Origin of the sequence: Nitratidesulfovibrio termitidis HI1 (genome assembly GCF_000504305.1) — a bacterium.
Classification (GTDB): Bacteria; Desulfobacterota; Desulfovibrionia; order Desulfovibrionales; family Desulfovibrionaceae; genus Cupidesulfovibrio; species Cupidesulfovibrio termitidis.
In genome coordinates, this window is sequence record NZ_KI632512.1 from 1,592,934 (window position 1) to 1,650,134 (window position 57,201).

The window sequence follows — 57,201 nt, forward strand, 5'->3', positions numbered from 1 at the left end:
CATCAACACCCTGCGTTCGTTCGGCCGCAAGTCCGACGCGGTCATAGAGCCGCTGGACATCAACCGGCCCACCCGCGCCGTGCTGCCGCTGGTGGAGCGCCAGTTCCTGCTCCAGAACGTGGAGGTGAAGCTGGACCTGGCCGAGGGCCTGCCCCCGGTGCGCGCCCACGAGAACCGCCTGCAGCAGGTGTTCTTCAACCTGGTGACCAACGCCCGCGACGCCATTCTGGATCGCGCCCGCAAGGATGGCGGCCTGCGCGGGGTGATCACCATCGCCACGCGGGCCGAGGCCGACGGCGACGCCGTGGTGGCCACCGTGTCCGACAACGGCGCGGGTATTCCCGAGGCGCTGCGCGAGCAGATATTCCAGCCGTTCTTCACCACCAAGGTCACGGGCCAGGGCATGGGCCTTGGGCTGTCCATCGTGTACGGCATCGTGCGCGATTACGGCGGCGACATCCGCATCGAAAGCACAGAGGGCAAGGGCGCCGCATTCCACGTGCGCCTGCCCGCCCACCGCGATACCCCGCCCCACGGCGGCAAAAAGGACGACAGCCATGCGCATCCTGGTGATTGACGACGAGGCGCCCACCCTGAAGATGTTCGGCCTGCTGCTGGAAGCGCTGGGGCACGAGCCGCTGGCCGCGGAATCGGGCGAGGAGGGGCTGATCCGCTTCGACCGCGAACGCCCCGACGTGGTGCTGACCGACATCAAGATGCCGGGCATCGACGGCATGGACGTGCTGCGCGCCCTGAAGGAAGCCGACCCGCGCAGCGAGGTCATCGTCATCACCGGACACGGCGACACGGAACTGGCCATAGAGGCGCTGCACCTGGACGCCACCGACTTCATCAACAAGCCGGTGCGGCGCGAGGCCCTGGAACACGCCCTGGCGCGGGCCGAGGAACGCATCCGCCTGAAACGCGTCAAGGAAGAGGAAATCCGGCTGGTGGCCGGACCGGGGGTGGCGGAAACTGGCGACGCGGACACGGGCGCGGCGCAGGACGGCGTCGCAGTGGTGCGCATACGCGGCACGGTGAACAGCCCGGCGGAACCGGTACTGCGCCACGTGTTCGAAGAGGCGCTGCTGACCGGCGCACCAACGGTGGTGCTGGACTTCGAGCCGTCCGTTTCGGTGAACGGCGCGGGCATCGCCGTGCTGGCGGAACTGGTGCGCCACGCCCGCACCCTGGGCCGCGCGGTGCGCATCAGCGGGGTGTCGCCCAATCTTTCCACCGTGTTCGACGTGGTGGGCATTGCCCGCAACGCCACGGTGCAGGTGGGCACGGCGGCGGAATAGGCGAATGGATGCGCCACCCGCGCGACCGGACAGGAAGCGACGGGCGCAAGAAAGGGCCGCATGCACAGGGCATGCGACCCTTTCGGCATACCTTTCAGGCCAGATTATGATCGTGCGGCACAGCGAGGGAATTCCTTCAACGCCGCCTCGACCACATCTCCTTCGATATCACCCGCGACGATGGTCAGGGAAAGCTTGACCAGCCCTTCCACAAGCCCCGGTGCAGGGCGCTCGATGTTCTTGATCCACAACACGGTGCCATGCTGCGCGTCGATCAGGCGCGCGGCCACGGACCGCACGTCGAAATATTCCTTGCCCTGATTGTAGCTGCGGTAAATGGACGTGGCCTCGATGACGAACATGGCCTGCACGTTCAGCAATTCCGCCAGCTTGACCCGGAAGTCCTTTTCCATGAGCTGGTTGTATTGCAGCTTTTGCTCCCGCAGGATCATGTCGATATCCGACCTGCTGGCCAGCAGGTAGCCCTTGTGCGTGAGATCCTCCAGCGCCATGTTTTCCGCGCGCACCGAATTGAACCCCTTGTCGGGGATGACGATCACCGCCACCCGCTGCAGGGGAGCCCCGGCGGAGGTCACGATGGGTGGGGGTGGCGGCGGCGGAGTCCCTGTCGTCCCCTGCGCGGCTCCGGTCGACCTGGGCGTACATGCCGCCGCCAGCAGCATGCACGCCATGGCCAGCGCCATCGCCCCGCCGACCACCACACTACGGAATCTGTTTGAACGCGGATTCAAGTGCATCAGAAAGCGCCTCCTTCTTCATCGTGTCCACGGGTTTTGCCTGCCCCTGAAAATAGACCGGGGAAGCGCCTTCGCTCCGCACGGAATGCAGGGTTTCACCCGAATCCGTGGCATATGCGACAAGCCTCACGACCGCATATGCCTTTGTCGAACCGAAATCTCTCCCCACGGGGCCCTGCTGGTCGCTCATGTACAGATCACTCACCTCGACCTTCACGTACCTGCCTCGCAATGCCTGCACCGCGCCCACCCTGTCCGTGACGATGCTACGCACGTCTTCGGCAAGCAGACTGTCCACGCCCCTTGCGCGCACGTTCACCGTCACCCCTTTGCGATAGACATCCCGCGGGACGGGGGAGGCAGGTGGCGACTTGACGGATGCCGTCGATGGACCGCGTGCTTCGGCCCCGGCGCCTGTGCCATCGGAAGCCGAACGCCTCGATGGGTCTGGTCCTGGCTGCGGGTTGGGCTTTGGCTCAGGCAGAGGCTCTCGCTGCGTTTTTTGCGCGAACGCACTCTTGTGGGGCTCCGTGTAGAACGCCTTGAGAGCACTGGAATGTTTGTTCCACCAGAAGGCAAGAACGAACAGCAGTACCATAATGGACAACACTGCCCGAAACGGCCCCCCCCAACGGAGCTGCCACACGGCGGCCAACACAAAGTAAGCGCCCCCGACCATGCCCACCAATTCGAACATCGGGGCTCTCAAGGGGCCGGACGAGAGCGCCGCAGCACATGCCGCGCTGAACGCTGCCGCGAATAGCGCGATTATCGCCGCTGGCGAAAACAATATGTCGCCCAGACTGCCCGATGCTCCGTTACCGTTGTCCACGCAGCCCCCTTGCCTAGACCGCCCGCACGCGTTTTGCCCCGCCCCGTCGGCACCCGGAGCGGACTTCTCGAACCAAAGGATACAGGATATACAAAAGACGCCGCCCCGAAACCGGACCGGCCTTCCTGCCGCAATAGACGAACACAACCCACAGGGCTGGATGCGACATCAAAACCATTAAATGATGTTTATTTACCTATACAAAAATCAGAAAAATGTAAATACGCCAAAAGGCAATGAACTTCCCTTCTGAAGGGGCTCACCATGACCATCCGCGCCCTCATCGTCGATGACGAACGCCCCGCCAGGGACGAACTGGCCTACCTGCTCTCGGCCTACCCGGACGTGGAGGCCGCCGAGGCGGCATCGGCCAGCGAGGCGTTGCGCAAGCTGGCGGACGAAAAGTTCGACCTGGTCTTCCAGGACATCCAGATGCCGGGGCACGACGGCTTCCACGTCCTGCGCGAGGCGCAGGCCCAGTCGCAGCCGGGCGAGGCCCCGCCGCTGTTCGTCTTCGTCACCGCCTTCGACGAGCACGCCATCCGCGCCTTCGAGGAAAACGCCCTCGACTACCTGCTGAAGCCCGTGGCCCCGGCCCGGCTGGCCCGCTGCCTGGACCGGGTGCGCGGACGACTGGCCACCGACGGCGCACAGCCGTTGCAGAACGCCGTGGCCACCCTGCTGGGCGCGTTGGGTCATTCCAAGCCCGTGGACCGTCTCGCCGTCGAGCACGGCGGGCGCATCAGCCTCATCCCCACGCGCGACGTGGTGATGATAGAGGCCGAAGAAAAGCGCATCGTGGCCGTCACCGACGAGGGCCGCCTGCCCTGCCACAACATGAACACCCTGGCCCGGGCGGAAGAACGCCTGGCCGGGCTGCCGTTCTTTCGGGTGAACCGCGCCGTGCTGGTAAACCTGGAGCGCATTGCCGAATTTTCGCCGTGGATCAACGGCAAGTACCATCTGGTCATGAACGACCCGGAGCGCACCGAGGTCACCGTCAGCCGCAACCGCGCGCGCGACTTCCGTTCCCGGCTCGGCGTCTAGGCGCTGCCGCCGGATTGCCCTTTCGCCCGTTGGCTGGCGCCTCGAAAGACAGATCACGTGTACGTCAGGTGAGCTTGCGAATCAGACGGGCATCGTACAACGCGGTCAGGCTCCACCTGTCAACGAACACAACTCCTGATTGAAAAACAGCCCCTAGCGAGGGCACCGCATGGACCCGATACTTTCCCCCCATGTTCCCGAACTGTTCATCACCCTGACCCAGCGCTTCGGCCTGCTGCTGGCCGGGGGCTTCGCCATCATGACCTTTGCCCCGCTGGACAAGGTGGGGCCCGGGCGCTCGCGCCCGTTGTGGGCCACGGCGCTGCTGGTGGTCATGTTCGGGCTGTTCGGCATTCTGGGCACCTACACCGGCAACTTCGTGTTCCAGTCCTTCGCCAACCTGCGGGCCATGGGCGTGATCACCGCCGGTTTGTTCGGCGGGCCGGTGGTGGGCGCGGGGGCGGGCATCATCGCCGCCGGGCACCGCTATCTCATCGACGTGGGCGGATTCAGCGCGCTGCCGTGCGGCCTTGCCACCCTGAGCGAAGGGGTGCTGGCCGGGCTGGTGGCATGGCGCTTTCCGGAACGGCGGCTGGACTGGGCCACGGCCCTGACCCTGGGGCTGATCGGCGAAACCTACCACATGGGCCTCGTGCTGTGGCTGGCCGAACCCTTCACCGAGGCCGTGGAACTGGTGCGGGTGATCAGCCTGCCCATGATCCTCATCAACGCCATGGGCGCGGCGCTGTTCGTGCAGGCCCTGCGCCTGCAACTGCATTTCCGCGACCTGCGCGACTCCACCCAGGCCCGTCAGATCCTGTCCATCGCCAACCGGACACTGTCGCACCTGCGTTCCGGCCTGACGCGCGCCTCTGCCCAGGCCACGGCGGACATCATCCTGGACGAGACGCACGTGGCCGCCGTGGCCCTGACCGGGGGCGACATGGTGCTGGCCCACGTGGGCGCGGGCGACGACCACCACATGCCCGGCTTTCAGGTGCGCACCCTGGCCACCCGCCGGGTGGCGGAAACGGGCGAGCCGCTGTTCGTGCGTGACCGCGATTCCATCGGCTGCCGCCAGCCCGGCTGCCCGCTGACCGACGCCATCATCGTGCCGCTGCGCAAGGGCGGCCAGATTCTGGGGTGCCTGAAGCTGTACGGCACCAAGAACCGCCCGCTGGACCAGACCCGCTTCGAACTGGCCAAGGGGTTGGCCGACCTGTTCTCCACCCAGATCGAACTGGAAGAGATCGGCATCAAGAACCAGCTCATCGCCCGCGCCGAAATCCGACGCCTGCAGGCCCAGATCAACCCGCACTTCCTGTTCAACTCGCTGAACACGGTGGCCTCGTTCTGCCGCACCGCGCCCGGCCAGGCCCGCGACCTGATCCTGGACCTGGCCCGGTACATGCGCCGCAACCTCGACTCCAGCCGGGGGGCCATCCGCCTGTCCGAGGAACTGGAGCAGGTGCGCTCGTACCTTGTCATCGAGCAGGCCCGCTTTGGCGACCGCATCCGCGCCGACATCGACCTGGCCCCAGGCACCGCCGACTGGCTGATACCGCCGCTGCTCATCCAGCCGCTGGTGGAAAACAGCGTGCGCCACGGCATCCTGGCCCGCGAGGAAGGCGGTCTGGTGCGCCTGTCGGCCCATGCCGACGGCGACCACCTGCTGGTGACCGTGGAAGACGACGGCGCGGGCATGGACGACGACACCCGCAACGCCATTCTGGCCCCGGACGCCAGCGACCTTTCGCCCCGCATCCTCCCCGTCCCCCCGAGCGAGGCGCAGAACGACGCCCAGTCCGGCCCCCAATTCGGCACATCCTGCACCGACATCCCGGGCGAAAGCCTGCGTGACGGCATTGGCGCCCGCAACTGCAACCAGCGGCTGCTGCAGATGTACGGCCCCTCGTACGCCATGCGCATAGACAGCGAACCCGGCAGGGGCACGCGCGTCTCGTTCCGCATTCCGCGCCAGCAGTTGCAGTAGCGCCGGGCGGGACGGCCCATTGCGCGAGCCCCCGTGGCCGCGCGCTCCCCGCCGCGCAGGCCGCGTTGCCATGCGCGGCGGTTGCGGGTATTTTCCCCCCGTCGCCGGTCGCCATCCGCCCTGACCTCAGTCATGCCATCCTCATGACGACCCCGCCATCACTCCCCAAGGAGCACCCATGCCGCCCGGGGCATACCTTGCCATAAGCCTTGCCGCACTCATCTGCGGCTACCTTCTCTACGGCCGACTGATGGCGCGCCTGATGCGCCCGGACAACGCCCGTCCCACCCCCGCCTGCACCATGGCCGACGGGGTGGACTACGTGAAACTGCCCGCAAAGACCGTCTTTCTCATCCAGTTGCTGAACATCGCGGGCATCGGACCGGTGTACGGCCCCATCCTGGGGGCGCTGTACGGCCCGTGGGCGCTGCTGTGGATCGTGCTGGGGTCTATCTTTGCCGGGGGCGTGCACGACTACTTTTCCGGCATGCTTTCGGTGCGGCGGGGCGGCCTTTCACTGCCGGACGTGGTGGGCGACCACCTGGGCATTCCCATGCGCCGCTTCATGCAGGTCTTCTCGCTGGTGGTGGTGGTGCTGGTGGGGGTGGTGTTCGTCACGGGTCCGGCGCGCCTGCTGTCGGACATGACCGCCATTCCGGTAATGACCTGGGTGGTGATCATCTTCGCCTACTACTTCCTGGCCACCATCCTGCCCATAGACGTGGTCATCGGGCGGGTCTACCCCATCTTCGCGGGCTCGCTGCTGGTCATGGCCGTGGGCCTTACCGCCGCGTTCTTCGTGGAGGGCTACGCCACCCGCGCACCCCTGAACTGGACAGCCCCCCCCGCCGATCTGCCCATGTGGCCGCTGCTGTTCATCACCATTGCCTGCGGGGCCATTTCCGGCTTCCACGCCACCCAGTCGCCCCTGATGGCCCGCTGCCTGCCCGACGAACGCAGCGGGCTGCCCGTGTTCTACGGGGCCATGATCGCCGAAGGCGCGCTGGCGTTGATCTGGGCCACCCTGGGCATGGCCCTGTACCCCAACCCGCAGGCGCTGCACGCCGCCATCGCCGCCGGAGGGCCGGGAAAAGTGGTCAACGACGTGTCCATGGAACTGATGGGGCCGGTGGGGGGCATTCTGGCCATTCTGGGGGTCATCGTGCTGCCCATCACCTCCGGCGACACGGCCTTCCGCTCCGCCCGCCTGACCATCGCCGACGTGCTCGGCGTGGCGCAGCGGGAACGCCGCCGCCGACTGCTCATCGCGGTGCCGCTGTTCGCGCTGGGCGCCGCCCTGTCGCAGGTCAACTTCGAAGTGATCTGGCGCTACTTCGGCTGGGCCAACCAGGTGCTGGCAACGCTGGTATTGTGGACCGTCGCGGCTTTCCTGGCGCGCGGGAGCAAATTCCACTGGCCCGCCAGCCTGCCCGCCAGCTTCATGACCGCAGTGTGCGCCACCTACATCTGCCATGCCCGCATCGGCCTGAACCTGCCGCTGACCGTATCCTCGTGGATGGGGGGTGCCGCCGCCGTGCTGACGCTGGCCCTGTTCCTGTCCCGCTGCCGCCGCAAGGCCTGACATCTCTCGCATGCACACCAGGCGCGCGGGCTGACCAACGTAGCGCCACACTGCCCCGGCCTTGCCCCCGCAAGGCCGGGGCAACGTTTTCCGGCCCGCCCCTGCGCCTGCCCCCTTCACGCCCCCCCGCGTCCACACCCCAAAAGATATGCGGAGAAACATTCCCTCCGCACTCCTCCTTGCGCCGTCCGGCATTCCGCCGTGCGGCGCCTTGATCTTTTCGCATGTGCACGGAGTGTGCTCCAAACATTCCCCCAGTCTTCCCACACCTGCAAACAGGCACTTCACCGACAAAATACTACTTCTCGGAATATGCACATTGTCTTGCCTTTCAAAACGTGTAGTAGGTGCATCATGAACGTCCTGGTGCGCCATCAATACGTTTTCATCACCCATTTTCTCACATGTGAATACAAAAATACAAAAAAATATTCATATTACGAAACAATAACACCATTTTATGACCATAAAATTATTTGCATGAATATATTATGAACAATAAAGCTTCATAAAATGACAATATTCTAACATCATGCACCAATATGCACATGAAAATAATCACCATCACATCCAAAACCACAATGTATCAACTGTGTTTATCCCTCATGATATTCGCGCACAATAAGCAGTTCGCATAAAATTTTCAGGAACGTTCAGCAAAAGGAGGACTGAAATGCCACCTGTCATGTATTTTCTGCTCAGCCTCGCGGCACTCATAGTCGGATACTTCGTCTATGGGCGCATTGTGGAACGCATGTTCGGCGCCGACAACTGCAAGGCGACTCCCGCCTGCACCATGGCGGACGGCGTGGACTACGTGAAGATGAACCCCAAGAACATCTTCCTCATCCAGCTGCTGAACATCGCGGGCCTGGGCCCCGTGTTTGGCCCCATTCTGGGCGCGCTGTACGGTCCGTGGGCGCTGGTGTGGATCGTGCTTGGCTCCATCTTTGCCGGGGCCGTGCACGACTACTTTTCCGGCATGCTTTCGGTGCGCTACGCGGGCAAGTCCGTGCCCGACGTGGTGGGCTACAACCTTGGCAACGGCTTCAAGCAGTTCATGCGCTTCTTCTCGGTGGTGCTGTTGCTGCTGGTGGGCGTGGTCTTCGTCACCGGCCCGGCCAAGCTGCTCGACAACCTGACCGGCTGGGGCCTGATGGTGTGGGTGGCGATCATCTTCGCCTACTACTTCCTGGCCACCATCCTGCCCATCGACAAGATCATCGGGCGCATCTACCCCGTTTTCGCGGCCATCCTGCTGATCATGGCCGTGGGCCTCACCGCCATGCTGTTCATCAAGGGCTACGCCTTCTTCCCCGCCGCGCAGTGGACCAACCAGCACCCCACCGGGCTGCCGCTGTGGCCGCTGATGTTCATCACCATCGCCTGTGGCGCCATCTCGGGCTTCCACGCCACCCAGTCCCCCATGATGGCCCGGTGCATCCCCGATGAAAACTGCGGGCGGCCCATCTTCTACGGCGCCATGATCGCCGAAGGCGTCATCGCCCTGATCTGGGCCACCCTTGGCATGACCTTCTACCAGACCCCCGAGGCGCTCAACGCCGCCTTGACGGCGGGCGGCCCCGGCAAGGTGGTCAACGACGTCTCCCTGACCCTCATGGGCCCCATCGGCGGCGTGCTGGCCATCCTGGGCGTGGTGGTGCTGCCCATCACCTCGGGCGACACGGCCTTCCGCTCCGCCCGGCTGACCATCGCCGACTTCCTGAACTTCTCGCAGGTGGAAAACGGCAAGCGCCTGATGATCGCCGTGCCGCTGTTCGTCATCGGCGCCGCCCTGTCGCAGGTGAACTTCGACATCATCTGGCGCTACTTCGGCTGGGCCAACCAGACCCTGGCCACCATCGTGCTGTGGGCGGCTGCCGCCTACCTGGTGCGGCGCGGCATGCTGCACTGGATGGCCAGCGTGCCCGCCACCTTCATGACCGCGGTGTGCACCACGTACATCTGCTACGCCAAGATCGGCCTGAACATCCCGCTGAACATCTCGACATGGATCGGCATTGCCGTTGCCGTGGTGTCGTTCGGGCTGTTCCTGTCCAAGCGCAAGGCCTTCGAGGCGTCACCAGCCTAGCCGGCCCCGCTCCGACACGGTGACGGGCATGCGGCACGACGCCGCACCCCGTCCGACAACCAGCCAGCGCCCCGCCTGCATACGCAGACGGGGCGCTTCCCTTTGGCGCGGCCAGAAAGGCGAAGCCAAGAACACCACCCAGGACAGCGCCGAAACGACAACGGCATGACCCGCCCCGCCCCCTCTCGCCCGTGCTTCGCCTCGAATGCCACCCGCCAGCCATGCACCCGGCGTCCGTTTGGCCCCCAAAAAACACCTCTCAGAAACGAAAAACGACAAACAGGCAAACGTCGGTTGAAAAAACAAACCGCAACACACTACTAATGCCCACAAAAGCATCACTGAAAGGCCACGGCATCAAAAAATTTCAGAACTTGTAGCACTCCACCATCCAGCACAAAAATACAACAATAGACACATGCACCACTACAAAATCAACACCAACACAAATACATCTATGATGATTTTCAAAATCCACTCAACATAAAAGTTCATGAAATCACAAATTTATCACGCAAAAACAGACAATACTCATGCATAATTCTGCTCATAAACCAGAAAAGTCACACAAAATATCAATATAACACGCACAGGAAACACTCCGTCAACGTCAAATCACGATACGGCGGGGCAACGAAAGGAGAAGAGTATGCCTTCTGTAATGTATTTCATCATAAGCGTGGCTTCGCTTATCATCGGCTACATGGTGTATAGCCGTGTCGTCGAGCGGTTCTTTGGGGCAGATAACTGCAAGTCAACCCCTGCCTGCACCATGGCCGACGGCGTTGACTACGTGAAAATGTCCCCGGGCAAGATATTTCTCATCCAGCTGCTGAACATCGCGGGGCTTGGCCCGGTGTTCGGCCCCATTCTGGGCGCGCTGTACGGCCCGTGGGCGCTGGTGTGGATCGTGCTGGGCTCCATCTTTGCCGGGGGTGTGCACGACTACTTCTCGGGCATGCTTTCGGTGCGCTACGCGGGCAAGTCCGTGCCCGACGTGGTGGGCTACAACCTGGGTTACGGCTTCAAGCAGTTCATGCGCTTCTTCTCGGTGGTGCTGTTGCTGCTGGTGGGCGTGGTCTTCGTCACCGGCCCGGCTGCGCTGCTGGCCAGCATGACCGACTGGACCCTGCTGGTGTGGGTGGTGATCATCTTCGCCTACTACTTCCTGGCCACCATCCTGCCGGTGGACAAGATCATCGGGCGCATCTATCCGCTGTTCGCCGTCATCCTGCTGATCATGGCCGTGGGCCTTACCGCCATGCTGTTCATCAAGGGCTTCGACTTCTACCCCGCCGCCCAGTGGACCAACCAGCACCCCAAGGGCCTGCCCCTGTGGCCGCTGATGTTCATCACCATCGCCTGTGGGGCCATTTCGGGCTTCCATGCCACCCAGTCGCCCATGATGGCCCGTTGCGTGCCCGATGAAAACTGCGGTCGCCCCATCTTCTACGGCGCCATGATCGCCGAGGGCGTCATCGCCCTGATCTGGGCCACCCTGGGCATGACCTTCTACCAGACCCCCGATGCGCTCAACGCCACCCTGGCCGCTGGCGGCCCGGGCAAGGTGGTCAAGGACGTGTCCATCGCGCTGATGGGCCCCGTGGGCGGCATCCTGGCCATTCTGGGCGTGGTGGTACTGCCCATCACCTCTGGCGACACGGCCTTCCGCTCCGCGCGTTTGACCATTGCCGACTTCCTGAACTTCTCGCAGGTGGAAAAGGCCAAGCGCCTGCTCATCGCGGTGCCCCTGTTCGTGGTGGGCGCCATCCTGTCGCAGATGAACTTCGACCTGATCTGGCGCTACTTCGGCTGGGCCAACCAGACCCTTGCCACCATCGTGTTGTGGGCGGCCGCCGCCTACCTGGTGCGGCGGGGCATGTTCCACTGGATCGCCAGCGTGCCCGCCACCTTCATGACCTCGGTGTGCACCACCTACCTGTGCTACGCCAAGATCGGCCTGGGCCTGCCGCTGGATGTCTCCACGTGGATCGGCGTTGCCACGGCTGCCGGTTCGCTGATCCTGTTCCTGTTCAAGCGCAAGGCGTTCGAGGCGTCCCCGGCGTAACCGCGGGATCGGCCAACGACGCACAGGCATGGCCGGATTTCCCCGGCATGCACGAAACGAAGGCGGGGTCCACGTGGACCCCGCCTTTTCGTTGGCTGCAACTATCTGTTCCGTCTGGCGCCGTCCGGAACCTGCCGGACGGAGGATGGCAAAATGGCGTTCCCTCTACCCGCCGATGGCGCTCATGCGGCGATTGGCCACGGCGGTGCCGCCCTCGCACGGGGCATTGGGCAGTTCCTGCCCCGCCCCCCGCAGTTCGGCCAGCTGGCCCGCGCGCACCCTGGCCAGCAGCTGGTAGCCCAGGGGTTTGCGGCGGTTGGCCAGGCGCAGCACCTTGCGCACCGCGTCCATGCCCAGTTTCGGATGGCGCAGCAGCGGGCGCAGCCGGTATTCGCGGTCGGAGAACAGGCAGGTGCGCAGCCGCCCGTCGGGGGTTACGCGCAGGCGGTTACAGTCGCCGCAGAAGTGGTCGGACAGGGGCGTGATGAGGCCGAAGCGGCCCAGCCCCCCGGCAATGCCCCACAGCTTGGCCGGTCCCTTGCGCCGTTCGCCGGGGGCCAGGGGCACGAGGTCCGCCAGACGCTGCGCCGCCGACAGGATGTCCGGCGCGCCCCAGAACTGGTCTTCTGTCCAACTGGTGCCGCCGCCCATGGGCATGAATTCGATGAACCGCACGTCAACGGGATTCCGGCGCGCAAAATCGATGAAGGCGGCCAGTTCGTCGTCGTTGACGCCCTTCAGGGCCACGGCGTTGATCTTCACGGCCAGGCCCGCATCCAGCGCGGCGTGGATGCCGTCCAGCACCTGGGGCAGCATGTCGCGCCCGGTGGTGGCGGCAAAACGGTCGCGCCGGAAGGTGTCCAGCGAGATGTTCACCGTGCTGACGCCAAGGCCGCGCAGTGCGGCGGCGTGCGGGGCCAGCAGGGTGCCGTTGGTGGTAATGCGGATGTCCAGGGCCGGGTGGCGCTGGTGCAGCATGTCCAGAAAGCCGGTCAGCCCCTTGCGCACGAAGGGCTCGCCCCCGGTCAGGCGCACCTTTTCCACGCCCTCTTCCACGGCCACGTCCACGATGCGCGCCATTTCCTCGTAGCGCAGCACGTCGTCATGTGGGATGAAGCGCATTTCCGTGCAGCCCCAGCAGTACGAGCAGCGCAGGTTGCAGCGGTCGGTGATGGACAGGCGCAGATAGCGCACCTTGCGACCGTGGGCGTCGGTCAGGGTGGCGCGGTCTGCCGCGGCGTCCTGATCGGAGCCGGGTCTGGAGCCGGGCGCTGCGGATGCGCTGGTGGTGGGTGCGTCGGCATTCCTGGCCATCACGGTGGTACTGGTCATGACATTCCAACTCCCGGCATTCCGGTTTCCGGCGTTCCCGCTCCCGGTGTTCCGGAAGAGGGGCATGCGCGCGGCCCGTGCGGCCTGCCCGCTACAGCCCGCCGATGATCCGCCGGGCCATCTCGAGGTCGGCGGGATAGTTGATGTTGAAGAACGGCAAGGCTTCGCGCACCGTGTAAGGAATATGCTCGCGCAGATCCGGCGGCACCACCCGGCTCAGTTTACGTTCCCCGTCCTCCAGCGCCTGCCGGAACAGCGGCAGGGCCTCGAATTCGTACACGGCCACCAGCGATTCGATGAAGCCGGTCTCCACCTGCTGGAAGGTGGTCATCACCGCGCCCGGCCTGCGCGCGGCCCGGTGGGCCAGCAGCCGTTCCAGCACGGCGCGCTCCATGAACGGCAGATCGCACGACAACACCAGCACCGGTCCCTGGGCCACGCGCAGGGCGGTGATCACCCCGCCGAACGGTCCCATGCCTTCCACCTCGTCGTTCAGGCGGTAGTAGGGGCCGTCAACGCCCGTTTCGGACACCGGGCAGGGGCGGTTGCCCCGGCAGGATATCCAGACCTCGCCGGTGACCGCGTGCAGCAGCGCCGCCGTACGGGCCAGCATGCCTGGCGCGGCATCACCGTGCAGGTGCAGCCGGGTCTTGTCCTGCCCCAGCCGGGTGGACAGCCCACCCGCCAGCACCACGCCGACGATGCCGTGCGCGTCGTCGCGGCCAGACATGTTATCACGGCCAGACATGTCGTCACGGCCAGACGGGTCATCACGAACCGGCGAACCGTCAGGCGCGGGGGCCACGGCCACGTCGACACCAGCGCCGGGGGTGGCGTCCCCCCCTTCCTCCGGCATGTCCGCCGCGTGTTCCGTGCCCCGTCGGCTCATTCCAGCACCCTGCCCCCGGCATCGGCAAACACGGTAAAGCGTTCCTCGCGGTCCCGCGCAAAACCCACCAGGGTCACCCCCTGTTCCGTGGCCATGTCCACCGAACCGGTGGTCACGGCGGAACGGCTGACGATGAACGAAAAGCCCGCCCTGCGCGCCTTGGCGAACAGGCTGGCCGTCACCCGCGCGGAAACCAGCAGCAGCCGGGGGCCCAGGTCCACGCCTTCACGCGTGGCCCATCCGGCCAGCCGGTCGATGCAGTTGTGGCGACCGATGTCCTCGGCCCGGCGCAGCAGGCGACCCTGCACGGGGTCGTACACGCCCGCGCGGTGAAAGCAGCCGGTGCCGTCCCACAAGCCTTCCTCGCCCATGAAGGCGCGCATGGCGTCCAGCAGGACGGCGGCCCGCATGGGCATGGGCGGTTGCGGCGCCGTGACGCGCGGTGTGGCACGCAGGCTTACGGCAAAGCCAAGGCTGCCGCCCTCGCTCACTTCGGTCACCGTGCCCGCATGGCGGATGCCCCACGCCCCCGGCTCCTGCCCGGTCACGGCGGGATGCACCCGGTCCAGCAGCACATGGCCAAGGGCCAGGTCGGCCAGGCCGTGCGGCCAGGCCCACAGCCGGGTGGCCCCGGCGGCAATGCCCAGTGTGCCCGCTGTGCCCGCGTCTCCGGGTTCCGGCCCCCACTCCACGCGCACCGGCACTTCGCGGCTCAGAACGTCGTCCACGTCGCCCCAGGCCGCGTCCTTGTAGCGGCGCACGGAAACGTGGCGCGGAATGGCCCCTGTCGGCAATCCGGTCGCGTCTCGCCCGGCCATCAGAACCCCCAGGCCGACGGAGTGGGCCGCGCATAGCCCTGCTGGCGGGCCACGATGTCCAGCGCCAGCGATTCCAGGTCGTCCAGCACCGGGATGGAGATGCGGTCGAACTCGCGGAAATCCGCCACCTTGATGTACCCCTTGCACGACTTGCAGACGTGCACCTGAAAGCCGGGTTCGCCGTCGGCGGTGAAGTATTCGAGGTTCTTCGATTCACCTTCCAGGCAGAACGGGCACTGCAACCGCTTGGCGCGGTATTCGTGACGGCAGAACGAGCAGGTATGGTGCAGCGCCCCTTCCTTGCCCACCAGACGCCCCACCAGCGGCGCGCTGCCGCATACCGGACAGTGGCCGTGCTGCCACACCACCGGGGTGGCGCCCGGCTGGTCCGCGCCCGTGCGGCGGGCGTGTTCCGCCGCCACCGCCTGGGCCAGCACTTCCACCGATGGCACCACGCTGCCCATGGCCAGAAACCGCACCAGGCTGGGGGCGTCGTTCAGGCGCAGGGCCCAGGCGTCGAACCAGGCCGCATCGTCGCGCAGGGCCGCGTCACAGGCGTCCTCCACGGCAAGCTCGCCCTTTTCCATGGCCTCGCGCACCACCTCGGCGGCGGGGCCAAGGCTGCCCCCTGCGGCGCGCATCATGGCCAGCAGCCGACCGAAGGTGGCCGCCGTGCGCGCCCGGTCGTAGGTAAAGGCATCGCGCGGGAGCAGCGGCGCGCCCTGGGCGTGGGCCTCGGGCGTGGCCAGTTCCGGCAGCGGGACAGCGGGTTCGGCGGCGCGCGCCTCCAGCTGGATGGCGGCGGTGCGCGCCACGATTTCCAGCAGGGCGTCGGGGATGTATTCCTTGCTGCGCAGGGCTTTCAGTTTGCCTTCAAGGCGTTGCAGCTCGCGTTCGGAATCGAAGGTCATGCGTTCTCCTGAGTGGAACGTGGATGGGATGTGGCCTTGGCAGGCGAATTTGCCGGTCACGGATTTCCGCCAGACCGTGTCTTGCGAAGACACACCCCTGACAGGCACCCTACAGCCCTTGGCGGGCCCGTTCAATGGCGGGGGCTCCTGCGCAAGGTCTTGCACCGGACCGGCTCCGCATCGGGCGGTCCGTCTCCGGTCCGGGATGTTACGGTAACCATGTTCCGGGCCTCTGTGAACCATGCGGGCGCATTTCACCCCCGGCCCGCCGCGTGCGTGGCCTGTCTGGCCTGTCCGGCATGTCCTGCTTGTCTGGTCTGTCCGGCATGGCCGGTATGCTCCTTATGCCCTTGTGGTTGCCCACTGCGTCTCACCGCCAGTCCTCCCCCTGCCTTGACACAGCCCCCGCAGGCTCTACCTGTACAAGAGAGGCCCGCCCTACCCGGAAATGCCCCGGCAAGACGCAGGGGACCGGAGCAGGGCCCCGGGCCGGGCGGCGCACAGGCACCGCCGGGAGGCAACCATGCACGCTCCACGCGCCACCACGCGCCCCCTCCGCCGTTCACCGAACGCCATGCCACGCCTGTTCTCGCGGGTTGCCGCCCGCCTGCCGCGCGTTCCGCGCCATCGGCCCGGCAAGGAAGCGGCGGAAGCCACCCCGCCCCGCACCGTTCACGGCCGCTTCCGCGCACGCGACGGCCTGCCCGACCTGCTCTGGCTGATGCTGGCCGTATTGCTGTTCGCCCTGCTGGCCGGGCAGCCGGGCATGGCGGCGCAACAATCCGCATCGGCACCCGTTGCGGCAGCGACGGACATGGCCGCAACCGATGCCGCCCCCCTTCCGACACACTCCCCGGACGTCGTGCCCAACGGCACACATGACGCACCCGGGATCAAGGGAGACAATCCCATGACCACACCCGCACCATGGCAGCGCTTTTCCAAGCCCGCAGACAAGGAACTGCGCGCCCGCCTCACCCCGCTGCAATACGAGGTCACCCAGAAGGAAGGCACGGAACGCGCCTTCCACAACGAATACTGGGATGAAAAACGCCAGGGCATTTACGTGGACGTGGTGTCGGGCGAGCCGCTGTTCCTTTCGTCCGACAAGTACGATTCGGGTACCGGCTGGCCCAGCTTCACCCGGCCCGTGGCATCCGACGTGGTGACCGAACACATGGACCGCACCTTGTGGATGGTGCGTACCGAGGTGCGCAGCCGCATTGCCGGGTCGCACCTGGGGCATGTGTTTTCCGATGGCCCGGCGCCCACGGGGCTGCGCTATTGCATGAACTCGGCCGCGTTGCGCTTCGTCCCGCGCGAGGCCATGCAGGCCGAGGGATACGGGGAATTCCTCAAGATGCTTCCGTAACACACCGGCAAAATACGCACTTGCCGCACCGTTCCGGCTCTGCTACACGGGCCGGATGAAGCACACCATCCGCCCGCTCGTCCGCCCGTTCATCCGCCTGTTCGCCTTGGCCGCGTTGCTGTCCCTGACCCTGCCCTGCGCCGCCATGGCGTGGGACGGCTTTGACACCGAAACGGGCCATCTCGTGGAAGTCGACGTGGATGCCGTGCCCATGCGCGGCGAGATCGTCGATGTGTTCGACTGCGACACCAAGGAGACGGCCACGCTGATGGTGGACGCCGTAAAGAACAATGCCCGCACCGTGGAGATTACCGTGCGCGAGTCCGACACCGGGCGCACGCGCATTCTGGTGATGGAAGCCCGCTAGGACACGCCAGTCCGCCCGCCGGGGTCATCGCCAATTGCACAGCCGGACACCAGAAAGAAGGGCCGGGCATTTTCATGCCTGGCCCTTTATGTCGTCTCTTTTCCACAGGTTGCGGCTACTGCCCCGGCAGTTTCATTCCCGGCGGCATGCCCATGCCTTCCAGCGCCTTCATATCCGGCATGCCTTTCATATCCGGCATATCCTTCATATCCGGCATCCCCGCCATGCCGGGCATGCCCTTGCTCCGGGCATACCCCTTGGGCACCTCGAACAGCGCGGCAGGCTGCGTCCCCACCTTGATATTGCGGAACTCCTCGGTTTCGCCGGTTTCATCACGCTCCCGCAGGGGTACGTCGAACTCGTCGGCCGTCCACACCGTGGACACGGTGGTCTGGGCGTGGCCCATGATCCTGGAGGTTGTGGTAACCCGCTTCTTGTGCGTGACGTAGCCATTCACCGTTTCGGCGCCCAACGGCTCTTCCTTCACGGTGCTGTCGCCCATGGGCATGTGCATGGAGGGATTCAGGGGCGCCGCGTCGTCCAGGGGCTGCTCGAAGTATGTCTTGGCCGCCTCGTCGATGATCCACTGCACCTTGCGGTCTGGCCGCAGGATGAGCACCATGGGCCCCATGCCCTCTTGCGCGGGCACTTCCACGCGCACCTTGCCGCCGGAAAAGAACAGACGGCTGGTGTTCTCCACCTTGCCCGCCTCGTCCAGCGACACCATGTCCCCGGCATAGTCGCTGACGCTGCCCGCCCGCGCCGCCACGGCCCACCCGAAAATCGCCGCGGCAAGGCACGTCGCGATCACGATCTTTCTGGATGCGGCCAGCATCCCGTACATGTTCTGCATCCGGCTACCTCCGAGCCCGTGCGCGCGGCATAGGGCGTGGTTCGGCCATCCCCGCCTCGTAACATAACGCACCTGCCGCGATTCGGGCAAACCCCTGATAACCGGAGCCTGATAACCGGAGCCTAAGAGCCGGAGCCCAAGAGCCGGAGTGGGACAGCCAGCCCCTGGCAGCACGAAGGCCCGCCGCGATCGCGACGGGCCTTGCTGTCAGGCCGGGCAAAAAGCCGGTACGGGGAAACCGGAAATCGCCATGAAGGACGTACCGTGTCCCCTACGGGCGCACCGGTACCGTGGATACGGAGTTGTACGGCGAACCTTCGATGACCCGGCGGCTTACCGCCAGATAGACCAGGGTGTTGCGTTCCTTGTCCCACAGCCGGGTAACCCGGGTGGCCTTGAAGAACACCGAGGTCGATTCCTTGAACACGTTTTCCTTGGCGGGCAGCTTGTCGGGAATGGTGATGGGGCCGGTCTGGCTGCACGAGACGGAGAAGTTGGACGGGTCTTCAGCCAGGCCCAGGCTGCCGCTGATGCCGCCGGTCTTGGCCTGGCTGATGAAACACGACACGCCGGGCAGGCGCGGGTCCTGGAAGGCGAAGACGCACACCTGATGGTTGGCGCCCAGCAGCTTCCATTCGGTGGTCACGCAGCCCACTTCGCTGTCGTCGGCGCGCGCCGGGGCAGCCAGCGCCAGCATGCCGAGCAGCAGAAGCAGGACGACGGAGGCCAGCAGGACGACGGACAAGGTATCGTCGCGGGTGGCGGCAAGGGCCACGGCGCGGGGGCGGGCGGTGCGGGTACGGGGATGCATGGCGATGCTCCTTGGGCTTCGTGACGTCGGATGAACGCAACCAGCTTTCAGGATAACGCATCGCGCGGATGATGCAAGGCCGGGATGGCGGCGGAGGGGACATCACCCCCCTCCCACGTTATCGCGGAGCGACGCGCAAACCTGCCCGTCGGGCGCGCTTCGTGACCTTCGGGGCCGATGCCAACGGGCGACCGGGCCCGTGGAAGCAGCCCCTACCGCCAGCGCACCAACCCCAGCGCATACCGCTCCACGGGGGCGTAGTCGTCGGTCAGCGGGGGCACGTCGTCACGCGCAGCGCCCGACCCCACCGGGGGCAATTCCAGACGGCGGGCCAGCATCTCGCGCACGTCCGGCGTCAGGGCGGCGGCGGGCGTTTCCGGCAGCCCCGTCACGGGGCGGGCCACCAGCATCAGGTTCTGCACGTAGTCCGTCGAATCGGCTGTGGCCACGGCATACACCCGCACGTCCGCGAACGAGGCGGCGAACGCCGCGCGGATGGCCCGGAACAGCCGCCCGTCCTCGCCCCCGGCGGCGGAGATGATGTTCATGACCACGGCCCCGTCGTCGGCCAGCAGCGCGCGCATGCGGCGGGCCGCCTCCACCGTGCCCACGTGGAACGGCACGGAATAGTACGAATTGAAGATGTCGGTGAAGATCAGATCGTAGCGAGTCGCGCCGTCCCCTCTTCCTGTGGCGTCGCCGCCGGAAAGGACGTCAGGCCCGGCCTCCGCCTGCCGCGCCCGCCGGTTCAGGAAGGCCCGCGCGTCCTCGTGAAAGATGCGCAGCCGCGCGTCGTCGATCAGGCCGAAGTGCTGACGGGCCACCCCGGTCATGCCGGGGTCCAGTTCCACCACGTCCACCCGCAAGTTCTCCGCGTCCAGCCCCGCCCGCCCGGAAAGCAGCCACTTGGGCACGGAATACCCGCCGCCGCCCAGCATGAGCACCCGGCGCGCGCCGGGCGCCAGCGCCGGGCCCAGGGCATAGAAGCGGGTGTACGGCAGGGCCAGTTCGGCCATGTCGTCGGGATAGGCGGCGGACTGGTAGCGGCCCGGATCGGTGGCCAGCAGGCGCAGGGGCCGCCCGGCCAGGGTGGCGTCGTAGACACGGATGTGGTTGTACGGCGTCTCGGTCACCCGCACGCCGTAGTAGCGTTCCGCAAAGGCGGCATAGGCGTGCGAGGCCCAGGCCAGCGCGCCCACCCCGGCCAGCAGGGCCAGCCGGGCCAGCGGCGCGCGGGGGTGCGCCAGCAGCGAGGCCGCCAGCAGGCAGGCCGCCACCCCGTGCAGGATCAGCGTGCTGCCGAACCACGAAACCAGCACCATGCCCCCCAGAAAGGTGCCCAGGATGCTGCCCGCCGTGGACACGGCGTACAGCCGCCCCACCACCGCGCCGGAGGTGTCCATGTCCGACAGGGCCAGGCGCACCACATAGGGCGATACCATGCCGCACAGCATGCCCGGCACGGCGAACAGCAGCACGGCGGCCACCACGGCGGCGAGGTACAGCGAATCCAGCCCTCCGGCCACCCAGCCCACCACCCGGCCATGCGTCAGGGCCACGGCCAGCACGGACAGCGCGGCCCCGGCCAGGATGCGCGACAGGGTGCGACGCGACAGGGTGCGACGCGACAGGGTGCGGTCGGCCAGACGCCCGCCCAGCCAGTAGCCCGCGCTCAGGCTGGCCAGCACCACCCCGATAAGGCTGGTCCAGACGATGACCGAGGTGCCCAGGTGCGGCGCCAGCAGGCGCGCCCCCACCATTTCGAGCACCATGACCATGGCGCCGGACAGGAACATGATCGCGTCGAGCATGGGGCCTCCAGCGGGGAAGGAAATGGGGGATGGAGAAAAAGCGGAGGGATGTCCTGTTTTTGCTGTAACAGGGGGCGGGGCGGAGAGGCAACGGGGACGGCGGGGAAAAAGGCAGGGAACGGACGTGGCTGGCGGGCCCGGAAGGCCGGGCGAAACGGGGAGACGGGCGAGACGGGGAGTTCCGGGCATGCAAAAGGGGCCCCGCCAATGCGGAGCCCCCCTGTCAGAACACCATGGGCCGGGCCTGCACCCCGCGCTCTTCGCGCGCGGACATGCAGTGCACGCAGCGGTTGGTGGTGGGCACGGCCAGCAGCCGCGCGGCGGGAATCTCGTTGCCGCAGTCGTCGCAGTAGCCGAAGTCCTCGTCGTCCAGCCGTTCCAGCGTGGCGCGCAGCACCTGCAAGCGGGCCTCGGTGCGCTGCTTCCACGAACGGTAGGTCATGCCTTCCACATCGGGCAGCCGTTCGGGGTCGTTCGCATCCTCCACGCCCTGCAGGCCGCGCCAGCGGTCCAGGGCCTCGCGCAGGTCGCGGATTTCCTGCTTCAGTCTGCGCCGTACCACGGCAATGGTTTCTTCGCGCATGTCGTTCCTCCTTCGGCGCGGCCTTGGCCCTGCCCGTGCAGTGCGCGGGGGGCGGCCAGACGCCGGGTGCCCCTTGGGGCAAGTTTGTCGGGTGGGGAAAAAGAAAAGGCCCCGTCTACCAGGCTGGTGGACGGGGCCGCGTGTTGCGTGTGCGTGCGGAATGCCGCTATGCGCCCCCTCCCGTCCCGGTGGCGCGTTCACCACGGGCATAGGACCGGTCGGAACCGGTGAATGCGGTGGCGCGGACGGAAAGGGAAATGAAACGCATGGGAGATTCCTTGTTCAGCTTCTGAGGGTAAATGCCGTGTGCTTCACGAAAGAACTGTTTCGGACGCAACGGCCCTACTATACATCTTCCTGCGGGCAATGCAAGCCCTGCTGCGCAACCTGTTCCGTGCTTCGCACCATGCTGCACCCGCAGTGCACAACGCCATGAATTATCTTGCGTTCGACGCTGGCAGCATATCACCCGCAGTGAACTCACGACGAGGGGTGACAAACCGCGGCTTACGCAACGCGCCAGCCCGGCCCGGACCTTCCACAGGGCGCAAGGCATACGGACGCACCCCGGACACCGAAAAAACGGAACGCGCCGACCGGCCCGAAGGCTGGTCGGCGCGCTCGCCGGCGTGGAACGCCGCTTGGCTCAGCGGTCCTGCGTTGCTTCAAAGGGCGCGGATGCCGCAGCATCGCGCGTTACCTCGTTCTGCGCATGGACGAACGTGAACAGGGCCGAGGTGAGAATGATGATGGCCAGCAACAAGTACCTCATCGAACGGACATCCTTCTGCGACGGTTGAAGGTGGCGAGGTGCGGCGCCCTGGGCGCCTTCCTGCGCAATGCGGTCCCCGTTGCATGCGCTATAGTCCGGGATGGTCTGTCGCGCAAGCCAAAATGCGTTTCTTTTCCGCACGGTGCAAAACATTGCGCAACGGCGTGACGGCCACGTGGCAAGCCGTTACCGGATGCCCCGCCCCTTCTGGCGCACCGGCACACCGTACGGCAATGCGGCAACGCCCCGCCCGACCGCCGCGTTGCGTCCATGCCGCCATCCTGCTAGATTGCGAGCATCGAAAAGCGTCCCCGCAGGCCAGCACCCCCAACGCGTGGCCCGGCGCGCGGTTTCGCACCGCTTCACCCCATGCGACACCATCCGACCTAACCTGGCAGGGAGAACATACATGTCCGGCTACATGCTCTGGGGCGGCTTCAATCTTTTCGTGCTCGTCCTGCTGGCCTTCGACCTTGGCGTGCTGCACCGCAAGGACAAGGAGATGTCCCTGTCCGGCGCGCTGTGGATGAGCCTTGCCTACTTCGTGCTGGCACTGGCCTTCGGCGGCGGCGTGTTCGTGTTCATGGGCGAGCAGAAGGGGCTGGAATACATCACCGGCTACCTCATCGAAAAAAGCCTCAGCGTGGACAACATCTTCGTGTTCGTGCTGGTGTTCACCCATTTCGCGGTGCCCGCCGCCTTGCAGTACCGGGTGCTGTTCTGGGGCATTCTGGGCGCGCTGGCCATGCGCGCCGGGCTTATCCTGGCCGGGGCGGCCATCCTGAATGCCTTCCACTGGGTGATCTACCTGTTCGGCGGGTTTCTGGTGGTTACCGGCATCAAGATGCTGCTGGCCGCCGACAGCGAGCCCGACCTTTCCGGCAACCGGGTGGTGCGGCTGTTCCGCCGCCACCTCCGGCTGACGGAAGGCTACGAGGGCGGGCATTTCGTGGTACGCAAGAACGGCCTGCTGCACGCCACTCCGCTGCTGGTGGTGCTGGTGATCATCGAGGTGTCCGACCTGATCTTTGCGCTGGATTCCATCCCCGCCATCTTCGCGGTGTCCACCGACCCGTTCATCGTCTACACCTCCAACGTGTTCGCCATTCTGGGCCTGCGGGCGCTGTACTTCGCGCTGGCGGGGGTCATCCACCGCTTCCGCTACCTCAAGTACGGCCTGTCGCTGGTACTGGTGTTCATCGGCGCCAAGATGATCGTCAACGCCGCCTTCGACGCCAAGATCATTTCCACCGGCGTGGCCCTGCTGGTGACCTTCGGCATCATCGCCGGGTCCATGCTGATTTCGGTGCTGAAGACGCGGGGGGCGCCCGACGGGGGGGACGAAGAAAAGGCAGCCCCGCCCCTGGGCTGGGTGCCGGGCACCCCGAGCAAGGACGAAGAGGCCACCGGCGGCACCGGCAAGCCCCCGCGTTGACACCCTACCCACCCCGGAATATCTTTTATCCACGATCAACCGATCTTCAGGCTGCTCCGCCTCCGGCCCGCAAGGGACGAAGGCGGGCATCCACGATCGGCTGCGACTGGTCGCAGCTGATCGAACTGGACGCACAGGCCCCACGACAACCGCCCCGGCTCCGGAACGCACCGGCTTTCATGAATACCCGCACCCGCCTCGCCACCCTGCTGGACCGTCTGCGCGACAACGGGCACCGGCTTACCCCGCAGCGGGCAGCCATCATCCGCGCCCTGGTCGAACACGATGGGCACCCCACGGTGGAACAACTGCACCAGGCCATCCTGCCGGACTTTCCCACCACCAGTCTGGCCACGGTGTACAAGACCATCGCCCTGCTGAAGGAAGACGGCGAGGTGCTGGAACTGGGCTTTGGCGAACTGGGCAGCCGTTATGACGGCAGGCACCCGGAACCGCACCCCCACCTTATCTGCACACGCTGCGGGGCCATCGCCGACTACTCGTTGCAGGGGCTGGACGAAATGGTGGCGCGCATGGCGGCGGAAACAGGCTTTACCGTGGACAGCCACCGCTTCGACATGTTCGGGCTGTGCCCAACCTGTCGGAATACGGATCAAAAAACCCAGGATTGCGCGGTGACCAAGACGAAAGCCGCCCGCACCCGAGACACAGAACATCCTTCAGACTGAAGCGGCCCGACCACGCTGTCTATCCACATTTCACTACATTTACAGGACATCACCAGCACATCAGGCCCGGCCACGCCGGGCCTTTTCATTTTTATTGACAGGGTTTCCGGCTTATGGATAATAATTATTACGAAAGTATTTTTATCATCTTCTATAACGCCAGTCTCTCCGGACTGCTACCCGCTGGCCCCCCCTTAACAGCCACCCCCAACAGGAGGAATCCATGACCAAGCACAAGCTCACCACCAACGCAGGCGCCCCCGTACCCGACAACCAGAACGCCATGACCGCCGGGCCGCGCGGCCCCATGCTGCTGCAGGACGTGTGGTTTCTGGAAAAGCTGGCCCACTTCGACCGGGAGGTAATCCCCGAGCGGCGCATGCACGCCAAGGGGTCCGGCGCGTACGGCACCTTCACCGTCACCCACGACATCACCAGGTACACCAAGGCCGCCCTGTTCTCGAAAATCGGCAAGAAGACCGACCTGTTCGTGCGCTTTTCCACCGTGGCGGGCGAACGCGGCGCGGCCGACGCGGAACGCGACATCCGGGGCTTCGCCATCAAGTTCTACACGGAACAGGGCAACTGGGACCTGGTGGGCAACAACACCCCGGTCTTCTTCCTGCGCGACCCGCTGAAATTCCCCGACCTGAACCACGCCGTGAAGCGCGACCCGCGCACCAACATGCGCAGCGCCAAAAACAACTGGGATTTCTGGTCCTCGTTGCCCGAGGCGCTGCACCAGGTCACCGTGGTCATGAGCGACCGGGGCATCCCCGCCAGCTACCGGCACATGCACGGTTTCGGCAGCCACACCTTCAGCTTCATCAGCCCGGACAACCAGCGCTACTGGGTAAAGTTCCACCTGCGCACCCAGCAGGGCATCAAGAACCTGACCGACGCCGAGGCCGAGGCCATCGTGGCCAGGGACCGCGAAAGCCACCAGCGCGACCTGTACGACAGCATCGAGCGCGGCGACTTCCCCCGCTGGACCCTGTACGTGCAGGTCATGCCCGAAAAGGACGCGGACACCTGCCCCTACCACCCCTTCGACCTGACCAAGGTATGGTTTCACAAGGACTACCCGCTCATCGAGGTGGGCGTGCTGGAACTGAACCGCAACCCCGAAAACTACTTCGCCGAGGTGGAGCAGGCCGCGTTCAACCCCGCCAGCGTGGTGCCGGGCATCGGCTTTTCGCCCGACAAGATGTTGCAGGGCCGCCTGTTCTCCTACGGTGATGCGCACCGCTACCGGCTGGGCGTGAACCATCACCTGATCCCGGTAAACGCCGCGCGCTGCCCCATGCACAGCTACCACCGCGACGGAATGATGCGCGTGGACGGCAACCACGGCAGCACCCTGGCCTACGAGCCCAACAGCTACGGTGAATGGCAGCAGCAGCCCGACTTCGCCGAGCCCCCGCTGGCCCTCAGCGGCGAGGCGGGGCACTGGGAATACACCTGCGACGACGTGGACTACTTCGACCAGCCGGGACGCCTGTTCCGCCTGATGACCCCGCAACAGCAGGAAGTACTGTTCCAGAACACCGCCCGGGCCATGGGCGATGCACCGGAAGCAATCAAGCGCCGCCATGTGGGCAATTGCGCCAAGGCCGATCCCGCATACGGCGCGGGCGTGGCCAAGGCCCTGGGCCTGAAGATGTAGTGCGGCAGGCGGCGGGCACTCCCTTGCGGGCAGGCCCGCCGCCTTCCCCCATCGCCCCGCTTTTCCGATCCGGAGTTCCGACGGCGCGGGCTGCACCCCGCAACCGGCGGAATGCCCGGCGGAATACCGTGATGCATCCGTTCCTTGGTGCATCCTCCTGTCCGCGGGCCACCCCTGCACGGCCACGCGGAAAGGCCCCCGGCGTCACGTGTGGACGTGCCGGGGGCCTTGTGCGTCGTGCCATTGAACCTGAGAACGGGGAACGGGACCGCCTTGTCAGGCCGGTGTACCTTCCGGTGGGCATCCCCGCCATCTGCACGCCGGAGATGCGCGAAATCCGGGGACGGCCCGCCCACGGGCAGGTCAACGCGGAACACGCTCCCCACACCATTGACGCACGACCCGGCGCGGGGCCACGGGCCAGTCGTTTTCGCCTGCCGCCGCCACGCGAAAAACCCCGGCGCGGGGCCGGGGCTTCAGACTATTAACAAACGACAACTTTCCCAGAGAGGCCCCCGTTACGGCAGCCGTAACCGCGCCCCTGAACAGTATAAATAGTGTACACAACGCGTGGGGAAGGCTCCTCCGTCCCCCTTTGGCACCTGGCATTGCCATTCCAAAAGCTGCAAATAAATTTATTGACTTTGACTTTCAATATCGACAATGTGCCTGTATAGCTTCCCGCCTAAACCGAAAATAGGAGCAGAAATGAAAACCTTGATCCAATTTCTGGCTGCTGCCTCTGTGGTTTCAAATCCACTTCTCACGAACGCAAAGGATATAAATTACGCGAGACGCGTTCTGGACATATGGAATCATGACATAAAACAACTCAACAGTAACGAGGTCGTAAGCACTGCCCGAAATTATTCAACAGGAGACACTCACAAACTTTATGTAAACAACGAGGACTGCGTGTATGTTTACGTAGTTAGGCATAATGGAAAATTAAAAATAGCATCTAACGACTACAGAATAACTCAAGAATTCATGGACTATATAAATTCAGACAGCCGAATTTTTGAAAAATTTATCGAAAAACCAAATATAATAATGAAAAAATCCCACGGCCCAACTTCGTTTGAAATAATACCAATCCATCCAGACGCGGATAACAATAACTTAATAATTCCAAAGAACCCTGTAAACATGTTACAGGCGTATGAAATCGAGCTACATACAAAATCAATAACGTCCGTCGCAGACTCTACAACATGTTGCGCAACAGGAACATGCGACAACGTAATCATTCCCGGGGGAAGCAGCGGAAGCGCAGCCTGCCAATCTTGCCACTCTTAGACGAGGAGAAAATGCAAATGGAGTTTTCTATAGTTGACAAAGCAGACCTCACCGAACAGACATGCACACACATTGGGCATATCTATGTATCATGCGGATGGGGAACCGCATACGATTGGAAAAAAATCAAAGAAGCGTTCACAAACACAGACTACTATCGCATTGCAATCAACAAATCCAAAGAACCTATTGGTTTTATTCGAGCTTTCACCGACAACGTATTCGCCACATGGCTTGCCGAATTGGTTGTCGGAAAAGACATGCAAAGGCAAGGCATCGGAACCGCACTGTTAAGCAAATTTGTTCAAGACTTTGAACATACAGCTATATACCTGCTCCCTCTAAAAGGCACAGAAATTTTCTTTACACGCGCAGGCTTGACCCAAAGAGACAAGTTGTCCGCCCATGCTCGCCGGGCTCTGCGGTGAACCTCCACTCCCAAAGCATCGAACAAGCCCTGACTGATTCTGTAAAAGAGCTTGTTCGATGCTACTTCAAAGAATTTCCAGTGCGTACACCTTTCGAGTGTGATCTAAAAACACTTGAACAGCGGCTCGTTAAAATAGGCATCGAACTATACGCGCCATCGATCACCTTGATGGCTGGCATTAACAACAATTTCGACACAAGACTCGCAGAACTTATCTCGCTTAGCTACATTGACGAGACATTTCAGCGCATAGTTAAAAACAAAACAAAATACATCACCGTTGCCCTCAACGAAATACATGCCTTCATCAGAACAAAATTTCCCACACAGCCTTACTCTCTTGAAATACAATTCCCTGGAAGCGACTCACACAACCTTGGAAGAGAGACGCTGTTTTTTAACGTCATCCTTGCATATTCAAAAGAAAAATACGTATTCAAACCGTCATGCTGCGCAACCCAAAGGGTCATAAACAGCTTCATCACCGAAGCATTTCACGATAAAATATGCAACAATCCTCCAATCCAAAAAATTGAAGCACACGAAAATGGAAATTATTGCATCAAAAAATTTATTAAAGTAGAAGGAATAAACAACGGAAACGACATATCTGGGTTTATGTTTGCACTTGGAATGGTAATGTGCATTTCTTTATACACAAAAGCAACAGACCTTCACTTCGAAAACATCATTGTCACAAACGGAATGCCCTACATTATCGACGGGGAGATCATTCTGGATGACACCCTGCCAGATCACTCAGAAATCGTATTAAATTCAGGAATATTGCAATATTTGCACTACGCCATGAACGACATTTACCAATTTACAAACATTGAAGCGAATATACTCAACAATGAACTAAGCTTTTTAAAAACGATAGAATACACACATCACTCATTAAACAAAAAAGATTCAATACCCTTGGATAACAAAAAAAACATCTCCGCACTCGTCGATGGTTTTGCAGCATGTTTCAACTTAATTAAATCACGAAGAAAACACTTTATAGATACGTCAGCAGCCATTCTATACGAAAAAAATATAAAAATCAGATACCTGCCAAGATTTACAGCATTTTACAAAATAACACAATTACTGCTTTGGACGCCTTTCCCACAAAGCACAGCAATGCGCATATCTGAAGTACAAAAAAGACTGCTTGCCCACACATTAACAGCAAGAGAAACGCGAAATCTCACCAGCAACATCCATCGCCTTACAAAGGCTGAGATAGCAGATTTCGAAGAAGGAGATATACCTTATTTCTGGGCGAATCGTAATGGGGCTCTGCACCACAGGACAGGAGTGATATCTAAAAATCACAGTAAACCACCAGCGACAATACTTGAGCGTACGATACGAGACGCGAGCGCAATGTCACTTAAGAAAACACTCATCCCAAAACTCAAGGATGCATTCAAGAGTGTCGTCAGAATAATAGAAGAAAAAAATCACTAGAGGGATGGGCATGCACTAAGGCAATAGTCAGACACGGTCTTACCCGTACTGAATTTGTGCTGGAGATGCTAAGCCGTTCTCCCGCCGGGCAAGGGCCAGCCACGCCGCCGCCACCTTGCGGCAGAACACCTCGGAGGCTTCAACCAGCAGTGGCATGTCGCGGGCCAGGTCGTCGAAGTACACGTCGTCGAACTTCTCGCGGTAGGTTGCGTATTCGCTCATGCGCCCCTTGCGGAATATGTCCACCCAGTCCTGCACGATGGCGGAATCCACCTCCAGATGGAACTGGAACCCGTACGAGGCGTTGCCCACGCGGAAGCACTGGTTGCGGCACCGGTCGCCCCGCACCAGCAGGGTGGCCCCCTGCGGCAGGTCGAAGGTGTCTTCGTGGAAAGACATCAGGCGCGGCAGGGGCAGCGCCCCGGACAGAGCCGGACCCAACACGGGGTCGCTCAGACCCGCGTCGGTGGGCATGAAGGCCACAAAGCCGAACTCCGGCGCGTCCATGGTCCACGGCCTGCCGCCATGGGCGCGGGCCAGCAGTTGCGCTCCCAGGCAGATGCCAGCCACCGGCTTGCCCGCCGCGTCGAAGACGCGCAGCAGATCCATCAGGTGCGGGAAATGGGGCGAGCCTTCGTCGTCCCAGCAGTGCTGCGGGCCGCCCAGGACCACCAGCGCGTCGTACCCGGCCAGGGCTGCGTCGAGCGACGGCAGCGCATCTCCCGCCGCAGGCAAAACATCACCTTGCCCCGGTCGCAGGGTGGTCAGCGCCGCGCCGCAGCGCGCCAGTTCCTTGCAGAAGTTGCCGCAGGGGGCGTCGTCGCTGTGCCGCACCACCAGCACGCGCAGCCCCGTGACACCATCGTCGGGCCACGGGGTTACCCGCACGCAGGTTTCGTAGTACGGCGTGCCGCGCCCCACCAGACTGGCCAGCGCGCGGGTGAGCAGGTTCAGCCCGTGTCCGGCCTTGTTCCAGCCGCCGCGCTCGGCCACCAGGATGTCCGCCCGCTGGCCGTCTGCGGTGCGCAGGACGGCCTTCACCGCGCCGACCCTGCTTTCCACCCGCACCACCGCCCCGTCGGACAGGCCCAGCCGGGCGGCTTCTTTTGTGGCCAGCACCACCTCGGTCAGGGCGTCGTGCTCGGCCATGGTGCGCTCGGAGCAGATGTACCCGTGCGGGGCGATGGTCAGCAGGCGGTAGGGATAGTCCGGCTCCACCGCGCCCAGCCCAGCGGGGTCGAAGTCGGTCATGAACCGGAACTTGCCGGACGGCGTGGGAAAGGTCTTGTCCGCGTAGGGCGCCATGGGCGCGTCCAGCCGGTAGGCCCCGGCGCGCAGCCGCTCCAGCGTGCAGCCCTGCGCCCACATGGGCGTGCACAGGTCGCACAGCCACTCGTCCACCCCGCGCCGAAACCGTTCGGCAAAGGGAAAGCGCGCCGCAAGATCGTGGAACATCATGAATTCCGAACGGCACTCTCCCACCGGCTCGATGGCCTTGTTCACCGGCCCCACGTAGTTGTGGCCGTAGCTGGCCATGGCGTCGTCTTCTTCCAGAAAGGTGGTGGCGGGCAGGAATACGTGGGCCAGATCCGCCGTGTCGTCCATGAAGTGGCCGGAATAGACCACGAATTCCGCCTTGCGGAAGGCGCGGGTAACGGCCCCGGCATCCGCCGCCATGCAAGCCGGGTTGCCCGCCGTGACCATGATCATGCGGATTTCCGGGTCGCGCGCGTCCAGAATCTCGCGGCCAATCTCGGGCAGCAACAGGGTGCGCCGGGGCGGGTTCAGCCCGTCGCCCCAGTACTGCTGGTCGTAGGGGCCGTATTCCTCGAAGCCCTGGCTCACCCCGCCGCCCGGCACGCCGATGTTGCCGCTTATGGCCCCCAGCGCGTCCACGGCGCGGATGGACAGGTGCGCCGCCTCGTGCCGGTGCATGCCCCAGCCTAGCAGGATGGACGTGGGCCGCTGGCGCAGCACCATGTCCGCCAGAAATTCCGCGTCGGCCACGGGTACGCCGCAACGGGCGCACAGGTCGTCCACCGTGTACCGGTCAAGGATGCGCAGGTATTCCGCCGCGCCCTCAGCGTGATGCTGCATGAATTCGCGGTCCTCGCCCCCGGCATGCAGGATGAGTTTGGTCACCGCCATGGCCAGAAAGGCGTCGGTGCCCGCGCGCGGGGCGATATGCCGGTCGGCCAGCGGGGCCGAGCGATTGCGGGCCGGGTCCACCAGAACGACCGTTGCCCCTCGCTTGCGAATCTCGCGCAGGATGGGCACCAGGCTGATCTGGGTGGATGCCGGGTTGCGGCCCCACAGGATGAGCGAGTTGCAGTTGTAATGGTCCAGCGGGTCGTGCGAGACCCGTTCGCCAAAATCGAGGTTCTGCGAACCCTGCCCCGCCCCGCCGCACAGCGAGCCGCGCAGGGTGGTCACCCCGCCGAACAGGTTGAAGAAATAGCGGTTCAGCAGCTTCAGCGCGGTACGTTCGCCGTAGCCCTGATAGTACAGAATGGCTTCCGTGCCCGATTCGTCGCGGATGGCGGTCATGCGCGCGGCGATGCGGTCCAGCGCCTCGTCCCACGTGGCCCGCCGCCACGGCTGGGTGCGGTGGTCGCGCAGCAGCGGGTGCGTGATGCGTTCCGGGCTGTACACCCGCTTCACATAGCGCTGCGCCTTGACGCAGGCCTTGCCGCGCGTCAGCGGGTGGTCCGGGTCGCCCGCAAGCCGCACCAGACGGCCATCGCGCACGGTGGCCACAAGGCCGCAGCTGTTGGGGCAGTCGCGGGTGCAACTGGTAATGATGCGCTTCTCACCGGAAGCCTCGCCCCCGTCATGAGCAAGCGCGAGGCCCGGCGCAATGCCGGGCGCATGAGCCGCTGTGGTGCACATGTCGTTCCATCCCGTGGCGCAACCCCCGGATGGCGGCCCGAAGGCCGGAACGGGGCGTGCCCTGCCCGCGCGCCCGCAGTCCCGTTCATGGCACAGCCCGCCCGGCGGGGCAAGCGGCCCCGTGCCCCGTGTAGCCGCCTCTCCCTCCCGCCGGGCGCCCGCCACCCGTCCGCACCGCAGCCGTCTGCCCGTAGCCGTCTGCCCGCAGCCGTTCGGGATGCGCCATCCCCTTGTTAAGGGAGCGTCCCGGCGCTACAACCATGGCGGCGCCCGCGCTATCCCGCGCGCCGCGCATCATCGTCATTATCGTCATTATCGCCATTATCGCCATTATCGTCATTATCCACATGGCGGGCCGCATGGCCATGCGCCGCGCCCGCAAACCATACAGGAAGCCATCATGTCCAACGGCAAAATCCGCGTCGCGGTCTTTTTCGGCGGGCGTTCGCCCGAGCATGACGTCAGCATCGTCACCGGATTGCAGGTCATCCAGGCGCTGGACGCCGCGCGGTACGAACCCGTGCCCGTCTACGTGGACCGCTGCGGCGTCTGGCGCACCGGCGAAAAGCTGCTGGACCGCTCCACCTACATCCCCGCCCGCGACGCCGACGGCCTGCCCGCCGTCTCGCTGGAGATCGCCCCCGGCAAGGGCGGCATGCTGGTGGAGCAGACCTCCAGACTGTTCGGCAAGCCCAGGCGCATTCCCTTCGACGTGGCCATCCCCGCCTTCCACGGCCCCTACGGCGAAGACGGCGACATGCAGGGTCTGTTCGAAGCCGCAGGCATTCCCTACACCGGCATGCGCGTGTTGGCCTCCGCCATCTTCATGGACAAGGCGGCCACCAAGCAGGCCCTGGCCGGTACCGGCATTCCCACGCTGCCCTGCGCGGTGCTGCGCAAGCCCGTGGGCGGCCTGCTGCCCCCGCGCGCCGACATCGAGGCCGCGCTGGCGGGCATCACCCTGCCCGGCTGCCTGAAGCCCGCGCACCTTGGCAGCAGCATCGGCGTGGCCAAGGTGGATTCCATCGAAGAAATAGAGGCGGTGCTGCCCGGCCTGTTCACAAACGACACCGTGGCCATCGTGGAGCCGTATCTGGACGGCTGCGTGGAATACAACATTTCGGTGCGGCGCAACGGCGAAGGGCACGCCACCTCGGCCATCGAACGGCCCAAGCGCGACAGCGAACTGCTGGACTTTCGCCAGAAGTACCTTTCGTCGGGCGGCAAGACCGGCAGCAAGACCGGCGGAGCGGGCGGCGCCAAGAGCGCGGGCGATTCCGGCAGCGCGGGCATGCTTTCGCTGACGCGCGAGATCAACCCCGACCTGCCCGAAAGCCTGGAGGGCCGCATCCGCGACTTTGCCGTGCGCACCTACGCGGCCTTTGGCGGCACCGGCGCGCCGCGCATGGACTTCATGTACGACGCCACCCGCGACGAGGTGTGGCTGAACGAGGTGAACCCCATCCCCGGCTCGTTCGCCTTCTTCCTGTGGGAAGCGGCGGAAACCCCGGTGCGCTTCACCCGGCTGCTCTCGCTGATGATCGACGAGGCGCGGGCCATGGCCCGGCACACCGCCTGTCCGGAAGATCCGACCCCGGAGGCCGCCCGGCTGTTCCCCCGCCGGTAGCCAGAGCGTCAGCTTGCCCGGGGTATGATGCCCCCCGCGTGCATCGCGCGCCGTCCCACCGGGCGGCGCGCGTTTCTTTTGCCATGCCGCCTCCGCCTTTGGCCTGCACCTGTCCGCCATGCAGGTGCTGGTCCGCCACGCCCCTTGCCCCTTCGCGCGCCCCCGGTGTACACCACGGGGCGCGCCACGCCGTTGATCCCGCCCGTTTTCGCGGCACCTTCCGCACGCGGGCAATGGCCGCAGCGCCGAACACACCACTCCGAGGCCAGAATGGATTCCGCCCAGTTCAACGCCACGCCCTCCGCCGCCGCAGACCCGGCAGCCCCCTGCATGTACGTGGTGCACCTGCCCAACGCCGCGCCCGCCCGCCGAAAGCCGGAGGACACCGGCGCAGCAGATGCCGCGCAACAGATCGCCCCCCAGATCGTTCCGCAAATCATATGGGCGCACGGCTGGATGCACACCCACGCCAACCTGCTGCCGCTGGCCAATACCTGCACCCACGGGCGCGACAACTACCTGCTGGACATGCCCGGCTTTGGCCTCTCCTGCATGCCGCCCGCCACCTGGGGCACCCAGGACTACGCCGACCACGCCGCCGCCTGGCTGCGCACCCTGCCGCGCGGCAGGCGGATATGGGTGGGACATTCCTTCGGCTGCCGGGTGGGTCTGCAACTGGCGGCCCGCCACCCGGACCTGGTGGACGGACTGTTCCTGATGGCCGCCGCCGGGCTGCCCCGCCGCCGAACCCCCATGGAGAAATTCACGCGCGGGTGCCGCATCGCCGCGTTCAAGACGCTGAAGCACCTGCACTGGCTGGGCTTTGGCGCGGAGCGGGTGCGCCGCTTCTTCGGCAGCGCGGACTACGCCAACGCGGGGCCGCTGCGGCCCGTGTTCGTCAGCGTGGTCAACGAGAACCTGTCCGACGTGGCCGCCCGCGTGGACTGCCCCGTACACCTGCTGTACGGCGAAAACGACACGGAAACCCCGCCCTCCATGGGGCAGGACTTTGCCCGGCTGCTGGCGCACGCGCACCTGCAGGTGCTGCCGCGCTTCGGGCATCTGGATATTCTGACGGCGGGCGGCCATCAGGCCGTGTACGCCCTGGACACCTTCTGCGAGGAAATCTTCGGTGGCTAGCTCTCTGTTTCTGGGCGCGGCGTTTCTTGCGTTCGCCGTGCGGCGCGGCCTGACCTACCTGCACATCTTCCAGCAGGAAGAATACGACGGCCCGCGCTTTTGCCGCTGGATGGCCGCCTCCCGCGCCTTCGACAAGCGTGCCACCCTGCCCCTGCTGGCCTGCTGGGGCGCGGCGCTGGCCGCGCCGGAATCCGCTGTGTACGCCAAATGGGCGGCGGGCCTTGTCCTGCTGGCCGTGGCCGCCGTGGAAGACAATCCGCTGAAGGCCGCCAAGAAAAAGCTGGTGCTCACCGCGCGGGTCAGGCGCATCCTGTCCGTGGCGCTGGGGCTGACGGCGGTGTACGCGGTGTTGCTGGCCCTGTGCCCGGCCGCGCCCGCAACACTGCTGCCGTTCTGGATACTCGGGGTGCAGGCGCTGCCGCTGACGCTGGTTGTAGCCAACGCCTCGCTGGCCCCGGTGGAGGCGCGCATCCAGCAGGGCTTCTGGAACGAGGCGCACGAAAAGCTGCTGCGCCTTGCGCCCACGGTCATCGCGGTCACCGGCTCGTACGGCAAGACCAGCGTAAAGCACATCCTGGCCCACGTGCTGGGCTGCTACCATCCCACGCTGATGACGCCGGGCAGCATCAACACGCCCATGGGCATTTCGCGCATCATCCGGGAGCGGCTGACCGACGCGCACCGCTTCTTCATCGCGGAAATGGGCGCCTACGGCATCGGTTCCATCGAACGGCTGTGCAGGCTGGCCCCGCCCGATTTCGCCATCATCACCAACGTGGGCCCGGCGCACTACGAACGCTTCAAGGACCTGGCCACCGTGGTGCGGGCCAAGTTCGAACTGGCGCACGCCACCGTGGCCCGTGGGGGCCGGGTGGTGCTGCCCGCCGCCCTGCTGGCGTACGACCACGCGCGCGACTTTGCCGCCGTCAACGCGGGCGCGGTGCTGCTGTGCGCGGGCGGGGACGGCGGCGCGGGACCCAATGTGGCGGGCGATGCGGGCGTGACGGACACGGCGGATAGGGCGGGAACGACAGAACCGTCCGTGCGCGTGCTGGAAGCCGGGCAGGACCTTTCCGGAATCCACGCCCGCCTGCTGTATCAGGGGCAGGAATACGAAGTGCGCGCGCCCATCCACGGCATGCACCACGTGGACAACGTGGCTCTTGCCTTTGCCGCCGCCTGCGGGGTGGGCGTGGAGCCGCAGCGGGTGGTCAGCGCCCTGCGCAGCCTGCCGCAGATCACCCACCGGCTGGAAGTGAAGCCCCAGCCCGACGGTTCCGTGCTCATCGACGACGCTTACAATTCCAATCCCTCCGGCTTCGCATCCGCCCTCGACCTCCTGGACCTGTACCGCAAGTCCGGGCGGCGGGGCGTGCTGGTAACCCCCGGCATGGTGGAACTGGGCACCCTGCACGACAGCGCCCACGCCGACCTTGGCGCGCGCGCCGCAGCCTGTGCCGACGTGCTGCTGGCCGTGGCCCCGGCCCGCATCCCCACGCTGGTGGATGCCTTCCGCGCCGCCGCCGGGCCGGATCAGCTGGTGGTGGAATGCCCGGACTTCGCCGCCGCCCGCGCCTGGCTGGCCGCCAACATCGGCCCCGGCGACGCCGTGCTGCTGGAAAACGACCTGCCCGACCTGTACGAAAAGAAGGTGCGGGTGTAGAATTTTTTGAAATGCAAACAAAACCACACAAAAAAACGACGACACTGCTCAATCTTCCATTTGGTTCTACTATAGTCACCCATATGCTCCCTTTGACTCTCTCCCCCCTCTTCTGTTGAGCAATAAAGCATCCTAGCGGCAACATTCAAAACAGAAACACCTAGAACCCAAAAGGCATTGAGTGAATTATGAGCTTCACAAAACGCCAACTCGACAATTTATTTACAGAAACAGGCTCCACGATTTGCCCAGAATGCATACATGAAGACTATTTAGCAAACCACATTATAAAACTAAATGGCAAAAACACATGTAGTTATTGCGACAACAAAAACGCCGTTCCACTTGATGACATCATACCTCTAATACATCAAGGAATATCTCGCTGGTATGAAGATCCCACAGATAGCGTTGGATGGTGTTCTCAAGAAGGCGGATGGATAGGTGTCGACGGATTGCTGTCGGATATTACGGATATTATCTTTGATCATATTGGATGTAATGACGATGTCGCCAATGATATATGCACCGCAATCCCTCAAGAACAATGGGTCAGACGTGATCCGTATGGAATGACAGAAGACGATGAACTCACTTATACATGGGAAAAATTCTCACAGATCGTTAAGCATAACATGAGGTATGTTTTTTTCAGGTCTGAAAAAATTAACAACACTTCCGCACCTGCATCACAAGAATTGAATCCATTTGAGATACTAGATATAATTGGAGATATAATCGAACAATGCGGACTTATAAAAGACATACAACAGGGACACTCTCTTTATCGAGCTCGATGCACTCATTCCAAAACTAAAACATTCACTACAGCGGCAGAACTTGGCCCCCCACCTGCGCAGCACGCCTTATCATCCCGCATGAGTCCTAACGGAATATCAATGTTCTATGGCGCATCAGATGAAGAAACATGCAAAAATGAAATTGTCTACGAAAATAACACATACGTAACAACTGCAAAATGGACAACGTGTTCTAAAATAAAAGCAATAGATTTTTCTAATGGCATATCTGTACCAAGCATATTCAACATCGATACAAGCAGAATTCGCCCATGGATACTTTTTTTAAACAAATTCCTACATGATTTCTCCAAAAAAATAGAAAAAGATAACATAGAACACATTGAATACGTACCAACGCAAATCGTTACTGAGTTTTTCAGGCATATATATTACACAAAAAACAACGAGAAAATACTTGCAATAAAATACAAGAGCTCGCGTGGTCCTGGAAATTGCTATGTGTTTTTTTGCGGACAGGAAAATTGCACAGATGGCATTGCAAACGACTCTAAACAACTACTTCAACTTGACCCCAAGAGCATCACAAGGCGGCTTATTAAAAACACGTATAAACCATAAAAGAGAGAACCATTCACATCTCTACAGCATACACACGAACCAATCAAAATATAAAAACCAAAATTAGCCCCCTCTAAACAAGATGCCAAATATGCATAAATCCATCCATCTTGAACATTTTAGAGACCACTCGCACATATACAATCTCAGTATTTACACGTCTATCAGCACATCGAAACACATACTACATGTCACGCAACTGCAACAGCATGTGGCCCCGTACGCACAGCAGACACACACTCCATGACGTACCTGTCCACCATCCACGTCGACATTCTCATGTGCCTTGCGCTGTTGCCCGCCATCATCGTGGCGGGCATCAAGCTGGACAAGAGCATTCCCGCCCATCGGCATCTTGTTGCCGTCATGACGTGCGTCCTCATCCTGCTGGTGCTCGAGGCATGCAGCGTGGCGCTGGACGCCAACTTCAACGGCGCGATCCGTGACGACGCACAGCTTGTGCCCTTCGGCAAGCTGGTGAACAGCATCGGTTTTCTGCTGGTGCCCGTGCCCGCCTTTCTGGCGTGGACCTTCCTGCACCACTGGACCGGTGTGCGCCTTTCCGCGGTTTCCGTCCTGCTCTGGGCGCTTCCCCTTGCATGCAACGCAGTGCTGGCCCTGCTCAGCTACGACGCGGGGCTGCTGTTCTCCATCGCGCCCGACAACACCTACTCGCGCGGGCCATGGTTCGCCATCTCTCCTGCCGTTTTCTACGGCTACCAGGCTCTGGCGGTCAGTGTCCTGGTCCGCCAGCGCAACCGACTGCGGGCGGAAGAGGCGGCCATGTTCGCCCTGGCCCTGGCCTTGCCCGCCGTAACCGCAGCCATCCAGCTGCACTACTTCACCTTTCTGACCATCTGGAGCAGTTGGGCCATCTCGTGCATCATCCTGCTGGTGACCGTGTTCATCAATTCGTCCGAGCGCGACGAACTTACCAAGCTGGCCAACCGGACGGCGTATCGCAACGCCATCGCAAAGGCCCGCCGCATGCGCGAACTGAAAATGTGCGTGGCCCTGCTGGACATGGACGGCCTGAAAGCCATCAACGACAGGCACGGTCACGCAGCCGGGGACACGGCGTTGCTGGCCCTTGCGGAGGGATTGCGGGAAACCTTTGACGAAGGTTTCAGCGTGATGCGCTTTGGCGGCGACGAATTCGCCGTGGTGCAGTTCGACAACGACCCCGCCGCGCTCTACGAACGGCTCTGCACCCTTGAAAACACCCTGGCGGAGCAGGATGCCACCTCCGGCAGGCCGTACCGCGTGGCCTTCAGCTACGGATTGGCCTGCTCGCGCGACGACGAAAGCGTTGATGCCCTGCTGAAGCGGTGCGACACGCTGATGTACGACCGCAAGCGGCAGAAGCACCTCAAGGCAGGCGCGACCGCCCCCTGAACTCCCCCCTACCCCGCACCTGAACACATTCCGGGAAGCAGCATGCGCACCTTGCCCACCATCTCCTTCGGCACCCCCTCCGTTTCCGGCAACGCCTTCTTCCTCGCCCCCGGCAGCCCTGCCTTCCGGCTGCTGCCTTCCGGTCTGGCGACCGTCCTGCTGCTGGCCGCCCTGACGTTGTCAGCCGGGTGCGCGGCCCGGCATGCAAACGCGCCGGACGCCCCCCAGACCAGCCCGCGGGCCCCCAGTCAGACTGCCAATCAAACCGCCAGCCCTGCCGCCAGCCAGACCGTCACGTCCGTCCAACTGGTCCAGTCGCAGCGCAGTTGGGACGGCGCCATGCTGCCCGCCTATCCGCAGGGCCAGCCGCAGGTCACCATCCTGCGCATCACCATACCCGCCGGGGCACGCCTGCCCCTGCACCACCACCCGGTGATCAACGCCGGGGTGCTGACGCGCGGGCAACTCGTCGTGACCACGGAAGACGGCAAGGAACTGCGCCTCGCGGCGGGCGACCCCATCGTGGAGGTGGTGAATACCCCGCACATGGGCTTCAACCCCGGCAGCGAGCCCGCCGAGATCATCGTCTTCTACGCCGGCCAGGCAGGCACACCGCTGGCCGTCAAGCACGGGCAGTAGGCCGGACCGGCCCTTCCCCATTCTCCTCACGCGGCGCAGGCACCCCGCCCGCGTCCGCCCGCTCACGCCTTTTTCCTCACCTTAGTCCCCGCCTTCCCGTTGCTTCGCCGCCCCCCCCCAAAAAAAATCAGGGACTCCACACGGCGCAAAGATAGACTACAATGGTGCTTCGGGCGCTTGCCCGGCTCCGGGCTCCCGCATGTCCCCACGCTCGGCGTTCTTCCGCCTTTTCCAACGGGCAACGTGCGGCGTATGGCACGCCGCCGCGCCGCAGCAGACCGGACACCGCCATGAGCACCCGCACCGCCCGCGTCTTCCTTACCCACCATTCCACAGATATCGCCACGCCGCGCCTTTCCGCCGCACGCTCCGTCCTGCGCCTGCCCTGCGCCCTGATTCTCGTGGCGGCCTGCGCGTTCCTGCTGGTTGCATGGCGCACCCCCGGCCATGCAGCTCCGCAGCGCGCACTGCTGATCAGTTCCTACCATCCGGCATTCCCCACCTTCTTCCAGCAGATCGACGGCATCCGCTCCGAACTGGACCCGGCGAGCGTGGCTCTGGACGTGGAGTTCATGGACAGCAAGCGCTTCAACGATCCTGCCAACCTGACCCACTCTCTCGACCATCTGCGCTACAAGCTGTCCCGCGTGGCCCCGTACGACGTCATCATCACCTCGGACGACAACGCGCTGAACCTGGCTCTGGAACACCGGGACGCCCTGTTCCCCGCCACCCCCGTGGTCTTCTGCGGGGTGAACAACGTGGCGCTGGCACAAAGCCTGAACGGCAACGCCGCCTTTACCGGTGTCATCGAGGCCGTGTCCATGCAGGAAACGCTGGACCTGATCCGCCAACTGCGCCCCGGCGGCACCATCCACGCCATCTCGGACACCACGCTGTCCGGCCAGGCGGACGTGCTGACCTTTCGCGAACTGGCGGCCCGCAACGCCCCGGCACCCAGCAAGGAACTGTCGCTGGAAGACCTGACCTGGGACGAACTGGCCCACCGCATGGCCGCCCTGCCGCCCGGCGATGCCATCCTGCTGCTTTCGGCTTACGAAGACGCGGCGGGCACGCCCAAACAGTTCGAGGAAAGCCTGGCCTTCATCCTGCGCCACGCCGGGGCGCCGGTGTTCCACCTGTGGGAGCACGGCCTGGGCAAGGGGCTGGCGGGGGGCAAGGTCATCTCGCATTTCGAGCAGGGCCGCATGGCGGCACAACTGGCCCTGCGCATCCTTGACGGCACGCCGCCGGGCGACATCCCCGTGGTCGAGGGGGATGCGGCCAACAGGTACATCTTCGACCACAACGTGCTGGCGCACTTCGGCATCGCCGAAAGCCAACTGCCGCCGGACAGCCGCATGCTCAACGCGCCCTCGTCGCCGTGGGTGGTCTACCGGCGCGAACTGCGGGTGGCGGCGGCATCGCTGGTGGTCATCCTGGCCCTGACCATTTTCCTGTTCTTCCATGTCATCCGCCTGCGCCAGGCCAGAACGGACATCCGCCACAGCGAGGAACGCTACCGCATCCTGTTCGACCAGTCGCCCGTGGGCATCGCCCACTTCGACGGCGAAGGCCGCATCATCGACCTGAACGCCAAGTTCCAGGAGATCGTGGGCGCGCCGCGCCACAAGGTGCTGGGGCTGGACATGCTGCACGACCTGCGCGATCCGGACATGCTCCGCGCCGTGCGTACCGCCTTCGAAGGCGGCATCGGCCTGTACGAAGGCAACTACACCTCGGTGACGGGCAGCAAGACCACGCTGGTCAGCTGCATCGTCAAATGCATCTTTGCCCCGGACGGCGGGCACCTGTACGGGCTGATCATCGCGGAGGACATCACCGAACGCCGCCGGGCGGAAGATACCCTGCGCGAACGCGAGATGTTCCTGCTGGAAACCCAGCGCATTGCCCGCGTGGGCGGGTGGAAAGCGGGCACCCGGTCCGACACGCTGGTCTGGACCGACGAGATAAACCGCATCCTTGAAGTACCGCCGGACTACAAACCGGGTCTTGCCGAGGGCATCTGGTTCTTCGCGCCGGAATACCGGCCCAAGGTGTGGGAAATGCTGCAAACCGTGGCCCGCGACGGCACCCCCGTGGACCTGGAATGCGAGGTCATCACCAGCCGGGGCACCCGCAAGTGGACCCACCTGCGCGCAGTGGGACGCGTCGAGGAGCGCGGGGAACAGCTCATCCTCGGCACGTTCCAGGACATCACCGCGCGCAAGACGGCGGAGATCGAACTGCTCAACGCCAAGCTGCGGGCAGAGGCAGCCAGCAAGGCCAAAAGCGAATTCCTGGCCAACATGAGCCACGAGATACGCACCCCGCTCAACGGCATTCTGGGCATGCTCCAGCTCATGCATACCACCCGGCTTGATACCGAACAGAAAGACTACGCGGACATCGCCATCCAGTCCGGCAGGCGGCTGGCGCGGCTGCTTTCCGACATGCTGGACCTGTCGCGCATCGAATCGGGCAAGCTGGAAATCCGCCACGTTCCCTTCCAGCTTGCGGCATCGGTGCAGCAGGTGGTGGAACTGTTCCTGCCCATCTCGCTGCAAACGGGGATACAGCTCGACGTGCGCATGGACCCGTCCATCCCCGAAACGTTGCGGGGCGACATCGTGCGGGTGCAACAGGTGCTTACCAACCTGCTGGGCAACTCCTTCAAGTTCACCAGAAGCGGCGGCATCACGCTGGCGACCCACCGCCTGCCCCCGCTGGCCGGCCCCACATGCCGGGTGCTGTTCACCATTTCGGACACGGGGTGCGGCATACCGGAGGACAAGCTGGGCGAACTGTTCGAGCCGTTCACCCAGGTCAGCAACGGGATGCGCCGCTCGCATCAGGGCGCCGGGCTGGGGCTTTCCATCTGCAAGCGGCTGGCGCACCTGATGGGCGGTGAAATCACCATCGAGAGCGAGGAAGGCGCGGGCACCACGGCATGCGTCAGCCTGCCCTTCACCGTGGTGTCCGACCACGGCGAGGAAAAGGATGTGCCGGGCACGCCGGATGCACCGGCGGAACCGGGAACGCCAGAGGCTTCGGATGCACCAGAGGCATCGGGCGCGCCGGATGCATCGGGCACGCCGGATTGGTCGAATGCAACATGCGCGACGGGTACGCCGGACATGGCGCCCGGCATCGTGCCGGACACGCCCCCTCCCTGCCGGATCCTGCTGGTGGAAGACGACCCGGTAACCCAGATGGCCGTGCGGCGGATGCTGGAAAAGGCGGGGCACACCGTCACCGTGGCGGGCGACGGGCACGCTGGCCTGCACGCGCTGGCCAGCGGCTCGTTCGACATGGTGCTCATGGACATCCAGATGCCCGCCATGGACGGCATGGAGGCTGTGCACCGCATCCGCAAGGGCGAGGCCGGGCCGGACAGGGCGGGCATTCCGGTCGTGGCCCTGACCGCCTACGCCATGGAGGGCGACCGGGAACGGTTTCTGAATGCAGGCATGAACGCCTACATCGCGAAACCCGCCGACATGGCCACGCTGAACGCCGCCATTGGCTGCTGGTGCGGGCAGGGGCTGGCCACACGGCAAGGGTAGTCGCGCGGCAAGGAGGTGCGGGAGTGCTGCGCCGGACACGGCACCGGGCGAAAGGCCACAGGAGATGCCGGAACACACCCCCGGAAAGCGCGCCGCCCGGCAAATCGGGTGACAGGCCGGGCGCGACGTCTGGCATGATGGGCCATGATGGGGATGATGGGGATGCCGGGGATGACGGGGATGACGGGGCATGATGCGGGGCGAGCGTGCTCGCGAACGGGTGGCGGCTTCAGTCCGTCAAGTCCGTCAAGTCCGTCAGGGCCTGCGCCGGGGCAAAGGGCAGGTAGTCCCCCGGCATGTCGTCCTTCAGGTTCACGCCGGTCAGCCCGGCGGCAAAGGCCCCCTGCACCAGATAGCACAGCTTGCGCACGCCCTCTTCCATGGCAAGGCCGCCGGGGCGCACGTTGGAGATGCAGTTGCGGGCCTCGTCCGTACAGCCGGGGGCGGGCGAATGGGTCAGGTAGACACCCAGCGAATTGGGCGAACTGAGACCGGGCCGCTCGCCTATCAGCATCACCACAAGCCGCGCGCCCAGCAGATGGGCCACCTCGTCGGCCACGGCCACGCGGCCATGGTCCACCAGCGCCACGGGCGTGGTGGTGTACCCTGAGGAGCGGGCCTGTTCCAGAAACCGCAGGGCGAAGGGCGCGGCGTTCTCGTGCACGGCGCGGGCGGAAAGCCCGCTGCTGATGACCACGCAGATGTCCGCCCCTTTCGCGCCCTTTGCGCCCTTTGCGCCAGACGTCGTGGCATCCGCAGCCTCGCGCAGGGCTTCCCGCGAATCGTCCGAAAGCTGGCGTCCCTTGTCGGGCCGGGCCAGAAATTCCGCAGTGTCCGTCGCCGCGCTGTGCAGCTCCAGACACTGCACGCCGCCCTGTTCCAGGGCCGCGCGTACCCCCGCCATGTCGAAGGGGGTCAGCACCGTGTAATGCCCCCCTTAAATCAAGCGGCCTTTAAGGGAGAATTCCGCCAGGTTTTGTTTGCCTGCTGATGGACGCCTTGCGGAGTCTTCCAGCCAAGCGCCGAATGCAGGTATGTGGTGTTGAAGTTTTCTATCCAGTCAGAGAGGGCGCGGTCGAGGTGTTCCAGGCTACGCCATTCGTGCAGCCAGAAGAGCTCTTCCTTGATCGTACGCATTGTCCGCTCGGTATCCGCGTTCCCTTTGGGATTGTTGTAGCTGGTAAACGCCTGCGTGATGCCGAGAGTCGCGCAGTCGCGCATAAAAGCCGTTCCTGTCGGTTGGCAGCCGTTGTCGCTCATCAGGCTCAGGCCGTGCCCCCGGACGCCTCCGGGAAAGTGCGTCTGGATAGCCGTATCCAGAGCTCGCAGCCACTCATGGCTCCGGCTCCGGTAGTCGGCATGGTGGCCCACGATCTTCTTGGAAAACCAGTCCACCACCAGCACGATATACACCCAGCCGCCTTCCGTCATGACCTTGGTCATGTCGATGCCCCACCACTGACACGGGCGGACGGGGCGCGGCTTGCTTCCGGAAGGGGTGCGCTTTGCCCGCAAGGCTGCGCGCTTCACCCCAAGGCCATGCAGACGCATCAGGCGTGCCACTCGTTTGACGTTGATGATCAGGCCGTTTTTATACCGAAGGGTGGCCCATACGCGGCGATAGCCCCAAAAGGGATGTTCCATTTTCAGGGACTCGATCAACGGCAAGAGTTCGGCATCGCGCTGAAGCTGGGCCTGGCCGGATCGGCGCTTGCCGCTTACCAGTCGTTTTTTTTTAACTCCAGCGTCAGTTCGCCAACGGCTTGCTTGAGTTTTTGGTTCTCTGTCGCAAGGCGTTCTTCTCGTCGGTTAGTGGCGCCCACCTCAAAAGCCAGGGCGGCATTGGCCAACAACGTGTCGCGCCAGCGGTAATACATACCCTGAGTGATTTGATACTCACTGCAAATGCTTGCCACAGAGCGACCCTGCAATCCCTCAAGCACAATGCGGGCCTTGCTTTTGCTGTCCCAGACTCGGCGTTTCATGCTTCCTCCAAGGATGGAAGAAAACTACCTTAACAGAGCCACCTTGTTAATGGGGGGCAGTATACGGGCACTGCCGTGGAACCGCCCACAACCTTGTCTGGAACCTACCCTTCACGACGGAGTTGCAGCCACTGGTGCCCCTTGTCCGTCAGTCGATACCGCTGCAAGCGGCTATTGGGCTTTTCGGGAACTGTCATCTCGATGAACCCATTCGCCAGGGCTGGCTTGAGATAGCGCTCCCGGAAAGACTTGCGGTCTTGCAGACCAAGTGCATCCTGCAACGCCTCACGGGGCATTTCGCCATGTATGGCCTGCAATAGCTGCCCGACTTGGGGGGTGACTTGGGGGGCGACCTGGGGGGCATCTGGAGCAACGGACGCGATCACGGCATCGAAAATCATCGAGAGCATGAACTCGATGAAGGGGGCACTGTCCGTCTGCCGCGTGCTTTCCTGCAACACCTCATAGTATTCGGACTGGTGCGCGAAGATCAGGTTCTCCACCGGGAGATCGGCGAACAGCCCGTTCCAACGGGCCAGAATGAGGCTCTGCCACAACCGCCCCATGCGGCCATTCCCGTCGGCGAAGGGATGAATGAATTCGAATTCGTAGTGGAACACGGAACTTGCAACCAACGGGTGGGCATCGCTGGTCGCCAACCAGTGAAACAGATCGCCCATAAGCACTGGCAACCGGTCCGCCGGGGGTGCCAGGTGGATAACGTGGGAGCCTTCCAACACGCCGACGCCACCCCGGCGATAGCTGCCTGCCTCGTCGATCAGGCCGGACATCAGGATGCCGTGCGCTTCCAGCAGATCCTTTTCGACGACAGGGTTCCAGTCATCGAAGCGCTCGTACGCGGCAAGGGCATTACGCACCTCCTGAACTTCACGGGGAGGCGCGATGACCCGTTTCCCGTCGAGGATGGCGGTGATCTGCGCTTCGCTGAGTTGGTTGCCTTCTATGGCGAGCGACCCGCGTATGGTGCGAATACGGTTGATACGCCGCAACCGGAGTGACGCCGCCTGTTCGCGGAGAATGGTCAACCGCCCCACGGCTTCGCTGATCCGGCCGACAAGGGTGACGATGGCTGGGGTGATGGAGAAAGGCGGCTGGTACTGCTGGCTCATGAAGCGCCCCTTCGGCATGTCTGGCGTGCCAATACCTTGCTACCATAGCTGAATTAAAGGGGAAATGCCAATCCGCATTATCCCTTGAAACCACGCTCCCTTTGTTCGCACCTTTTCCACCCAAGGGGAACTGCGCAATACCGCGCACCCCGCCCCAACAAAAACCGTTCATACCCATCAAGCGGAAGGAACGGCGGGTGAAATCAGCCCATGTCGACCCAAAGCAAAAGGCGCGGAACCAAGCCCCGCGCCCTCTGCTTTCACCTGGACTGCCACCAGGGTATTCCTTATAGGGGGGCAGGACAGTTGAGAAATGGCGCAGGGCCTGGATCGAATCGGAAGGATGCAGGAAGAATGTAGGAACGACGCGGGAAGGCGGGCGATGCAGCCGTGCGGATGCCGTCACGCGATGAGTTGAGAACGACGCGCCGTTTGCCGTGGTGATTACCACGAAACTTGAGAAACGAAAGCCCCGGAGTTTGCGCCAAAAGCAGCGCAAATTTCCGGGGCGTTTTTGCGTTCAACGCACGGATGCGGCGGCGGTGGTCAGCCCAGTTCGCGGCCCACCCAGACGGCCCGCCCGATGATGCGCACGCCGTCCGCGAGGTCGCCGCGCGCGTCGATTTCAAGCGGCGCGTAGCTGGCGTTGTAGCTCGTCAGCACGAGCTTTCCGGGCGAGGCGTTGACCACCTTCAGGTAGACCAGTTCCTCGACGCCGACGGCGTAGACCTTGCCCGGACGCGGATCGCGCTGGCTCTGGTCGACCAGCACCACGTCGCCGTTGAGCACGTAAGGCTCCATGCTGTCGCCATCGACGCGCATGAGCACCATGCTCGACGGCGAGCCCTTGCGCAGCAGGAAGTCGGTGCGGAAGGCGTAGCGCCGTTCCACATCGGCCCCCACCTCGAAGCTGCCGTTACCGGCGGAAAGCCGCGCCTCCACCATGGGCACCATGACCAGCTCGCAGTCCGCGCAGGTCACAGTTTCCGGGCCGAACGCCGACTTGCCCGCAGGCGCGGCCTGGGCCTGTTCCTCCACGCGCATGGGGCCGCGCCCGAAGAACAGCCAGTCGCTGCTGGTGCCGGTTCTTTCAGCGTAAGACTGAACCCACGCCGGAGGCACTTCCCCGCGCTTGCGCGCCCCGTTCACCGACTGGGGCGTGATGCCCAGTGCGCGGGCCAATTCGGAATCATTTCTGACCCCTGCTGCCTTCATGAGCCGCTCGAATATGGCCTCGAACGATTTCGCGGTCTGCATGGCGAACTCCGAATGGAACTGCGAAACGCCGCGCGAACCGCTCCTCGTTTAAATCCGAGGCCTTACACCAAAGACGTAAAATTTAAACTCCGAAGTGAATTTCGGGTTGAAATTTTAAATCTAAAGCTGTAAATCAGGTTTGCGGGCGGTTGTGATTACTATCCAGCGCGCAACCTATCCCGCCTGTTTACCACGGTCAACGGCAGTAGACTGATATCGTTCGGACGCTATCACCCCCTGCCGGACCAGAACGCGGACGGCGATATGCGGCAGCTCACCCTTTTCGACGACAGCACTCCCAATCTTTCCGGCGTGATCCCCGCCGTGCGTGCGGCCATGAACCGCGCCGCCGGTGAAAGCGCGGAAGGCCGGAAGCTGCTCGTCGACCGCATCAACGCCATCGCCAGATCTCACAACCTCAGGCTTACGCGGGGCAACGCCAGGGTCATTTCCAAAGACCTGCTCGACAAGTGGCTGGCCCCGCACGACCGCGACCACACGCCTTCGCTTCTGGCGATGGTGGTCTTCTGCCACGCCACCGGCGACTTCGGTCCGCTGGAAGCCATCCTGCGCACCTTCGGGCTGGGCATCCTCACGCCCGAAATTCTGCGCGACGCACACTTCGGACGGGCCGTGAAGGAAGAGAAACTGGCGCGCAAGCGCCGGAGACAACTGGAGGAAACCCTATGATGACCAGAGCCGATTGCGGCCACCGACGCGGTGACGCTTCCGATTTCATCAGGCGCGAACTGCGGCGGCGCAACCATACCATGCGCAGCCTTGCCGCCCTTATCGGCCTGTCTGGCGAAGCCGTGGCCAAGACCGTGCGCGGCGAACTGCACAGCCCCCGCGTGCTCGACGCGCTGCGCGACCTTGGCGTGCCGGAAAAATACCTGTTCGACCCGCGCAAGCTGGCCCAGCCGCAACCCCTGACCCAACCCGAACGGCAGGACGCCGCGTAGCGCCCCCCGCACCAGCAGGGCCGAACCATGAAGACCTTCAAGGACGCATACACCGCAGGCGAACTGGCCGCCGCGCTCGGGGTCACCGACCGCGCCGTCCAGATGCGCGCCCGGCGCGAAGGCTGGCAGGCCCGGCGCAGGCCGGGGCGTGGCGGCGGCAACGAATGGCTGGTCGTCTCCATGCCGGAAGGCACGGCGCTGGCCGTGCGCATGGCGGAAGAACGCACCGCCGTGGCGGCTGCGGCGTCGGACCATCCGGCCATCACCTCCGCCCCTTCCACAACCTCACCCGGCGCACCCACCCCGCTCGACCCCAAGCGCCGCGCCCTTGCCCTTGCCCGGCTGGACCTCGTGCGCCTGTATCTCGACTGGCTGCGCAGGCACGGCAAGTCCGTGCAGAGCCGGGCGGACTTCCTTGCCGCGTACGACGGCGGCGCGTGGCCGCAGCTGCTGGCCACGGTGGGGCCGGTCAGCTGGAAGACGCTGGAACGCTGGAAGGTGCAGCAGCGCCGCGCGGGCGACCTGATGGCCATTGCGGACAAGCGCGGCCTTGCCCACCGGGGCAAGTCGCTGCTTACCGAGCGGCACCGCCAGATCATCCTCGGCAAGGCGCTGCACATCAACAACCCGGCCATCAGCTACGTCTGCAATCAGGTAACCGGGCTCTGCAAGGCCGAAGGGCTGCACGTGCCGTCCGACGCCACCATCCGGCGCTTCCTGAACCAGTACATGGGCGACTGTTACGCGGAATGGACCTTCATCCGCGAGGGCAAGAAGGCGTGGAACGACAAGGCCGCCATCTGGTTCGAGCGCAACTGGGGGCTGGTGGAGGTGGGCGACATCCTCATCGCCGACGGCCACACCCTGAACTTCGAGACGACCAACCCGGACACGGGCAAGCCCTGCCGCATGACCATGGTGTTGTGGTTCGACGGGGCCAGCAACTACCCGCTGGGGTGGGAACTGATGCCCACCGAGAACACGGCCAGCATCAGCGCCGCCCTGCGGCGGGCCTGCATTCGCCTCGGCAAGGTGCCGCGTATCGCCTACCTCGACAACGGCAAGGCGTTCCGCGCCAAGCACTTCAAGGGCTGCGCCGACTTCCGGCAGGCCGGGATCGTGGGCCTGTACGAAGACCTGGGCGTGCAGGTGATTCACGCATGGGCCTACCACGGCCAGTCCAAGCCCATCGAACGATTCTTCGGCACCTTCCACGAACTGGAAAACTGGGTGCCCTCGTACACGGGCCGCAGCATCGACACCAAGCCCGCCCGCATGCACCGGGGCGAGGCGATGCACCGCAAGCTGTACGACGCCCTCGGCGGACGCCCGCTGACGGTGCAGGAAACCCACGCGGCCATCGCCCATTTCTTCGACGCCTACGTGCTGCGTCCGCAGCGCGGGCACCTTGCCGGGCGCACCCCGCACGAAATTTTCAGCGCCGGGCGCGGGCCGGGCCTGACCGCCGACGACCTGAACCGGCTGAACTTGTGGATGCTCTCGCGCGAGGTGCGGGAAATCGACCGGGGCGGCACGGTGCGCCTGCTTGGTCGCCGCTACTACGCGCCGGAACTGTACGGTAAGAAACACGCGGTCGTGGTGCGCTACGACGACCAGCGCCCGCAGAGCGTGCTGGTGTACGCCACCGACGGGCGTTTCCTTGCCGAGGCGCAGGAGATGCAGACCCTGCATCCCGCCGCCTACTACCTGGGCGAAGGCGAACACCGCGACCAGCTTGCCGACGCCCTCGCCATCCGGCGTGAGCAGGAGAAGCTGGCCGGGGCCAGTTCGCGGGCGCTGCTGGATGCGGTGGTCATCCCCGAACACCGGCAGCGCATGGCGCAACTGGCCAGCGACAACCCGGCGGCGCTGCCCGAAGGCGAACGTGCCCTGCCGGTGCCTGCCCGCCGCGAACTGCCCATCCCCACTGTTACCGACGACGAGCGCCGCGCCCACGACGCCATGCTGGCCGAACACCGCGCCCGCATGGCGGCCCGCCCGGCCTACGAGGCCCCGTCGTTCTTCGCCTCGCAGCTCGACCGCTACGAGTTCCTTTTCCAGATTTCCGAGGTTCAGGGCCTGCCCCTGACCGAGGCCGACGCCACCTTCAAGGCCGAGTACGAGCAATCGGACGAATACCTAGAGGTGGCCCTGCCCCGCTACGAACAGCAACGCCGCCTGATTGCGCGCATGGCGGCCATGGAGGCTCGCGCATCATGAAAAAGGGCATCTTCATCGAAACGGACAACGTGGCCCGCCTGCGCCGGGCCTTGCGGCAGGCGGAAGACGCCGAGCGCGGCCGCCCCGGCATGGTGGCGGTGTGGGGCGAGGCGGGCGTGGGCAAGACCATTGCCGCGCACAGCATGTACGCCCAGCACGGCGGGGCCTTTCTGCGAGTGCTGGAGGGCATGACCCAGCACGCCTTCCTACAGGAACTGTGCTGGGAACTGGTGGAGGCGCGGCCCCACGGCGCGCACCGCTGCCGCGCCGAAATCCTGCGCGCCCTCGATGCCGAACCCGTGACCATCTACGTGGACGAGGCCGACCGGCTGGATCTGCGCCGCCTTGAAGACCTGCGCGACATCCACGACATGTCCGGCTGCCCGGTGGTGCTCATTGGCGAGCAGCACCTGCCCGGCAAGCTGTCGCAGCGCAGCCGCATCGACGACCGCATTCCCGACGAATACCGGGTGGCCTTCACCGGCATCAGCACGCAGGACGTGGCCCTGTACGCCATGGAAGGGGCCGACCTTGCCCTGACCACCGACGCCGCCGCGCTCATCCACAAGCAGGCCAGGGGCAACTTCCGCCGGGTTCACAACCTGCTGCTGTCGGTGGAATCCGCCGCCCGCGCGAAGAATACCGGCACGGTGGATGCGGCCCTCGTCAAGGCGGCGCTGCCCGCCGGGCGGAGGCAGGCATGAGCAATGACGCCACGGATACCCTGCGCGCCGCGCTGCGGTCCTTCTGCCCCAAGGGCAGCGAGGTGGTGACCGCGCCCCAGCTTGCCGCCGTCCTTGGCCTGACCACCGAAAGCCAGAAGCAGGTGCTGCGGCGCAGGCTGCGCGAGATGGTGCGGCGCGGCGAACTGCGCAAGGCGGGGTGGGGCGCATTCGCGCGGGTGGCCGACTGGAAGCCCGTGCGACGCGGTGACGGGTGCACGCGCATGTGGCGCGCCATCAGGGTGCAGGACGCAGGCTGGACCCGGCAGGACATCGCGCTCATCGCGCGCGTGGATGCCACCGCCGTGGGGCGCTATCTGCGCTGGCTGGAAGGGGAAGGGCTCATCATCACCTGCGGACGGAAGGGCAATACCACGCTGTGGCGCGTGACCGGGCAAGGCCGCGAGCATCGCCAGACCCCGTACCCACCGGTGGAAGTCTCCGACCGCTACGAAGCCGAACGCCGCGCCACTGCCCAGCTCTGCCGCATCCTGCTGCTGGAAGACCCGGACGTTCCCGCCACGCGGCGCAGGATTCAGCAACAGCTTGCCGTGCTTGTCGCACGGTTCCCCATCACAACCACCGCAAACGGGGCCGACGCCCCGCCCGCCACGGAGGCATGACCATGGTGGCCGACAAGATCAGGGATGCCCGGCTGGCGCTGGGCGTGCTGGCCGGGAAGGTCAGCGACGACGAGTGGGGCCTCATCCGCTGCATCCAGAACGAACTGGATGCGGCGGCCGGGCAGGTTGAAACAATGGAGCAGATGTTCCCCGTGCCCGGCGCACCCGAGGACGCGGAAAACTAAAGGAGACGCACTGATGGCACGACGCAAGCCCAACCCGGTAATCATCGCCGACCGCCCACAGGCCGAAGGCGCACTGGCGGAAATCGCGGTCATCGACCGCAAGCTGACCGGCATCGAAACGGACATGAACACGGCCATCGACGCGGCCAAGGCTGCCGCCAGCCAGGCCAGCGCCCCGTTGCTGGCCCGCCGGGCAGATCTTGAAAACGCGGTGGCCACGTGGGCCACGCTGAACAAGGCCGAACTGTTCATGGACCGCAAGAGCATCGACCTCGGCTTCGGCGTCGTCGGCTTCCGGCAGGCCACCAAGCTCAAGCAGGTGTCCAGGGTAACGGTGGCCATGACGCTGGAACGCCTGCGCGAGCTGGGCTTTCTCGACGGCATCCGGGTGAAGGAAGAGGTCAACAAGGAAGTGGCGGCGGGCTGGCCCGCCTCGAAGCTGGAACTGGTGGGCCTGAAGCGGCACATCACCGACGACTTCTACATCGAGATCGCGCGCGAGGACGTGGAGCGCGCGGCCTGACGCACCGGAGGCGGACATGGCCCACGACAGCATCGACATCCCCCGCTACGCGCGGCTCTACGCCCAGCGCGTGCTGCGCAACACCAACCTGGACCCCGGCGACATGCCGGAACTGGCCCGCAACACCGAATTCAAGGCGCGGGCCGTGCGGGAAAAGGCCGACGTGACGCGCACCATCCGGCGAGAGGCGGGGCAACTGCTGGTGGCGTCGGGCCTGCCCGCCGATGCGGTGCGCAAGACCCTGCGTCTGGAGCACTGGTGGCAACCGGAACAGCGCGGCGCAAAGCACAAGGAAAAGGCGCGATGAATGCGAAACCGCCCCGTCCATGCGGCGGGGCGGTCGCCCGGCGGTGGCGCGCCGGGCCTGACGAGCAGCCACCCCGCACAAAGGAAACGGCATGGCCGAACATCGCAAGAAATGCGCGTCTGTTTGCGTCAGAAACGGCGCAATCGGGTCGGGCACCGTGGAATTCTTTCCCGCAGCGCAATGGGGCGGCCCGCAGGGGCTGTACCGCCTGCGCATGGGCCGCAAGTGGCTGGATGCCCCCCACGGCCTGCACGGCACCGGGCGCTTCCTGACCGTGGCCGAGATTGCCGCGCTGCTGGCCTACCACATCTTTGGCGTGGATCTGCGCCACGCCGCGCCGCCGCCACGACCGGACCACCTGTCCCGCAAGCGCCTTGTGGCCGTGCGCACCGGCGGCACCGACGAATACCCCCTGCACGACGTGACCCGCATCGCCAGCGAGGCTCCCGTGCTGGGGGCCGACGGGCGCTGGTACGTGGCCGTGCATCTTTACGGGCGGGGCACCGTGCTGGTGCCCGCCGAGGAGTGTCACCCGAAATGAGAACGAACGCCGCCCATCGCAAGGCCCTGCTGGGCAAGTCCTCCATCGGCGTGAAGCAGCTGGGAATCGATGCCGACACCCTGCGCGAGATGCTGCGCAACCTGTTCGGCAAGGAATCGCGGGCCGAGCTGACCGCGCCGGAACTGGTGCGCCTGTGCGACCACCTGGCGCAGCGCGGTGCGCGGTTCACGTCCGGCGCGGCACCACGGGAAGGCAAACCGTACAAGGTGAAGGCCGCCGGGCGGCGCAGCGACTGGTACGAGATTCCCGAAGGGCCGCAGGCCGCCCGCAAGCGCGGCATCGCGGCCATGTGGCGCAGACTGGGCTACGACATGACCAGTCTGGACACCCGCGTGCAGCGGGCCTTTGGCGTGGAGGCGTTTCGCTGGCTGGACGACGAGGGCAACCTGCGCACCCTTGCAAGGGATCTGGAAGCGCGCCTGCGGGCCAGGGACCGGCGGGAGCAGGATGCGGCGGAGGCCACCGCGTGACGGACGAGGAACGCGCGGCGCTCGATGCGGCCATCCGGCAGCACTACGGAACGCCGCACCGGTTCTGCAAGCACACGGGGCTGCCGCGCGGCACGGTCTATCAGGTGCTGGCCGGGCGCTACGCGGGCGACATGGACAGGCAGGGCGAGCGCATCCGGCAGGCATTGCGGCAACCCCGCCCCGCCGGGCTCGACGCGGCCAGCATCGGACGCATCCTGCGCCGGCACGCCTGCGCCCGGTGCCTGTCGCGCGGCTCCGGCCTGTGCGACCGCTGCGAGCCCATGTTCGCGGCGCAGACACGAGACATCCTTGCCCTTGCGGGCCAATCGACGGAGGAAACGGATGGCGACGCTGATAGATGACGTGGTGAAGCTGGTGCGGCACGGCTGGCGGCCCTATCAGGGCACCGTGGAGGCGGCGGTGTACGAGCGGCTGCGCTGCCCGCGCGCGCCCCTGCCCACGCCCGGCGCAACGCGGCGCGCCAGCGGGCCGTACTGGTTCCACCGGGCGGACGTGTTCCTGTGCATCGGTTGCGGTCGCCGGTGCAGCCTGAACCGCCCCGAAGGCTTCGCGCCGCCGCTGCCCATCCGTTACCCGTACAGCAGGGAACTGCCTTACACCCTCACCCCGCAGGAGATGGTGACCCGGCTGCGCCTGCTGAACGTGAACCAGGCAGCCTACTGCCTGAACGCCAGCTCCAGTCAGATATACAACTGGATAGCAGAGGGCAGGCTGCGGCGGTTGAAGGATCCGCCCGTGCGCGTCCCCGCCGAGGACGTGCGGGCCATGATGGAGGATTGGGAAAATTAATGTCGCTGGCAGCGACATTTTGTCTTGACTTGGCGACGGAGGTAGATTTAATGTCCACTTCAGGCAAAGGTTGGGCGAAACTCTCCTGAATCGTGGGGCCATCGGCCCCGTGGGGAGATTTAACTCCCTATCCCTAAACGCTGATCCTCGTCGCACGTCGAACGCGGCACGCCGGACCACCCGTCCGCATCCGAACTAAGACGGCCTGAGAGTCGGCCGGAACGTCAGAGAGGGAACAAACTTCCGAGCTCCCCCGGTCCATTGAGCCTCGGTCAGAGGAGAGGCCGCGCAAGCGGTAATCTGACAAGGAGGTACTAAGATGGACACTGAACAGCTTTTGCCCGCTCGGAAGCCGCTTTTGAAGCGACTAGCCGCGCGACTCTGCAAGCCAAAGACGTGGCTCTTTCTCGTGCAAGCTCTACGTTTGCTCGTTGATTGCGCCAAAAGCGCCGACAAGCTTGTAGAAATCGTGACGTCGTGGATGGGCTAACCCTCTCTGACTCTTTAAAAATGGTGTCGCTATGCTTGCCGAAGCTCTACGTTTATTGCGCGTTTTTCATAAGGTCCCCCAGATCGAATTGTCTGAAAAACTGGGGATTTCTCGGTCGTATCTTTCTGAAATAGAGTCTGGGAAAAAGAAAATATCTTTGGATTTGTTGGAAGGGTACGGGAGAGTTTTTGAGGTCCCCGTATCTTCTTTGCTTCTTTTTTCTGAGCAAATGAGCAAAAACAGTTTTAGTGAAAAGACACGTATTTTTGCAGCCCAAAAAGTATTGAATATCTTCAAGTGGATTGAAGATGGAGGCAGTGATACGCAGCATGTCGCGCGATAGATATGCAATAGATCAATCTCCACTCTTCAAGCTTAAAACCAAAAAAAAGCTTGCCACTCTTCTGGATAGTAGCGTCAGGGAGTTGCAAGCTTTATCTGTTTCTTCAGATAGCTACAGGGTTTTTGATCTCCCCGCTGAATCGCTTGTCCAGCACCCCCTATTTGCCAGGAAGTCTCGAAAAATCCAGCAGCTCAAGCCTGAACTCGACGCTATTCACCGTACATTACATAAGTATCTTAGCAGGATAAATGTTCCGGACTACCTGCATTCCGCTGTAAAATGTAAGTCGTATGCAACGAATGCAAAAACCCATTCCGGCTGTTTATACCTGTATCGAGTCGATATAAAAAAATTTTACGAGAGCGTAAATTGGAGAACAGTTTATCGGTTTTTCTACAAAACGCTAGATTGCGCACCTGACGTTTCAGCATTGCTCACGAATATTTGCTGCTACGAAGACAAGTTGCCAACGGGATCTTGTCTTAGCCCGATTCTGTCTTTCTTCGTAAATCAGGAAATGTTTGACGAGCTCTATGAATATGCGTCTCAGCGTGACCTTACCATGACAGCTTACGTCGATGACATCGTCTTTTCCGGGAGAGAGTTCCATCGAATTAATGCGCATTCGATACGCGGTATTATAAATTCATATGGATACGAATGCCATAAAGAACGAATCTGCCCACCCAGAAAAAGTAAAATCGTAACGGGTCTTTCCGTAACGCGAACAGGCGTTGCAATACCCCACAAGCGAATGGCAAAAGCCCGCGTCCTACTTCAAGAATTAGCAAAACGAATGCGGCAAAGCCACAAAGAAAAGCTTTGCGCATCGCTGACAGGGATGATTACTGAGATGTCTCAGTTTGACCGTGCCAAGGCGAAATATCTTGCGACGCTTGGAAAAAAATATTGCAGGACTATCCAGAACATACACTTCAAGCTGTGTAAGTAATTCCTCTGACGTCCACAGCTTACGGACGATCCTCACAGTTCCCCCTACGATCCTCCCCAAAAGGAGGATCGTATGCGTTTTACCCCCCGAAAACTTCCCCGCTTCCGTCCCCCGCGCATGAGCTGGTGCATGGCACTGGCCGTTGTGCTGCTGCTTGGCGTGGCCCGTTTCGCGCCGCAGAACCTGC

The 57,201-nt window shown here is 63.9% G+C and carries 54 protein-coding genes and 1 other RNA gene (2 of these 55 running past the window's edge); 38 read left to right on the forward strand and 17 right to left on the reverse strand.

What is annotated here, in order from left to right:
* On the forward strand, window positions 1-577 hold the 3' portion of the coding sequence (locus DESTE_RS06490) for an ATP-binding protein (protein WP_035066201.1). The gene continues 1,484 nt to the left of window position 1, outside the view; 577 of the gene's 2,061 nt are visible here — the last part of the coding sequence; its start codon lies beyond the left edge, outside the window; its stop codon occupies window positions 575-577.
* Window positions 558-1,301 carry a response regulator gene (locus DESTE_RS06495; RefSeq protein WP_035069888.1) on the forward strand — a complete coding sequence of 248 codons (744 nt, stop codon included), beginning with the start codon at window positions 558-560 and terminating at the stop codon, window positions 1,299-1,301. Before DESTE_RS06490 ends, DESTE_RS06495 begins: the two co-directional genes overlap by 20 nt.
* Window positions 1,302-1,405: 104 nt before the next feature.
* Here the strand turns inward: DESTE_RS06495 and DESTE_RS06500 are convergent, their stop codons facing one another.
* Window positions 1,406-1,897 (reverse strand): hypothetical protein, encoded by a 492-nt coding sequence (locus tag DESTE_RS06500; RefSeq protein WP_035066204.1) that lies wholly within the window; start codon window positions 1,895-1,897, stop codon window positions 1,406-1,408.
* Between the two features lie 127 nt (window positions 1,898-2,024).
* A complete protein-coding gene (locus DESTE_RS06505; RefSeq protein WP_035066207.1) occupies window positions 2,025-2,891 on the reverse strand; it encodes a hypothetical protein in 867 nt (288 codons plus the stop codon).
* Between the two features lie 264 nt (window positions 2,892-3,155).
* Between DESTE_RS06505 and DESTE_RS06510 the strand changes: the two genes are divergently transcribed.
* The 5 genes from DESTE_RS06510 (at window position 3,156) to DESTE_RS06530 (ending at window position 11,673) form a co-directional block, all read left to right on the forward strand.
* A complete protein-coding gene (locus DESTE_RS06510) occupies window positions 3,156-3,938 on the forward strand; it encodes a LytR/AlgR family response regulator transcription factor (RefSeq protein WP_035066210.1) in 783 nt (260 codons plus the stop codon).
* Window positions 3,939-4,107: 169 nt separating this feature from the next.
* Window positions 4,108-5,931, forward strand: a complete 1,824-nt coding sequence (locus tag DESTE_RS06515; RefSeq protein WP_035066213.1) for a LytS/YhcK type 5TM receptor domain-containing protein — start codon at window positions 4,108-4,110, stop codon at window positions 5,929-5,931.
* A gap of 178 nt (window positions 5,932-6,109) precedes the next feature.
* A complete protein-coding gene (locus tag DESTE_RS06520; RefSeq protein ID WP_035066216.1) occupies window positions 6,110-7,513 on the forward strand; it encodes a carbon starvation CstA family protein in 1,404 nt (467 codons plus the stop codon).
* A gap of 673 nt (window positions 7,514-8,186) precedes the next feature.
* Window positions 8,187-9,605, forward strand: a complete 1,419-nt coding sequence (locus tag DESTE_RS06525) for a carbon starvation CstA family protein (protein ID WP_035066218.1) — start codon at window positions 8,187-8,189, stop codon at window positions 9,603-9,605.
* Window positions 9,606-10,254: 649 nt separating this feature from the next.
* Window positions 10,255-11,673: a carbon starvation CstA family protein gene (locus DESTE_RS06530; RefSeq protein ID WP_035066221.1), complete on the forward strand. Its 1,419-nt coding sequence runs from the start codon at window positions 10,255-10,257 to the stop codon at window positions 11,671-11,673.
* Window positions 11,674-11,838: 165 nt separating this feature from the next.
* Here DESTE_RS06530 and moaA read toward each other — a convergent pair whose 3' ends face one another.
* The 4 genes from moaA to DESTE_RS06550 all read right to left on the reverse strand — a co-directional run bounded on the left by moaA (window position 11,839) and on the right by DESTE_RS06550 (window position 15,623).
* Complete coding sequence (moaA, locus tag DESTE_RS06535) at window positions 11,839-13,005, reverse strand: GTP 3',8-cyclase MoaA (protein ID WP_245590762.1); 1,167 nt, start codon at window positions 13,003-13,005, stop codon at window positions 11,839-11,841.
* A gap of 91 nt (window positions 13,006-13,096) precedes the next feature.
* Window positions 13,097-13,894, reverse strand: a complete 798-nt coding sequence (mobA, locus tag DESTE_RS06540; protein WP_156925281.1) for a molybdenum cofactor guanylyltransferase — start codon at window positions 13,892-13,894, stop codon at window positions 13,097-13,099.
* Window positions 13,891-14,712, reverse strand: a complete 822-nt coding sequence (locus DESTE_RS06545; protein ID WP_051384353.1) for a formate dehydrogenase accessory sulfurtransferase FdhD — start codon at window positions 14,710-14,712, stop codon at window positions 13,891-13,893. The genes mobA and DESTE_RS06545 overlap by 4 nt, the downstream gene beginning before the upstream one ends.
* Window positions 14,712-15,623, reverse strand: a complete 912-nt coding sequence (locus DESTE_RS06550) for a formate dehydrogenase accessory protein FdhE (protein ID WP_035066224.1) — start codon at window positions 15,621-15,623, stop codon at window positions 14,712-14,714. The genes DESTE_RS06545 and DESTE_RS06550 overlap by 1 nt, the downstream gene beginning before the upstream one ends.
* 523 nt (window positions 15,624-16,146) lie before the next feature.
* Here DESTE_RS06550 and msrB point away from each other — a divergent pair.
* Both msrB and DESTE_RS06560 read left to right on the forward strand, forming a co-directional pair.
* Entirely contained in the window at window positions 16,147-16,995 is an 849-nt protein-coding gene (gene msrB / locus DESTE_RS06555; protein WP_035066227.1) for a peptide-methionine (R)-S-oxide reductase MsrB, read from the forward strand.
* Between the two features lie 55 nt (window positions 16,996-17,050).
* Window positions 17,051-17,362, forward strand: a complete 312-nt coding sequence (locus DESTE_RS06560) for a DUF5334 family protein (protein ID WP_051384354.1) — start codon at window positions 17,051-17,053, stop codon at window positions 17,360-17,362.
* 115 nt (window positions 17,363-17,477) lie between these two features.
* Here the strand turns inward: DESTE_RS06560 and DESTE_RS06565 are convergent, their stop codons facing one another.
* The 5 genes from DESTE_RS06565 to DESTE_RS18535 form a co-directional block, all read right to left on the reverse strand.
* Complete coding sequence (locus tag DESTE_RS06565) at window positions 17,478-18,215, reverse strand: DUF4412 domain-containing protein (RefSeq protein WP_156925282.1); 738 nt, start codon at window positions 18,213-18,215, stop codon at window positions 17,478-17,480.
* A 271-nt stretch (window positions 18,216-18,486) separates the two neighbouring features.
* Entirely contained in the window at window positions 18,487-19,026 is a 540-nt protein-coding gene (locus DESTE_RS06570) for a CreA family protein (RefSeq protein ID WP_198015332.1), read from the reverse strand.
* 212 nt (window positions 19,027-19,238) lie between these two features.
* Window positions 19,239-20,837, reverse strand: coding sequence for a fused MFS/spermidine synthase (locus DESTE_RS06575; protein WP_035066230.1), 1,599 nt, complete (start codon window positions 20,835-20,837; stop codon window positions 19,239-19,241).
* 223 nt (window positions 20,838-21,060) lie between these two features.
* Window positions 21,061-21,420 (reverse strand): TraR/DksA family transcriptional regulator, encoded by a 360-nt coding sequence (locus DESTE_RS06580; protein WP_035066232.1) that lies wholly within the window; start codon window positions 21,418-21,420, stop codon window positions 21,061-21,063.
* A gap of 646 nt (window positions 21,421-22,066) precedes the next feature.
* Complete coding sequence (locus DESTE_RS18535; protein ID WP_281172046.1) at window positions 22,067-22,192, reverse strand: hypothetical protein; 126 nt, start codon at window positions 22,190-22,192, stop codon at window positions 22,067-22,069.
* A gap of 409 nt (window positions 22,193-22,601) precedes the next feature.
* On the opposite strand from DESTE_RS18535, the gene DESTE_RS06585 reads away from it, so the two are divergent.
* From DESTE_RS06585 to DESTE_RS17550, 6 genes are all read left to right on the forward strand, one after another.
* Entirely contained in the window at window positions 22,602-23,627 is a 1,026-nt protein-coding gene (locus tag DESTE_RS06585) for a TerC family protein (RefSeq protein ID WP_035066235.1), read from the forward strand.
* Window positions 23,628-23,806: 179 nt separating this feature from the next.
* Window positions 23,807-24,316: a Fur family transcriptional regulator gene (locus DESTE_RS06590; protein WP_051384355.1), complete on the forward strand. Its 510-nt coding sequence runs from the start codon at window positions 23,807-23,809 to the stop codon at window positions 24,314-24,316.
* A gap of 223 nt (window positions 24,317-24,539) precedes the next feature.
* Window positions 24,540-25,982, forward strand: coding sequence for a catalase (locus DESTE_RS06595; protein WP_035066238.1), 1,443 nt, complete (start codon window positions 24,540-24,542; stop codon window positions 25,980-25,982).
* A gap of 708 nt (window positions 25,983-26,690) precedes the next feature.
* A complete protein-coding gene (locus DESTE_RS18180) occupies window positions 26,691-27,281 on the forward strand; it encodes a hypothetical protein (protein ID WP_198015333.1) in 591 nt (196 codons plus the stop codon).
* A 17-nt stretch (window positions 27,282-27,298) separates the two neighbouring features.
* Entirely contained in the window at window positions 27,299-27,709 is a 411-nt protein-coding gene (locus DESTE_RS17545; protein WP_198015334.1) for a GNAT family N-acetyltransferase, read from the forward strand.
* A 170-nt stretch (window positions 27,710-27,879) separates the two neighbouring features.
* Window positions 27,880-29,172 (forward strand): DUF4135 domain-containing protein, encoded by a 1,293-nt coding sequence (locus DESTE_RS17550; protein ID WP_156925283.1) that lies wholly within the window; start codon window positions 27,880-27,882, stop codon window positions 29,170-29,172.
* Window positions 29,173-29,211: 39 nt separating this feature from the next.
* Here the strand turns inward: DESTE_RS17550 and DESTE_RS06600 are convergent, their stop codons facing one another.
* Complete coding sequence (locus DESTE_RS06600; RefSeq protein WP_084559387.1) at window positions 29,212-32,061, reverse strand: molybdopterin-dependent oxidoreductase; 2,850 nt, start codon at window positions 32,059-32,061, stop codon at window positions 29,212-29,214.
* A gap of 400 nt (window positions 32,062-32,461) precedes the next feature.
* Between DESTE_RS06600 and DESTE_RS06610 the strand changes: the two genes are divergently transcribed.
* From DESTE_RS06610 to DESTE_RS06635, 7 genes are all read left to right on the forward strand, one after another.
* Window positions 32,462-33,688: a D-alanine--D-alanine ligase gene (locus DESTE_RS06610; protein ID WP_035066243.1), complete on the forward strand. Its 1,227-nt coding sequence runs from the start codon at window positions 32,462-32,464 to the stop codon at window positions 33,686-33,688.
* A 270-nt stretch (window positions 33,689-33,958) separates the two neighbouring features.
* The gene (locus tag DESTE_RS06615) at window positions 33,959-34,828 is read left to right on the forward strand and encodes an alpha/beta fold hydrolase (RefSeq protein ID WP_245590763.1); all 870 of its coding nucleotides are present in this window, start codon (window positions 33,959-33,961) and stop codon (window positions 34,826-34,828) included.
* A complete protein-coding gene (locus DESTE_RS06620) occupies window positions 34,821-36,491 on the forward strand; it encodes a Mur ligase family protein (RefSeq protein ID WP_035066249.1) in 1,671 nt (556 codons plus the stop codon). Before DESTE_RS06615 ends, DESTE_RS06620 begins: the two co-directional genes overlap by 8 nt.
* Window positions 36,492-36,679: 188 nt before the next feature.
* A complete protein-coding gene (locus tag DESTE_RS17555; RefSeq protein ID WP_084559388.1) occupies window positions 36,680-37,873 on the forward strand; it encodes a HEPN-associated N-terminal domain-containing protein in 1,194 nt (397 codons plus the stop codon).
* 243 nt (window positions 37,874-38,116) lie between these two features.
* Window positions 38,117-39,268 carry a GGDEF domain-containing protein gene (locus DESTE_RS06625; protein ID WP_035066252.1) on the forward strand — a complete coding sequence of 384 codons (1,152 nt, stop codon included), beginning with the start codon at window positions 38,117-38,119 and terminating at the stop codon, window positions 39,266-39,268.
* Window positions 39,269-39,310: 42 nt separating this feature from the next.
* Window positions 39,311-39,907, forward strand: a complete 597-nt coding sequence (locus DESTE_RS18345) for a cupin domain-containing protein (RefSeq protein WP_084559390.1) — start codon at window positions 39,311-39,313, stop codon at window positions 39,905-39,907.
* Between the two features lie 290 nt (window positions 39,908-40,197).
* Window positions 40,198-43,473, forward strand: coding sequence for an ATP-binding protein (locus DESTE_RS06635; protein ID WP_035066255.1), 3,276 nt, complete (start codon window positions 40,198-40,200; stop codon window positions 43,471-43,473).
* A gap of 229 nt (window positions 43,474-43,702) precedes the next feature.
* On the opposite strand, the gene DESTE_RS06640 is transcribed toward DESTE_RS06635, so the two are convergent.
* The 5 genes from DESTE_RS06640 to DESTE_RS06660 form a co-directional block, all read right to left on the reverse strand.
* On the reverse strand, window positions 43,703-44,395 hold the full coding sequence (locus DESTE_RS06640) for an ethanolamine ammonia-lyase subunit EutC (RefSeq protein WP_245590764.1): 693 nt from the start codon (window positions 44,393-44,395) through the stop codon (window positions 43,703-43,705).
* Between the two features lie 20 nt (window positions 44,396-44,415).
* Window positions 44,416-45,198, reverse strand: coding sequence for an IS3 family transposase (locus DESTE_RS06645; protein WP_051384306.1), 783 nt, complete (start codon window positions 45,196-45,198; stop codon window positions 44,416-44,418).
* The gene (locus tag DESTE_RS06650) at window positions 45,192-45,458 is read right to left on the reverse strand and encodes a transposase (RefSeq protein WP_035065287.1); all 267 of its coding nucleotides are present in this window, start codon (window positions 45,456-45,458) and stop codon (window positions 45,192-45,194) included. The genes DESTE_RS06645 and DESTE_RS06650 overlap by 7 nt, the downstream gene beginning before the upstream one ends.
* Window positions 45,459-45,562: 104 nt before the next feature.
* Window positions 45,563-46,588: a Fic family protein gene (locus DESTE_RS06655; RefSeq protein ID WP_035066259.1), complete on the reverse strand. Its 1,026-nt coding sequence runs from the start codon at window positions 46,586-46,588 to the stop codon at window positions 45,563-45,565.
* 546 nt (window positions 46,589-47,134) lie between these two features.
* The gene (locus DESTE_RS06660) at window positions 47,135-47,845 is read right to left on the reverse strand and encodes a LexA family transcriptional regulator (RefSeq protein ID WP_012612398.1); all 711 of its coding nucleotides are present in this window, start codon (window positions 47,843-47,845) and stop codon (window positions 47,135-47,137) included.
* A gap of 264 nt (window positions 47,846-48,109) precedes the next feature.
* On the opposite strand from DESTE_RS06660, the gene DESTE_RS06665 reads away from it, so the two are divergent.
* From DESTE_RS06665 to DESTE_RS06725, 16 genes are all read left to right on the forward strand, one after another.
* Window positions 48,110-48,535: a hypothetical protein gene (locus tag DESTE_RS06665; protein WP_035066262.1), complete on the forward strand. Its 426-nt coding sequence runs from the start codon at window positions 48,110-48,112 to the stop codon at window positions 48,533-48,535.
* Window positions 48,532-48,807: a hypothetical protein gene (locus DESTE_RS06670; RefSeq protein WP_035066264.1), complete on the forward strand. Its 276-nt coding sequence runs from the start codon at window positions 48,532-48,534 to the stop codon at window positions 48,805-48,807. Before DESTE_RS06665 ends, DESTE_RS06670 begins: the two co-directional genes overlap by 4 nt.
* 27 nt (window positions 48,808-48,834) lie before the next feature.
* Entirely contained in the window at window positions 48,835-51,027 is a 2,193-nt protein-coding gene (locus tag DESTE_RS06675) for a Mu transposase C-terminal domain-containing protein (RefSeq protein WP_035066266.1), read from the forward strand.
* Complete coding sequence (locus DESTE_RS06680) at window positions 51,024-51,731, forward strand: AAA family ATPase (protein ID WP_035066269.1); 708 nt, start codon at window positions 51,024-51,026, stop codon at window positions 51,729-51,731. Before DESTE_RS06675 ends, DESTE_RS06680 begins: the two co-directional genes overlap by 4 nt.
* A complete protein-coding gene (locus tag DESTE_RS06685; RefSeq protein WP_035066271.1) occupies window positions 51,728-52,372 on the forward strand; it encodes a hypothetical protein in 645 nt (214 codons plus the stop codon). Before DESTE_RS06680 ends, DESTE_RS06685 begins: the two co-directional genes overlap by 4 nt.
* A 2-nt stretch (window positions 52,373-52,374) precedes the next feature.
* Window positions 52,375-52,557 (forward strand): hypothetical protein, encoded by a 183-nt coding sequence (locus DESTE_RS06690; RefSeq protein WP_035066273.1) that lies wholly within the window; start codon window positions 52,375-52,377, stop codon window positions 52,555-52,557.
* Between the two features lie 13 nt (window positions 52,558-52,570).
* Window positions 52,571-53,080 (forward strand): host-nuclease inhibitor Gam family protein, encoded by a 510-nt coding sequence (locus DESTE_RS06695; RefSeq protein WP_035066276.1) that lies wholly within the window; start codon window positions 52,571-52,573, stop codon window positions 53,078-53,080.
* Between the two features lie 16 nt (window positions 53,081-53,096).
* Entirely contained in the window at window positions 53,097-53,387 is a 291-nt protein-coding gene (locus tag DESTE_RS06700; RefSeq protein ID WP_035066279.1) for a hypothetical protein, read from the forward strand.
* Window positions 53,388-53,461, forward strand: an RNA gene (locus tag DESTE_RS17560) — hammerhead ribozyme type II.
* Between the two features lie 17 nt (window positions 53,462-53,478).
* Window positions 53,479-53,928, forward strand: a complete 450-nt coding sequence (locus tag DESTE_RS06705; protein ID WP_035066284.1) for a hypothetical protein — start codon at window positions 53,479-53,481, stop codon at window positions 53,926-53,928.
* Window positions 53,925-54,419: a regulatory protein GemA gene (locus DESTE_RS06710; RefSeq protein ID WP_035066287.1), complete on the forward strand. Its 495-nt coding sequence runs from the start codon at window positions 53,925-53,927 to the stop codon at window positions 54,417-54,419. The genes DESTE_RS06705 and DESTE_RS06710 overlap by 4 nt, the downstream gene beginning before the upstream one ends.
* Complete coding sequence (locus DESTE_RS06715) at window positions 54,416-54,781, forward strand: hypothetical protein (protein WP_035069910.1); 366 nt, start codon at window positions 54,416-54,418, stop codon at window positions 54,779-54,781. The genes DESTE_RS06710 and DESTE_RS06715 overlap by 4 nt, the downstream gene beginning before the upstream one ends.
* The gene (locus tag DESTE_RS06720) at window positions 54,762-55,229 is read left to right on the forward strand and encodes a helix-turn-helix domain-containing protein (protein ID WP_035066290.1); all 468 of its coding nucleotides are present in this window, start codon (window positions 54,762-54,764) and stop codon (window positions 55,227-55,229) included. Before DESTE_RS06715 ends, DESTE_RS06720 begins: the two co-directional genes overlap by 20 nt.
* A gap of 521 nt (window positions 55,230-55,750) precedes the next feature.
* On the forward strand, window positions 55,751-56,062 hold the full coding sequence (locus DESTE_RS17565; RefSeq protein ID WP_084559391.1) for a helix-turn-helix domain-containing protein: 312 nt from the start codon (window positions 55,751-55,753) through the stop codon (window positions 56,060-56,062).
* A complete protein-coding gene (locus DESTE_RS17570; protein WP_198015335.1) occupies window positions 56,049-57,014 on the forward strand; it encodes a reverse transcriptase family protein in 966 nt (321 codons plus the stop codon). The genes DESTE_RS17565 and DESTE_RS17570 overlap by 14 nt, the downstream gene beginning before the upstream one ends.
* A 129-nt stretch (window positions 57,015-57,143) precedes the next feature.
* Window positions 57,144-57,201, forward strand: partial view of a putative holin gene (locus tag DESTE_RS06725; protein ID WP_245590765.1) — the beginning only. The gene runs 287 nt beyond the window's last position; 58 of the gene's 345 nt are visible here — the first part of the coding sequence; the start codon lies at window positions 57,144-57,146; its stop codon lies off the right edge, out of view.

Excerpts from the sequence above, each read along its gene's own strand:
- DESTE_RS06525 (WP_035066218.1), top strand. The coding sequence starts at position 8,187 with ATGCCACCTGTCATGTATTTTCTGCTCAGCCTCGCGGCACTCATAGTC.
- DESTE_RS06515 (WP_035066213.1), top strand. The coding sequence starts at position 4,108 with ATGGACCCGATACTTTCCCCCCATGTTCCCGAACTGTTCATCACCCTG.
- DESTE_RS06650 (WP_035065287.1), bottom strand. The coding sequence starts at position 45,458 with ATGAAACGCCGAGTCTGGGACAGCAAAAGCAAGGCCCGCATTGTGCTT.
- DESTE_RS06675 (WP_035066266.1), top strand. The coding sequence starts at position 48,835 with ATGAAGACCTTCAAGGACGCATACACCGCAGGCGAACTGGCCGCCGCG.
- DESTE_RS06685 (WP_035066271.1), top strand. The coding sequence starts at position 51,728 with ATGAGCAATGACGCCACGGATACCCTGCGCGCCGCGCTGCGGTCCTTC.
- DESTE_RS06590 (WP_051384355.1), top strand. The coding sequence starts at position 23,807 with ATGAATACCCGCACCCGCCTCGCCACCCTGCTGGACCGTCTGCGCGAC.
- DESTE_RS06695 (WP_035066276.1), top strand. The coding sequence starts at position 52,571 with ATGGCACGACGCAAGCCCAACCCGGTAATCATCGCCGACCGCCCACAG.
- DESTE_RS06660 (WP_012612398.1), bottom strand. The coding sequence starts at position 47,845 with ATGCAGACCGCGAAATCGTTCGAGGCCATATTCGAGCGGCTCATGAAG.
- DESTE_RS06665 (WP_035066262.1), top strand. The coding sequence starts at position 48,110 with ATGCGGCAGCTCACCCTTTTCGACGACAGCACTCCCAATCTTTCCGGC.
- DESTE_RS06670 (WP_035066264.1), top strand. The coding sequence starts at position 48,532 with ATGATGACCAGAGCCGATTGCGGCCACCGACGCGGTGACGCTTCCGAT.
- DESTE_RS06625 (WP_035066252.1), top strand. The coding sequence starts at position 38,117 with ATGACGTACCTGTCCACCATCCACGTCGACATTCTCATGTGCCTTGCG.
- DESTE_RS06545 (WP_051384353.1), bottom strand. The coding sequence starts at position 14,712 with ATGGCCGGGCGAGACGCGACCGGATTGCCGACAGGGGCCATTCCGCGC.
- DESTE_RS18180 (WP_198015333.1), top strand. The coding sequence starts at position 26,691 with ATGAAAACCTTGATCCAATTTCTGGCTGCTGCCTCTGTGGTTTCAAAT.
- DESTE_RS06610 (WP_035066243.1), top strand. The coding sequence starts at position 32,462 with ATGTCCAACGGCAAAATCCGCGTCGCGGTCTTTTTCGGCGGGCGTTCG.
- DESTE_RS06705 (WP_035066284.1), top strand. The coding sequence starts at position 53,479 with ATGGCCGAACATCGCAAGAAATGCGCGTCTGTTTGCGTCAGAAACGGC.
- DESTE_RS06550 (WP_035066224.1), bottom strand. The coding sequence starts at position 15,623 with ATGACCTTCGATTCCGAACGCGAGCTGCAACGCCTTGAAGGCAAACTG.
- DESTE_RS06680 (WP_035066269.1), top strand. The coding sequence starts at position 51,024 with ATGAAAAAGGGCATCTTCATCGAAACGGACAACGTGGCCCGCCTGCGC.
- DESTE_RS17550 (WP_156925283.1), top strand. The coding sequence starts at position 27,880 with ATGGCTGGCATTAACAACAATTTCGACACAAGACTCGCAGAACTTATC.
- DESTE_RS06635 (WP_035066255.1), top strand. The coding sequence starts at position 40,198 with ATGAGCACCCGCACCGCCCGCGTCTTCCTTACCCACCATTCCACAGAT.
- DESTE_RS06690 (WP_035066273.1), top strand. The coding sequence starts at position 52,375 with ATGGTGGCCGACAAGATCAGGGATGCCCGGCTGGCGCTGGGCGTGCTG.
- DESTE_RS06575 (WP_035066230.1), bottom strand. The coding sequence starts at position 20,837 with ATGCTCGACGCGATCATGTTCCTGTCCGGCGCCATGGTCATGGTGCTC.
- DESTE_RS06530 (WP_035066221.1), top strand. The coding sequence starts at position 10,255 with ATGCCTTCTGTAATGTATTTCATCATAAGCGTGGCTTCGCTTATCATC.
- DESTE_RS17555 (WP_084559388.1), top strand. The coding sequence starts at position 36,680 with ATGAGCTTCACAAAACGCCAACTCGACAATTTATTTACAGAAACAGGC.
- DESTE_RS18535 (WP_281172046.1), bottom strand. The coding sequence starts at position 22,192 with ATGAGGTACTTGTTGCTGGCCATCATCATTCTCACCTCGGCCCTGTTC.
- msrB (WP_035066227.1), top strand. The coding sequence starts at position 16,147 with ATGCACGCTCCACGCGCCACCACGCGCCCCCTCCGCCGTTCACCGAAC.
- DESTE_RS06615 (WP_245590763.1), top strand. The coding sequence starts at position 33,959 with ATGGATTCCGCCCAGTTCAACGCCACGCCCTCCGCCGCCGCAGACCCG.
- moaA (WP_245590762.1), bottom strand. The coding sequence starts at position 13,005 with ATGACCAGTACCACCGTGATGGCCAGGAATGCCGACGCACCCACCACC.
- DESTE_RS06595 (WP_035066238.1), top strand. The coding sequence starts at position 24,540 with ATGACCAAGCACAAGCTCACCACCAACGCAGGCGCCCCCGTACCCGAC.
- DESTE_RS06700 (WP_035066279.1), top strand. The coding sequence starts at position 53,097 with ATGGCCCACGACAGCATCGACATCCCCCGCTACGCGCGGCTCTACGCC.
- DESTE_RS06600 (WP_084559387.1), bottom strand. The coding sequence starts at position 32,061 with ATGTGCACCACAGCGGCTCATGCGCCCGGCATTGCGCCGGGCCTCGCG.
- DESTE_RS06510 (WP_035066210.1), top strand. The coding sequence starts at position 3,156 with ATGACCATCCGCGCCCTCATCGTCGATGACGAACGCCCCGCCAGGGAC.
- DESTE_RS18345 (WP_084559390.1), top strand. The coding sequence starts at position 39,311 with ATGCGCACCTTGCCCACCATCTCCTTCGGCACCCCCTCCGTTTCCGGC.
- DESTE_RS06570 (WP_198015332.1), bottom strand. The coding sequence starts at position 19,026 with ATGCATCCCCGTACCCGCACCGCCCGCCCCCGCGCCGTGGCCCTTGCC.
- DESTE_RS06495 (WP_035069888.1), top strand. The coding sequence starts at position 558 with ATGCGCATCCTGGTGATTGACGACGAGGCGCCCACCCTGAAGATGTTC.
- DESTE_RS06655 (WP_035066259.1), bottom strand. The coding sequence starts at position 46,588 with ATGAGCCAGCAGTACCAGCCGCCTTTCTCCATCACCCCAGCCATCGTC.
- DESTE_RS06580 (WP_035066232.1), bottom strand. The coding sequence starts at position 21,420 with ATGCGCGAAGAAACCATTGCCGTGGTACGGCGCAGACTGAAGCAGGAA.
- DESTE_RS06585 (WP_035066235.1), top strand. The coding sequence starts at position 22,602 with ATGTCCGGCTACATGCTCTGGGGCGGCTTCAATCTTTTCGTGCTCGTC.
- DESTE_RS06565 (WP_156925282.1), bottom strand. The coding sequence starts at position 18,215 with ATGCAGAACATGTACGGGATGCTGGCCGCATCCAGAAAGATCGTGATC.
- DESTE_RS06720 (WP_035066290.1), top strand. The coding sequence starts at position 54,762 with ATGGCGACGCTGATAGATGACGTGGTGAAGCTGGTGCGGCACGGCTGG.
- DESTE_RS17570 (WP_198015335.1), top strand. The coding sequence starts at position 56,049 with ATGTCGCGCGATAGATATGCAATAGATCAATCTCCACTCTTCAAGCTT.
- DESTE_RS17545 (WP_198015334.1), top strand. The coding sequence starts at position 27,299 with ATGGAGTTTTCTATAGTTGACAAAGCAGACCTCACCGAACAGACATGC.
- DESTE_RS17565 (WP_084559391.1), top strand. The coding sequence starts at position 55,751 with ATGCTTGCCGAAGCTCTACGTTTATTGCGCGTTTTTCATAAGGTCCCC.
- mobA (WP_156925281.1), bottom strand. The coding sequence starts at position 13,894 with ATGAGCCGACGGGGCACGGAACACGCGGCGGACATGCCGGAGGAAGGG.
- DESTE_RS06710 (WP_035066287.1), top strand. The coding sequence starts at position 53,925 with ATGAGAACGAACGCCGCCCATCGCAAGGCCCTGCTGGGCAAGTCCTCC.
- DESTE_RS06520 (WP_035066216.1), top strand. The coding sequence starts at position 6,110 with ATGCCGCCCGGGGCATACCTTGCCATAAGCCTTGCCGCACTCATCTGC.
- DESTE_RS06560 (WP_051384354.1), top strand. The coding sequence starts at position 17,051 with ATGAAGCACACCATCCGCCCGCTCGTCCGCCCGTTCATCCGCCTGTTC.